Genomic DNA, 56,084 nt, shown 5'->3' with positions numbered 1-56,084 from the left:
AAGAGCTGATGAAGCTCGGGTTTCCTGTTCAAGATTTGGCAGGCTATACAGAAGGTGAATCCTGTGCAGTCAGCTTGCGGGAAACGACCTCCCGAGGCAGAGCATTCTCCTTGCGCTCTTATCAAAAAGAAGCTGTCGATGCCTTCTATTCTGGTGGAGCTGTGACCGGGGGAAGCGGCGTACTCGTCCTGCCCTGTGGTGCTGGAAAAACAGTCATTGGACTTGGTGCCATTTGCCAATTGCAAACAGCCACACTCATTTTGACCACGAATACGACATCGGTTCGTCAATGGATTGCAGAGCTCTTGGACAAAACGGGACTTGATCCAAATATGGTCGGCGAATACACTGGTGACAACAAAGAAGTCAAGCCGATAACTGTGGCGACTTATCAAATTCTTACATACCGCCCCACCGCCGAAGATGATTTTCCTCATCTGAAACTCTTTTCAGAGCGCGACTGGGGGCTTATTATTTACGATGAGGTGCATTTGTTGCCCGCACCCATCTTTCGTGTCACTTCTGGTATTCAAGCCACTCGCAGACTTGGGCTGACTGCTACTCTTGTTCGGGAAGACGGACGGGAGGAAGATGTATTCACGCTAATTGGTCCAAAAAAGTTCGAGGTTCCGTGGAAAGTCATGGAAGAGCAAGGCTGGATCGCAGAAGCGCATTGCCGAGAAATTCGACTCCCCTTTGAGCCGAAGTGGCGGGAGGCTTATGCACATGCAACCGCTCGTCAAAAGTTTCGCATTGCGGCGGAAAATCCAAAAAAACTGGAGGTCGTCCGCGAGCTATTGGAGAGGCACGCCCACGATCGTGTTTTGATCATCGGGCAATATATCGATCAGCTAGAGCAGATGGCAACAGCCCTCCAACTGCCACTCATTACAGGAAAAGTACCGGACAAAGAACGTGAGCTTTTATACACGCAGTTTAAAAAAGGGGAAATCACACGCCTGATCGTATCCAAGGTAGCCAACTTTGCAGTTGATTTGCCGGATGCCAACGTCGCGATCCAAATTTCCGGGACGTATGGTTCCAGGCAAGAAGAGGCACAGCGCCTTGGACGTATCTTACGGCCAAAAACAGACGACAACACCGCCCATTTTTATACATTAGTAACACGAGACACGAGAGAGCAGGAGTTTTCGCTCCATCGCCAGCTTTTTCTGGTCGAACAAGGCTATCCATACGATATTATAGAAATCGAAACGCTGGTTTGAAACGTTTACGAGTAACCAGCGTCTCATAGAGGGAAGGGAGGCCAAAGATTCAATGCAATCCGACGCCGAAATCATTCAGCGGATTCTTCAAGGCGACATCGAAGCGTATCGCGACCTCATCCAGCGATATCAGCATATGATCTACGTTTTCATTTACAAAATGGTAAACAATCGCTCTGATGCAGAGGATCTCACTCAGGAAGTATTTGTTAAAGCGTATGAAAAATTGTCCACATTCCGCGGGGACAGCCAGTTTTCTTCTTGGTTACATACGCTTGCACGAAATAAGAGCATCGACTTCTTGCGTCGCCGAAAGTATCATGACTCGGATGAACAACTGGCCTATGTGCCGTCCAATACACGGGACGAATCCCCTCAGGAATCGCTCATGACAAAAGAGCAACGCCGAGAAATTCAGGAGGCCTTTGCCTTACTGTCGGATTCTTATCGAGAAGTGATTGTCCTTCGCTGTACGCACGAATATCCGTTTGAAAAAATAGCTACACTCCTCGGCATCGCCGAATCTACAGCTCGCGTCCGTTACTTGCGTGCTCGTCAGGAACTCGCAAAATTGTTATCCCGCAAGGAAGGGGGGCTCGTACATGAACTGCCAGGCATTTAGAAAAGCATGGCTAGATGACACAGATAGCGATTCACACTCACATATTGAAACCTGTGACGAATGCATCGCTTGGATAGAAACGCAAATGACAACAGAAGAGGAGGTGCAGTTCTTGAAGGAGGTTCCACTACCTCAAGCGAACCTGGAAGACAGAATCATGCAAGCAATCTACCAGACCGCAGGAAAAGGTGTACCCCCTCACGCCGCTTCTGTATCTTCAGAGCAACAAACGAGCACAGTAATTTCAAAGCCAAACAAGCGTTGGACCAAAGGCTTCCCTTCATACGCCTGGGTTAGCGCAGCGGCTGTCTTGCTCGCAGTTGGTTTCGTCGGATACCAACAATTGGAACCGAATAGTATTCAAATGGCTGCTGTACAAGAAAACGGAACGAAAGACACCAGGAACACTATTGCCTACGACGAAGCGGGATCAAAATCGGAACCGCAAGCTCCAGCACCTGCTATCGCTTCCCTACCAGCAGCCGCTGATAGTGCGACGATGAAAAAAGCAGAAAGCAATCCAGAGTCCGCTGCTACACAATCGCAGGTCGCTCCGACTGCACCTACAAAAGAGACACCTCCTGCATCACCTCCCCAATCGAACAATGCGATTGCGATGGTGAAACCAGAGGAAAAAGTAGCAACACCAGAGCCACGTACGATCAATAAAGACGGGCAAAACAGCGTGGCATCACGTGGACTGCAAGGAAACACTACTGATCAAGCAGCAAAAGCGAAATCGGAAGTTCCTGCCGAGTCAGTAAAAAGTGGTGACCATATAGCCGCTAAGGAAGCCAATAGCACTGCTGCTGAGAATCCTACGACCTTTGGGATCGCTTCCGAACTGGAACCAGACACTGCTGATGGCGGTACGACGGAGAATGCATTAGTAGGTCCAACGTTGCCGTCGGCAGCGAAGCAGCCCATTACGCTCTCTTCCTTCTCGGATTTAAACACCGCTGTACAAGCATCAGATATGCCCGTGCCTGCCCTCTCGCAAGCACCGAATGGGTTCTCGATGAGTACGGTATCGGTCCAATATGAATCCGAAACCAGTCAGAAGGTGACTCGCTTAACAGCAGATTACAAGCGGAACAACGACTGGATTCGCGTGGATGTTGTGCGAAATACAGAAGGCAAGCGCAGTCTCTCTATCCCAGGTACTTTCTCCGCTACTCAGTTGTTCGCGGTCAACGGAGAACAAGCCATCGCCGTTTCTTTTGATCAAACCGATTCAAAAGCATCAACAGCACAGCACGCGGCTCATTTTAACGCTCAATCCGACAACCAGTCGTTGTATATAGTCATGACGGCACATGGAGTCACTTTAAATGAATTAATGGATGCTGCCAAACATATTACGTGGAATCCGTAAAAAGATCCCTATCATTAGAAAAGACACGGCCTGAAATTCAGGATCGTGTCTTTTTACTGGGAAGATAATCATGAGGTGCTTTCTGTGGCATGGTCAGATCGCTTCTGATAGCATAGGGATTCAGCGTTTTTCCTATTTTAATGCTGCTGATTTTTTTCCTGATTCCATTGCTTGATCTGCTCGATGATTTCCCGAATTTGATTCCGTGCTTCCAGATGCTCTGGCTCGCTTCCCCAATGCTGAATCAGCGGCGGCATCGCTTTTGCCATCGTCGTGTACAAGCACCATACTTTTACCATTTCTACGCGCTCAGGAGTCGCTTCTCCTGTCAACAGCTCTGTAAATTTATGAACTAGATCCTCCAGTTCAGGGACCAACGCTTCTTTTTTGTCGTCCATGTCAGTTACCTCACTTTCGGGAACTTTTCTATTTGTATCCTTGGTTTATTTTACGAAAAAATCACCACGTGGAAAAGGAAGATTTTTCAGGTGGGATCGGTTACGCTTAAGCTATCAAAATGATCGAGGTGAAGACTTATCAAAGACATTACTATTCGATTAGTTCCAACAACCAGAGATAACTGGCAGGATGCACTACGCTTGCAGGTGCAGGATGAGCAGCAGCGGTTTGTCCCCTCTATTGCCGTTTCGTTGGCGAAGGTTCATATCCGTCCTGACGGTGACAACTGCGCCTATGAACCATTCTGTTTGTATGACGCTGATGAAATGGTTGGGTTTGTCATGATTGCTTATGACGCCTCCACAGATTGGTGTTACTGGTTCAATGGTTTTTTGATTGATCACCAGTACCAAGGCAAAGGATATGGCAGAGCGGCACTCACAGCGATCGTGGATACGGTACGGAACCGTTTCCCGCAAAGCCGATTTGTCAACCTGACCGTATGCCCGGACAATGCCGGTGCAAGACATTTATACAGTCAAACCGGTTTTGAAGAAACTGGCGACGTATACGATGGAGAGATTGTCTACAGACTCACGTTATGATAAGCATGAACAAAAACCGCCAGAATTTGGCGGCTTTCATGCATATAGTTATTTCGTTTCTGGTACCATGAATTGCAAAAGTCCAAAAGCCACACCTGCCGTCAAAAGCGCACTCCAGATAATAATGCCCACCGCCATCCACAACATGAGCTTTTTCGTAGGGGCTCCCAGCGAGATGCCAATAGCAGCTCCCAGCGGGGCTCCCGTTAAAAGCGGCGAAGCGAGACCGAGGCCGACCACTCCGTATTTATCCCATATCTGCCACATGCGCCCCTGACGCTTGCTCCGTTTCTCTACACGCTTTAAAAGCCAATTGCGCAAGGAACCTCCCACGAAAATAACAGCACCTGCGCTGATAATCGCACCCACCGCACTACATATTCCGATCAGAACCGGTGGTAGCTGCAACATAAAACCTACAGGGATCGCTGCCCATAGCTCAAACATGCCAGATAGTGTCACCGAGCCTGCTTTCCATAATACATCCATTCTGTTCGCCTTTCCCCTCTCGCTGTCTTTTTTCATTCGTCATGGTTAAGACGAGCAGACTTGCCATTAAGTAACGGAATTTGCCAAATTAGGATGTGACATCCCTACGGATAAAGGTCGCGTACGCAATGATCAGTGCTGCGATCGCCCATACACTCAGTACCGTCAACGAGAACGGCAACGTCATCCCCTTAATCGGAGGCAGTGTTCCATTGAGATAATCCGTAAGCTGCAAATTTACCACGAACAAGTATTTGGCTGATTCCCAGGAGGATGCCATCTGCGTCAGGATCGTTCCGCTAATTAACGCAGCCATCATAATTCCCATCCCCGCAGCCGCACTCCGAACCAAAACAGAGACCATAAGTGTTACGGTTGCAACCACGACGCAAACGAACCATCCTAGCCCGTACTGCATCAGCAAAAATTGCCACTGTGGCAGCATGAAAGCCCCAGATGTCTCGAGCTCTCCTCCCGATACTTCAAAGCCCGTCAAAATGGGCAGGTCCCATCCTGAATAGCCAAACACGACCCCAGAGAGCAAATAAGCAAGAATCAGTGTCGTGAGAACCGTAAGAGAGGTAAACAGCAGCAGGGTGATGTATTTGCTGGTCAGTACCTTCCAACGCCGTACGGGTCGCGTTAATAGTAGCTTGACCGTCCCCTCACTAAACTCAGAAGATACGAGGTCAACCGCGAGTACGACGATGATCATCGGCAAAAACATCGAAATGGCTTGATCCATAAAGCCACGAGCGAATGTAGGTCCCCCCGGTGCCATCGGGTTAATGTCGTGATCCAAATAATATTGCTGCTGTGCAATTCTGACCTTGATAAAATCCCGCCACTCTTCAGGAAGACGACTTGATGCCAGCCTGTTTTGCATATCGACGATTTGTTGGGTTAATAGCGGGCGCCAGTCGGTCGTCCCCATTCGTTCTTGTGCAGTGACAACCGAGCGGTACTGCGCGTATGTAAAAATCGGGATCAGAATCGCCAAGATCAGCACGACGACGAGAAAACGGCGCCGACGCAGCAATTTTATGGTTTCATTCTGTACGAGCCCTACCATGCTCTGCTCCATGACTTCCCCCTCCTCCCGTCAATGTAAGGAACAGGTCTTCCAGTGTAACCGTCTTTGTCGCAATCCCCATCACAGGAATGCCACCATTGACCAGCGCTTGGTTCGCCTCGCTCACTTTTTCTATATCCATGCGTGATTTCAGGCGCTCTTCACTAATCACCCACACTTCTGTCACTGCTGGCAGTTTTCGCAGGACTTCCACGGCCTTTTGTATATGGGAAGATGGGATTGTCCAATCGACCTGATCAGCAAACTGCTCCATCAGTTCTTTGACTAATCCAACCGAAATGACCTTCCCTTGGCTGATAATTGCCACCCGGTCGCACATCATCTCGATTTCACTGAGAAGATGACTCGAAATGAAGACAGCGAGCCCTTCCTCCTCGGCAAGCTTGCGAATAAACTGGCGCAATTCACGAATCCCCGCCGGGTCCAAACCATTCGTCGGTTCGTCTAGGATCAATATTTTCGGACGGTGCAAAAGTGCCTGCGCGATCCCCAGACGCTGCCTCATTCCGAGTGAGTACGTTTTCACCTTATCATCAATCGCCCGCTCCAAATCAACGAAGCGGACGATTTCCTCAATACGCTCAGGCGTAATGCCGCCGCTCATTCTCGCAAACTGCTCCAGATTCTCTCTGCCCGTCAAAAACTTGTACAGCTCCGGATTTTCGACGATACAACCAACCTGTGCAATCGCTTGCGGAAACTGTTCCTGAAGAGAGATGCCTCCGATGCGAATATCTCCCCCATCGGCTTTTGCCAATCCAACGAGCATGCGAATCGTAGTGGTTTTGCCTGCGCCATTCGGCCCGAGAAATCCAAATACCTCTCCGGCGAAAACGTCAAACGTAATATCATGAATGATCGGCTTTTTGCCAATCGCTTTTTGCAATCCTTTTACTGAGAGGACCGTTTCGGCCAATGTACGCCCTCCTATCTGAGTCTCCCTCGTCAACTGACGATGGCGTTCTGTTTATGGTACACTGTCATAAGATGTCCATCCACATTATACCATGACCATACACTTTAAAACGAATAGGAGGATACCCGATGCGCACATCCGGCCAATTTCTTTGGCGCACGGCAGGTCTCTTGTCTTTACTCTCCTTTCTCTTATTTGCGACAGGGTTTGTCCTCGCGATGAATCCGCAGCAGTTGGCACCATCCACAGCAACCCCACCTGCCAAAAAAGAGCAACCACCCTCGCCTTTACCAGAAAAGGGTGTCCATAAAGTAGTCGCACTAGGGGATTCCCTCACGCGCGGTGCCGGAGACGCCAACGGCCAGGGCTATGTCGGACTCGTTCGCCAAGCATTGGAGAAAAAATCGGGCCAGTCTATTACGTTCACAAACCTTGCAATTAATGGACAGGAATCATCTGAGTTGCTCAAGCAAATGTCCCAGGAGCAAGTAAAGAAGCTGCTCGCAGAGGCCGATCTGATTCTTTTTACCATTGGCGGAAATGACTTGTTCAGGCAGACAGGCGGACTGTATACCATTGAAAAAGAAAAAGTGACCACAGCTCTTAATCAGCTTGCGGTCAACTATGAAGAGATTCTCAAACAGATTCGCACCGTCAATAAGACTGCGACGATCGTTTACACATCCCTGTACAATCCTTTTGGCAATACCGAAGCAGCCGTCGACACAATCGGGCCCGTACTCGACTGGAACAATCAGGCGTCCCAAATCGCCTCCCGGTACCCGCAAGTTCTCGTGGTGCCGACCTACGACTTGTTCTTGCGCAAGGAACAAAACTACTTGTATACAGACCATTTCCACCCGAATGCCGATGGCTATAAGCGGATGGCGGATCGTATCTTGCAAGCGTTAGAGTGATTCAGCCCTCGCCTCATTCAAGGACTTGCCACGGGTTGCCTCAAAGGCCCGAGCACCCGCCCATTGGAAGGCACTGCTCATCATCGAGGTAGCTGCTACCACTAGGAACAAGGTCGTACCTCCGTAGTGCGCCAACAGCAATCCCCCCATCCACGGACCGATGAACTGGCCGAGGTTGCTGAAGCTTTTTGCACCGTAATAGCTACCCCGCATATTCTCTGGGGCCATTCGGTCGATCAGGACGTCCCCTGCGGTAAACGTAAGGATTTCGCCAATCGTGAAAAATACCATCGCCACAATGAAAATCAGCCACGAATTGGCAAAGGCATAACCCACATCACCAACCGCATACATGGCGTTTCCCACCAAAATTGCGGTGAGAGGCGTCTTTTTTTCTGCCCAAGTCGTCAACGGAAGCTGCATCACAACAACGACAATCGCATTGACGGTCATCAGGATGGCAAACAGTTCTGTTCCATTCACGACTGTCATTTCTGCGAATTTGGCCAGCGTAGAAGACATCTGCGAGTAGCCAATCGCTCCTAAAACACCGGCGAGCATGTACAAGCGAAACGCCTTGTCGTTCACGACTACACTGAATGCACGGCTGAATGTAACGACTTCTTTCTTTTGGCCTTCAATTTGTTTGATGCCGAACTTGTTCAATAATCCTTGCAAGCTAATCACATAGATCAGATAAATCAGCGCAGTCATCAGGAATGGCAGGGCTACAGAGCTTTTCGCCAGCACTACTCCTGCAATAGGCCCAACCGCTACCCCTACGTTAATTGCCATGTAGCGAATACCGAACACCCGAAGCCGTTTCTCTTGCGGCGTTACATCTGCCATCAGTGCCTGTGAAACGGGTTCGTAGAAGGAGCGACAGAGTCCCCCTGCTATATTGAGCAAAAGCAGAATCCACGGGTCTTTACTAAGCGCAAACCCGACGAACACGAGCGTCCATACATACAACGCCCCTAGCATGACTCGCCTGCGCCCGATCCTGTCTGACCATGCCCCCGCAATAAAGCCTCCGATTGTACCCGCGAGTGGTCCTGCTCCAATCGTCAAACCGATCATTGCCAAGCTCATATCTGTTTGATTAGACAAGTATAAAAACAAAAACGGCATGCTCATCGAGCTGGCGGCCCGGACGAACACGGTCCCGACGACTAATGACCAGACGATCGGGTGAAACTCCTGTAAACGCATCTTGATCCAGCTCATTTTCTCTCTCCTCACCACTGTTATGCTTTCCCATCGCTGCCAGAACAGATGCTCTGTGATGTTCCCATTGTAGAGAGGCAATGGTCGTTCGTCAATGAGCATTCAAAATTTTTTGATTATGAAACATTTCTATGAGAGTAATCAAAATTTCGATAGGGCTGGACACAGAAACCTTAGACAACACAAAAGACCGCCAGAAAACACTGACGGTCTTTGCCTATTCTTTTTACAAAGTAACTTCAATACGATCAACCATTTCTCCCTGCTCGTTCCATTTCACCGCACGGTAAACGCTATCGTGGTAAAACGTGAACCAAGCACCTTGCTTGATCCCGTTGTTGATCCATTCTTCTTTTGCAAAGATGGATGTCATCGGATAGTCGTCGTAGGCCATCACCCATAATGGATTTTGATGGGCGTGTGTAGGCATGATGTCCGCCAGATGCAAAAGCAGGTGCCCCTCTGTCTCCATCCGTACGATAGCATGTCCCTGACTGTGACCGCCTGTATGATGAAGCGTGATTCCTGGCACTACTTCGTGCGAAGCTCCGTACGTCTTTACCTGATTCTCAATCGGACGCCAGTTCTCTTCCCAATATGTATTCTTCGAGCGAATATTCGGCTCTCTCATCTCCGCCCATTCCTGCTCCTGCACGTAGATGACAGCTTGTGAAAACGTAGAGACAAGTTGTCCATCACGAACAGAGACAAGTCCGTTGGCATGATCGTAGTGCATATGTGTCATGATGACGATATCAATATCGGCAGGAGACAACCCTTTTGCAGCGAGGGAGTCCACCACTTGAGACTCTTCCTCCAAGCCAAAATTGCGCTTCTGTTTGTCCGTTAGCCGATCATTTCCCATACCCGATTCAATCAAGATGCGCTTGCCATGAGCCTGTACCAGGATTGGGTCAGCACGCAAAGGGATTTGATTGAGATCATTCGCTGGGTATCTTTTGCTCCAAAGCGGCTTGGGCACGACTCCAAACATTGCGCCCCCGTCCAGCTTCGTGAGTCCACCTCTCAGCCAAGACAATTGAAACTGACCTACCTGCCATTCGTTCCCTACCATGATCCTACCGCCTCCTCGATTGCTCGGAATGATGATTGAAGTTCGAAAGCGAAAAGCACCCCGTTCAGGGTGCCTTACAGCTTTTCTGCTACACTCACAGTTCTAGTCGCCGGGGCGATTTCTAACAGGAGATCACTCGATACAGCCTGCACAGTGACATCTGAATCACTTCGTCTATGATGAAGCACGAGTTGCGCTACCTTTTCATTCTCTCGGTAAACGCTGATTAATGTCTGTAATGGATTGGCACTCCCGCCTGCGATCAACTTAAACCCCGGGGCTATCGTAAACGTCCATCCCTCCACCTCTACTAGCGGTGCTAACGAGTACAGGAAGTAACGTTTCCCTAAGAGAATGCCATTATGGTTCATCAAGGCGAGAGCCCCCAATCAAATGAATTTGAACAGTATAACTTCATTTTGCAAAAATTAGCGGAGGTTGAAAAGCGATTCGACAAAACTTCTAAAAAGACGACATACTTTTCTTAATCATATCTGATCACCGTTGTTTTCGAAATAGAAAATCTTTTATCCCTTAAATCGCTCTTCCTACGGTCGCCCCCTCCAAAATGGCGCGCTTGGCATCGAGCTCTCCCGCTTCTTTAGCACCGCCTATGAGGTGCACAGGTAGTCGATCCAGCAATGCGTGGTATAGCGAATTGTTGGAGGTCGCTCCAGCCGCTACAATGACCGTATCAGCAGGTATCATGCGTTCCTCCCCATCCTGAATGAAATACACCCCTTCTTCTGCAATCCGGCTGTATTCAATTTGTGTCAGCATCTCTACGCCCCGTCGCTTCAGGTTGGAGAGAACTGCCCAGCGCGTCGTTTTGCCCAAGCCCGATCCGACATGCTTCCCACGCCGCAGCATGCTGATTTTTCGTTTTCGCTGTTGCAGTTGTTGTACAGCCCTTCCATCCAGAATCCGATACTCCTGCAAGTATTCCGCTGCCTTCGGTGAAATCGTATCGTCGTGCATCAGCAAATGGGACAAATCACAAGCGATTCCTCCCGCACCGACGATGACTACTTGTCTACCAACCTTGGCGCGCTTTTCAAATACCGCATCATATCCCTTCACGTGTCCGAGCTCCACACCTGGAATCTCTGGACGCCGTGGAATGACACCCGTTGCCACCACAACTTCTGCAAAGCTTTCTTCGATTAGGGCTTCTGCCTCTGCCAGTGTTCCGAGCCTTATTTCGACACCAAGACGTGCAAGCTCTGTCTGATAATAGCGAAGCGTTTCATTAAATTCCTCTTTACCTGGCACCTGTCTGGCGTAGTTTAATTGTCCACCGATCTGTTTTTTGGCCTCTATGATAACCACCTGATGCCCTCGCTCTGCCAGCACACGAGCCGCCTCCAAGCCAGCAGGCCCCGCACCGATTACAGCTACCTTCTTGCGGTTTTCCGCCGGAACCAACTGCCACTCTGCTTCCCTGCCCACGAGAGGATTGACCAGACAGGAGGCTACCTTCCCCTCAAAAATATGGTCGAGACAGGCTTGATTGCAAGCAATACACGTGTTTACTTCATCAAAGCGTCCTTCTTTACTTTTTTGAACGATATACGGGTCCGCTAAAAACGGACGGGCCATCGAAACCATATCACTGCATTCCTCATACAAAATCTTTTCAGCCTGACGCACGTCGCTGATGCGATTGCTGGCGATAACCGGGATGTTCACGACCTGCTTGACTTGCTGCGCCACCCATACATATGCTCCACGCGGCACCATCATGCCAATCGTCGGTACTTGTGATTCATGCCAGCCAATTCCGACATTGAGAGCATCAGCTCCTGCCTCCTCCAGCATTTTGGCAAATTGCAATGTCTCTTCCATCGTCGTACTATCTGGCATCAAGTCCAATCCCGACATCCGGTAGATGATCGGATAATCCGGTCCCACTGCTTGGCGAACACGGTTAGCCACCTCAATACCAAAACGGGCTCTGCGTAAAAAGTCCCCACCCCACTCATCTTCTCGCTTATTGGTCACAGGGGACAAAAATTGATTGATCAAGTATCCTTCCGAACCCATAATTTCTACGGCATCAAATCCAGCTTTTTTAGCACGGGCGGCACCATCAGCAAAGCATTGGATCGTTGCTTCGATCTCCTCTGCATTTAACTCTCTCGGCTTCCAACGGTTAATCGGCGCCTGCAATGGCGATGGTGCTACCGGGTCTAATCCTGTTGCTTCCTTGTAGGCATAACGCCCAGCATGGAACAGCTGCAACGCAATTCTCCCATTGGCTTGATGAACCTCTTTCGTGATCAGGCGCAATTTCTCGATATCCTCGTCTTTGTATACATTGCAATACTCGTCGCCCATGCCGCCTTCTGGATGTACGGCAGCCCCTCCTGTCACAATCAGACCTGCCTCTCCATTGGCACGCTCTGCGTAAAAGGTAGCAAGCCGCGCTACACCATTCTGAAGCTTTTCAAATCCAACGTGCATGGACCCCATCATAATCCGATTTGGCAACGTCATCGAACCAATTTGAATCGGTTCCCATACTTTTGAAAGTTCCACGTTAAACGCCCCCTAACGAGTGAATGCTCATTCATTTTCATTATCTATACGATTCTCTCTCTCCTCCTCATATTCCTCCTTCCTCACCATGCATGCAAAAAGCTCAGGGCATTACGCCTGAGCTTCCTTATTTCTTATGTACAGCCTATGTTTTTATGTGCCGAGTTTTACGAGCATTCCTAAATCTGCGGAAAATCTTGCGATGGTTTCTGTAAATGCGATATCCTCAGCTTCTGTTCGCGGCATCTGCACGACAAAATGATAATCCAGCACGACATTCGCTTCTGCCTGCTTGCCAGGCTCCACAAAGCGGCGCTTTTCTGTCAGCGAGCACTCAGCTACCAAGCTTTTTGCTTGCGTCCATAATTGTTGAATCTCCTCATCTTGCAAGCTATAAGGATAGTCAATTTCCACCTCAATTTCACAGCTATCCTCTTCCGCAAGCGAAAACAGATGGATGGTCGCCGTTGGTTGCTTCTCATCCTCCGCCTCGGAAAACGTGATCAGAACCTCTTGCCCTTCCGATTCTTCCAACAATGAATGATCGGAGCGCAAGACGATATCCGAAATCATTCCATGCGTATGTAACTGTTGATTTAGTTTTTCCACCATAAATTGTAGCACGTACATTTTTCCTCCTGTTTCACGATTTCCTCTCGTTGCAGTATAGCACGAGTTCTACAAATGCGAAAAACCCCTTCACGAGGAAGGGGTCGGGGTATTGTTCATATTTTTTTGATTCATGAATTCGGACAGCCACGCACGACGTACTTCTTTGTTTGGACAGTAACCTAAAATGTAGCTTTCTCCGCGCATATATTTTTCCTTAATCCACTCTTTATGCTTGCGGAAAAAGGCATGCTGGAAATCAATCGGCATCTGCTGATATTCTTCCAAAGCTGAAGGGTTCTGGAGGAAAAAATCTTCATCGTACACAAACTCTTCGTTTTGTTGGCGGCTGATCAGGTACACAAAAGCAATCACCAGGAACAGGTTCACCAAGAAAATCGTCATAGAAATCCCTCCAGTCAGTAATAATTATCTGATTAATCTGTCTTATCAGCATATTATTATTGTACCACGAAATTGGTGTTTTCTAAACCTTTTCCATAAACGAATTTTTAAAAATTTTTGATGAATCGACAAATAAAAACACCGGCTCGTGATGAACGGGTGTTTTTCGTACTCGTTAGGAGTTTGTGTTCGGACTATCTGTCGTTGCAGGACCAGCATCCTGACTGGACGGCGGGATGATATCCGGCGGTGGAGTAGAGTTGTTGCCGTTATTACCTGCTGGTACATTCCCAGGAGATTGTGTTGCATCAGTCGCAGGCGTCTGCGCTCCCTGACCTTGATCTGTCGACTGGCCTTGCCCTTCTGGGTTTACGACATCAGGTGGCGGCATTGCGCCTTCATTTGCCGTACCGTCTTGATTGTCTGTTGGATTCGTCGGCTCTTGTTCTTTCGGAGCCTCCGTTTTTTGTTTCGTTGGTGTTGACGCAGCTGATTCTGTCGTTTTCTTCTTGACGCTCTTCTTGTTGCTTGTTGCTACCGCTTCACCGGAACCGAGTATCGGCGAATTGTTGAGCGATGCTACGACGCTCTCACTCAATCCCATCTCTGATTGCAAGGAATCGCGAACAGACTCGAGCTTTTCTTTTTCGAGATATGTGTATCCTCCCTGCCAATATGCCCCATTATCCAATGCAGTGACCGTAGAGGAATTAAATCCTTTGAAATCGTAGGCCAAGCCTTTGATCTGATCTTTGGAAAGATCGGTATGTATATTCTTGGCGCCTACGTCCATGACATTAAAGATCTTCGTCAACCCTTCAAGAGAAGCCGCTTTGTCCACAACAGCCTTGATGACCTCTTGTTGGCGACGGTTACGGTCGAAGTCACTGGAGTAGTACTTCGTTCCACGGTTGTCATGACGATGTCGAACATAACCAAGTGCTTGTTCACCATTCAATTTTTGAAGTCCTGGCTGGAGATTGATGTGTGTATCGTCAGTTGGATCATCGTATACCAGTCTGCGATCCACATTGACTTCCACACCACCCAATTCGTCAATGACCGCTTTGAAACCATCGAAGTCAATCGCTACAAAATGCTCAATCGGAATACCCAGTATTTCATTCAACGTTTTCTTCGTTAAGGAAATACCATCTTCGGTAACCGTCCGGTTGTTGCGCTCTGCTTGTCTGCGTTCTGCTTCACCATTGGCATAGACAGAATTGATCTTATGGTAGTCGCGATAGCCCGGGATCTTGACGCGTGTGTCCCGTGGAATGGATACCATGGTAACTTTCTTCGTCTTTGGGTTGGCAACTGCCACGATCATTACGTCTGTATTCATGGAACCTGTTTCAGGACGGGTATCAGAACCAAGCAAGACGAACGACATTGGCTTATCCGAGTAGTATACAGGATCGACATTTTGGGATACTGGCGAAGTAAATCCGCTGTTTACAGGGCTCGTTACTTCCGTCAGAGTGTCTTCAATTTTCCAATAAATTGCTCCAGCCACACCGCCAACCAGCAACAAGGTGATCAATGTGAGGGATACCACGAGTTTACGTATTTTTCGATTACGGCTCGGCTGTTTCTTTCGAGAAGCTGAAGCGCGTGTTTTCACAACAGTATCTGGCATATGAATCAGTCTCCTTGTTCGCGCACGCTTTTTGACAAAGTAAAGGGAGGCACGATTTTGAATTGTGCCACTCGACAATATGCACCACTATTTTCTTCAGTTGGCAATACTCTGATTCAGGTATTGTACCATATCGTTGTCTGCATTTGTAGAAAAATGTTCCTTTAAACGAAAAGTCCCCCATCTTTTTGTCGATAAGGGGACTTTAGTTGCACATATAACTTTCGGCTTATTGCAAGCCACGTGGCGCCTGACTAAACCCTTGTACAGGACCTTCAGGACGCTTGTTTTTGGAGCGATGTGAATCTCCGCCCTGCCGAACATGGCTCTCTTGTTTTCCGTTTACATCATTCGATTTCTTTTCCATGACATACACTCCTCCTCTGTACGAACTAACGGGTAGTGTACGTCAAGCTATGTATTTTCATTCTCTGTCGAGGATCTGTCTTTCTTTTGCGGCATAGTAATCTTTTCGTGCCAAAAGGGTGTCGATATCATATCGACCATTTCCCTTTGTTCTCATCTCTGCCAGAGCAACCCCGAAAGCTGCTTGTTCTGTAAGGGACAGCGCTTTGTTTTGCGCATAAATGATACCCGCAGCAAACGCATCTCCTGCTGACTCTCGAATCGGCATAGCCGGGGCAGCAAGCCATTTGTTCTCATGTGCGGTGCAAAGCCACAGCCCTGCTTCCCCACAAATGACCATGACCTGATGGATACCTTCTGTCACCAATTTTTTCGCGCATATTTCTACATCATTATAGGAATGAAGCGATTGGCCACCCAACACTTCCAGTTCATCAATGCTCGCGACAAGTATATGAACACCTTCAAGCAACCCTTTCCATTTTTCTGCTTTTTTCACAGATACAGGGTCTACGATGATCTTTTTGTCGAGTCTTCTGGCTTCCGCTAAAAATGCTCGCATAACCTCGACGGGAAGATTGGCATCCAGAAACAAGCCTGCGGCCTGAGGCAAGCACTTGAGACCTTGCTGGACAATCTCCGCTGGCCACTCTTCATTTAGTTCCATATCTGCAACAGCCGTGTACAATTCACCGTCACGATCACGAATAGCCAAATAGCGCCCAGTCGATTTCCCTGCGATTCGCAACATACCATGGGTTGCCACTCCACTATTTGCTGTGACCTGCCTTAACCACTCGCCATCTGCATCTTCTCCCACCAGAGCAAACAACTGCACTTCTTCTCCTAGCCATCCGAGATTTTCCGCCACGTTTCGAGCTACGCCACCTGCTGCTTGATGCACTTCACCCGGATTACTTGTTCCAGGTAACAGTCTGGCAGAAGTGATTCCCTGCACGTCAACATTGGCTCCTCCCACGCATAGCCAGTATTCTGTTATACCTTCCAGCATTCCAGCATTCCCCCTAGCCTTCTGCTCATGGTCTAGTCCATTGTGCTCCTCTCTTTTTTCGACAGCATCTCCCCATTTACCTACCTTTTTAAAAACTTCCTGACAGATCAAATTCTTTATTCCGGACCATTATATTCCTGTCATTTATGGATGACGTCCTGTAGAATCCGTGCTACATTGAGAAAAATGAAAAAGTAAGTTACGAAAGAAAGGTTGGGGATGAACTGACATGAGTGCCTCATCGACACCCATTCACTCTACACCCGCAGGGACTGCGGCACCGACTGTCTATCGCATGCTCTTTGCCATTAGCATTGCGCATCTGTTAAACGACAGCTTGCAAGCGGTCATCCCTGCATTACTTCCTATTGTAGAGAAGAATCTGGCATTAACGTTTACACAAGTCGGAATGATTTTACTCGTCATGAATCTTACTTCATCTGTTTTGCAACCATTCGTCGGTTACTTCTCCGATCGCAAATCGATCCCTTTATTGCCACCACTGGCTTTGATCGTATCGGGATTGGGGATGCTGGCACTCGCTTTCTCCGGCAATTACTATTTCGTTCTCCTAGCAGTCGCCTGTGTTGGGATTGGTTCAGCCATCTTCCACCCAGAAGCCTCACGCTTCGCTCACTTGGCATCCGGTCCTCGCAGAGGGCTAGGGCAATCCATTTTTCAAGTGGGTGGAAATGCTGGGCAAGCACTCGCTCCCTTGATGACCATCCTAGTCTTTGCGAACCTGGGACAGACTGGAGCTGCCTGGTTTCTGCTACCCGCGCTGTTAGCTAGCGGCATCTTGCTCTATGTTGCTCTCTGGTATCGTGGACAACAGCGTTTGAAAAAGGCTACTGCCGCACCTGTCACGTATACGAATCGGAACAAGCGGCTGATTGCCCTCGGCCTCCTGATTGTCATCGTCAGTGTGCGTTCCTGGATGAATGCTGGCTACCAAAGCTTTTACCAGTTTTATTTGATGTATGTGAAAGATATGGATTACGCCAATGCACAGCTCGTCATTTTTGGTTTTCTTTTCGCAGGAGCGATTGGGACATTTTTTGGCGGACCGCTGTCTGACCGATTCGGAAAAAGGAACTTGCTCATCATTTCCACACTCGGTTCACTTCCACTGACATTGCTGACACCTTACGTCTCAGGTTTTTGGGCCTTTCCATTGCTGGTGATTAGCGGCTTTATCATGCTTTCCAGCTTCTCCGTCACGGTCGTATACGCACAGGAGCTACTGCCTGGTAAAATCGGTACCGTATCCGGGCTGATTATCGGGCTTGCGTTCGGAATGGGAGGCATGGGCGCTCTCGTATTCGGCTATCTCGCCGATCTCTACAGTTTGAGCTTTGTTATTCTGTTATGTTCGTTCCTCCCGTTGATTGGTTTTATGGGCTTTTTCCTGCCGAAAGACAAGACACTCCGCGAATGGGCTCACTAATCTATACCAAAGAAAAGTCAAAACAAAAACCCGAGGACACAAATCCTCGGGTTTTGTTAATGCTAGGGATCTAAACCAATACACCTGTTGGTGCGCCCAGCACTTGGGCAATGACTGGTGGATACACCTCAGGCGTACCATACAGTCTCCAAGTACCATCCTCACTTTGACCGAGCAAGCCGTGGATCATCCAATCTGCTGCCAGCATAGCACCCAATTCAGCGCCAATAGACAGCTTGATTGTCTCGCCATTCACACGTTTTGCCGTACAACCAGATGAAGTGATTTCTTGCACGAGTATGGATTCTTCCGTGATATCTTTGATCGCCATCGGGTTGCTGTAAAGATTTTGAGTCGCTTCTTTTTCCAGCACACCACGCAGGCGATAGGATTCCGGCAATGTTTCCTTCAACTCGGCGAACAATGGCTGCATGACAGGATAAAGCGCGTATGGTCCCTGCTTATCCAGCCACTTGAAGAACGCCGTCAAAACAGACATCAGATTTGTTGCCAACGTTTTGGTCGTTGCGTCCGTGCGCGTGAAAATGTCGTGGACGAGGAAGTATACTAGGTCCTCTCTGCGCAACTGCTCCCATGTGAAAGATGGGCCAAACGCTCCTCTGACGAATGAACGGAAGTTGTTCATGACCTCATCGTACTTTTTGACTGTTGCTTCTGACTTGCCCTCGGTCATCTCTTGCACGAAACGACTGATGTCCGCAAGTCTATCAGGATGTACGGTGTACACACTCTCCGGCAACCCCTCGATCAACGGACGGCGCAGCAGGTTATGCACATGTAGGCTGTCATTTGACAACGAGAGGCGCGGACGTAGCATGTCCATACGGATAAAGCGAGCCAAGCCTTGTCCGATTTTATGATCCTGTTCCATTTGCTCCATCAGCTTATGGAGTTTTTCATGCAACTCCTCGTTTTCTGTAGCCGCAACCAAGAGCGGAGCCAAATCATCGAGCTGTTCATGGGAAGTAACCAGCCATTTTTCAGCAAAATAGGTTTGGACTGCCCACTGCAACACTTTTGGTGGCATAGTAGGCTGACTCGTGATGAACAGAGTTCCTTTGGACAAACGAGAACCTGTTGAAGTAAGAACGCGAATCTCCTCTTCGTGCTCAAATGCAAGCAGCAGCAAAAGCTCTGCCACTTCGTCCAACTGCGGTGGATACCCTTCCAGAACCAGGCTGTCATCCTGCAAAATCACTTCTGCCTGTACTTCGTATAGCTCCAGCAAGGCATCCTTTAAATTCGGGAACAAATGCTCTTCCTTGCGTGTCGCATATACCCATATCTCACGAGCACCATCTCGTTTTTTCAGCTCAAATGCAGGGTTCGACTCGATTACTTTCAGCAGTTGTTTACGATCCGGCAAAGCATAGGTACGACGCAGAAGCGATTCTTGCTTCGGTGCTTCCGACTCGCTTGCCGCTTCCCCGAATTGAACGATGAAGTGATACAGCTCTGTCGTATAGCTTCTCTTGCTCGTATCTGCCTTCGCCGCTTCTACTTCTGGATGCTGGTGTAACCACTCGAGCAGGCTTTCCTTGACATGTGGCTGCAAGATGATGCTTCCAGAGAAGAGCATATCACGCAGACCTAGATTCAGCAGGCGCCCTACGATCAATTGTCCAGGGACAACATTCAACGTATTGGCACGAAGCAGATAGTGTTTTTCTTCCGATATCGGTTGTTGAACCGTGATGACATCACGATCCACTTCCACGATTTCATAAACATTCAGGTGTAATCCAGCAAACGCCCGGCGAAGATCAGGCTCCATCCGACGTCCATGCTGTTTGATATAGTTCTCAAGCAGCGTGCTTCCACCTGTTTTGACGTCCAATACGCACCAGTTGAAGAAATGGGCTGCCCACTCAGGACGTGCGACGCTCTCTTGGGTCAAGCCTACTTCTTCGGCAAAACGATTCCGCGCTTCTTGAATCGTCTCGCTGGTTACATTTGCGCCGACAAAATGGTTCAGTCTTTCGACCCAGCCAGCGTATTCTTTTTGCAGCTTTTGCTCGTGGCGGCTACGCAGCTCCGTAATAGGAGTGACAACCCCACAGCATTTTTTGTATTTTTTTCCGCTCCCACAAGGGCACAGTTCGTTTCTTCCTACCGACATAGAGGGTTTGGATCTCCTTTCCATCCCACGCGGCATGCGCGGGGAATCATGCACAATCCCCCTATTTTACCGCATTATTCGTCATGTGTTCAAGTGTTCTCGCTTTGGTTCATGTGCGATACCCACATCCGTGTTGTTGCTTTCCCATTGAACAATAAATTGTTCCAGTCGATTCATCAACCTGACGATGCGCTGCTTCTCGCCCATGCATGCTGAAATAGCAGAGAGTTGGTTCGTGGCAAAAAGCTCCACCACTTCCTTCTCCATGTCTTGAAGGCGAATCCGATAGCCCGCGATAACATCGCGCAGGATGGCAAATCTCTGCTCTAACCGGATCGTAGCCTCAAGCTTACTCATTGTTGTTCACTGGTCGCTAGCACCTGTTGAATGCCAAGTACGATCTGCTCATGCTTATGTTTCTCTTTCATTAGCACTTCTATAGCTTGCATATTGCTTTGTTGAAAATGAGCGACAACTTCTTGGGACATTTCTTGATTTCTTGTCTCCAAGCGGTTGATAGCTTCTTGCATCAGTTTTTGTACTTCCTCGAGAACTTGCTGGTTGGTAATGGTAGACATAGTAGCATCCTCCTTGGTAAATAGTAGTTCTTGTTGTTCTTCCACCTGGTGTAAGGGATTCGCTGGTTCTTCCGATGCAATTTCTTCTGAGACGGACTCGCTGTTTCCTATCGATACAGAAGGGGCAGCAACTGCAACCTCGAGGGCCGCCTGCTCTTCCTTGGAATCTTCGCTACGAGCAATGATGTACATGGTATCACCGTCAATGCGGAAGCGGTCATCTTGCGCAGGGAGAAAAGCAGCATCTGCAGCAATTCCAACTTCCTGCTCCAGAAAATGGACTAATGTGCGAGCAGCTACCTGCGTAATGCCATTGTCGCGGCAAAACGCATACACTTGGTCATTGCCCAAAGTCCACTCTGCCAAAAACCATCTGCTGTCGCCTTGATATTGCACAAAGCGAGGATCGCGTTCCAATTGCAGCATACGAAGAATCTGATTCCAGCCAAACTGCGTTTGACGACGCAGCTCTGCGACAATTTGCTCAAGCTTTTTTGGTGTTTGGCTATCGCGCAAATAGCGATGAGCCAAGTCGTAGACTTGATGCGGCTGGTGAGTGACCTCTACGATCGCCTCTGAGCTTCCAACCCGCACTGGAGACTGCTCCATGTTCAACACTTTATCCAGTATTGTCTCGCAGTCCAGATCCAAAAAAGCATTCAGCTCATTCGCTTCCATCCGGGAGCAGATCTCCGTACGTGGAAGGGAGCGCTCACCGGGCCGGAATACCTTTTTTACAATACTTGGTAGGGTATAAGTTGGCCGTTTCATTGCACTTTCTCCTTCTCGTGATCGGCATTGTTTGCCAAATCAAATGGGAATCAAGAAGATATTCTACAAAAAGAAAAAAAATCCTACCTGCCTTGAAGTGTTTATGAATTCCGATAATGATGAAAGGGAAAACCCGACATGGCTTCTACGCCATATCGGGTTTTGGTTATTGGGTAGCTTTCCATCCCAGCCAGGTTTCTTCCACTGCACCCGTAGCAGCATCGATCTGCAAAGACTTGGCATCTGCTGTCGGTAAATAGGCCAACTGCGGCAGTTTCGCTGAATGCGCACCTACCTTCGGATACCAGTATGCCAAGCGCAGATTTGCTTCTTTGACATACGCATCCTTTGCTTTCTCATCCTTGACAATACCGTCTTTCCTGATGGTAGCAGGCATGGACGGCAGCTCATTTACTTGAGCAAGGACTACATTGCCCTTCTTTGCGTCCACTTCCATGTAAAACAGTGGTCTTTTGGTTGGGATACCATCAATCTCAGGATGAAAAGCAAAGCTACTGATCGGCCGCACCAGATTTTGATCCGCCCAGCCCGGCAGATTTTCTACCAGACGCGTCTCTTTTATGGAGAAAGATTGTTCTTTGGACGATAAGTATTTTTCCACAAATTGTACGGCGATGTCTTTTGCCTCATCATGTGTGAGCGGCTTCTCAAGCTCCTTTTCTACGGGACCGTCCAGCTTGAATTCAATGGGTGATTTTGTTTTACGGTCGAGCGTAATCCACGCGCTTTGATACGAACTTGCATTCCATTCATGGCGATCGATGTCACTGTTTTTGTACTTCTTGTCTTCTTTTACATTTTTGTACGTGCGTTGATTCAGCTTCAGCCCAAAATCCTTCTCGAGCATCTGCTCCATTTTTTTCGTATCTCGCCAGACTCCCATGTCTGCTGTTCCTTTGATTTTCATCGTCTCATTCGTTGTTTTATACACAGACGGAACTTCTTCACCAGTCAGAGCATCTATCGTTGGCAATTGGTCAGGCACGTAAACGAGCTTGCCCGCTGACTCATCGTAGACCAATTCCAAGGATACCTTGTCTTGCCACTCCTTCATTGCCTTTTCAAGCGCTACAGCCTTGCTTGGGTCTGCTACTTCTTCTGCGGTAGGAAGCTTTAGCTTTTCTTGCTGAAAATCGACAACCTGACCCTTTGCGTCAACCATGACCCGTGCTGTCTCTTTGTCCACCCATGTGTTGTTCAACTGTGGGTAGACACTGACAACCGCCAGATGATCCAGCTCAGATACACGATCGTAAGAAAGCATCGCTTGCGGGGAAATAACATGGTCAACCGCTATGTAGTTTCGAATAAAATCGACAGCCTTTTGATAGACTTCCTTTTTATTGATTTTGGTTGCTTTGTCCCGATTCACATCATGCAGGACAAAACTGGTCATATCTCCCTCTGCATTTGTGGAGATAGTGAGCGTCGTATTCGTGGTAATGATACTCTTTCGATCCGAAAGATTAATGACATACCCCGATTTGCTTGTCCCTCCGTATGAGTCCACATGAAGACCCTTCATGAGAGGCACATAGTCCTCTTTCAATTCTGTTAACAAGTGTGCAATGTCTTCTGGCAACTGAATAGGCTCCAAACTTGATTTGCCATCATACGCATAAGAAGACAACGGATGCAGAAGTGCCACTGGTGTCGTGACCATGCTGACTGCCAACACAAACATGGCAGCTCTGTTTCGCTTTTTCACTTGAATACCTCCTCATTACAAGACATTACTGTTAAGACGAGCATCCTGCAAAAACGTTTCTGATTTATCTAAAAAAAGCCAACTGCTCGTTTTGCTTAGCAGTTGGCTTTTTGGTCCATGAATTAATACCCGCGCCAGACTTTACGTCTAAGCACGCCAGCGTACGCCCATTCCTCTTCTTCTGTCATGTCCGCTAGTGTTTGGCTCAAAGCGTTCATTTTGCTGTCGATCTGATCCAGGTAATGGAACATGACAGCTGTAGGCGTTTTTCCAGATACAGCACTACCCCAGCCGTTCTCTACCTCTCCATGATGACTCAAAATGCAATGCTTCAAGTGCAGAACTTCCGCGTCCCCTAAAGAAATATCTAGCTTGCGGCAAATACCGCTTACCATCTCGACTCCCATAACCAAGTGACCAATTAACTGACCTGGCGTGGTGTAGTCCGGGGCGATGGGATCAGACAGCTCGTACAGTTTTCCAATATCGTGTAAGATACAAGTCGCAATCAATACATCCCTGTCTACTTGTGGATACAGTGGCAAGAGGCTCTGTGCCGCTGTCAACAGGGAGACAATATGCTCGAGCAAACCATGATAATAGTTGTGGTGCATGCGAACGCCAGCCGGATAATGGCGAAGACGATCCTGAATCTCCTCTGTTGCCAGCGCTTCTTGAATAATGGCCTTGAGCGTGGCACTCTGCAGGCTGTCGACTGCATGGGTAAGCTTTGTCCACAGTTCCTCTACTGGAACTGGTGAAATCGGAATAAGCGACTCCATCTGAACTTCGTCGGATGCACCAGCCGGTCTGATTCGTTGAATCACCAGTTGCTTTTTCCCACGATACACTTGGACGGCAGCGTCGATCTTCACGACAGCCTTGACGTTAATCCATTCCTTCATTTCTGCATTGACATCCCACAGCTTTGCACTGATCGTACCGGAGCGATCTCCCAACTCCAAGTTCAAGTATTCACTCTGGTTACTCGCTACGCCTGCTTCTTTGTTTTTAATCAAGCAAAAAGCGACAACACGCTCTCCCTCTTGATAATCCAATAAATATTTCATCTATTTGTCCCATCCTAGCTTATTTTTTTCGGAACAGGGTTTCTTCCAGCTTTTTCACTATTTTCTTGCCGACCAGATCATCCGCTGATCGAACCACCTTCGTAATGACAGCCAAGAGGTCTTCTTCGCCATTCCAATGCTCACGTACAATCGATTCATCGATATCCACCAAAATCTTGCGCAACGCATAAACAGCCAAAATGACGTCGTCCACAAGCCCGAATCCGCCGACTAATACCTCCGGAATAAAATCAACCGGGGTAATGAAGTAGGCAACCGCTACTCCCGCTATCGCTTTTGATTGAACACCTACGCGCTTGTCCAGCATAAGGCGAGCCAAGAGAACAAACAAATCTGGTGCAAGCAGTATAAAGTTGGCTACAGAATCATTGACTCCCTTGTCTCGAATGAACGCTTCGATTTTCTCACGCAATTTATCATAAAATCGCTGATGCTTTTCCGGTAATACTACAGGAACCAGTTCGGTCGGCTTCTGAACCACAGGCAGTAGATTTTCGTTGCGGTTTTCTTCACTCATTCTGATCCCTCCGTAGTTGTTTTTTTACATTCGCCTTGTGCCTGAAATACGACCAGGCTGCGATCAATGCGAGCAAAGCGATAAAGAAAATCGCGAGGTTACGAGCAATCAAATCAAACAGCTCATCCCAACGTTCTCCTAATTGCCAGCCAAGCGTCACAAAAAGCAAGCTCCAAAACAGCCCACCCAAATAGGTATAGAGCATGAAAGTCGGAAATGGCAATCGCGTAATTCCGGCGAAATAGGCCGTAAACTGACGAACACCAGGGATGAAATAGCCTAGCGGAAGCGCCCATTTACCGACGCGATTAAACCACTCTTCCGTTTTTTTGTAAACTGTATAGCCCATCCCCAGTCGTTTCCCATATCGTTCGAGAAAAGTGTAGCCTAATGTTCTGCCGATCCAGTATGCCACCGTCATCGCTGTAACGGAACCGAGAAAGCAGACGAAAAAAGTAGGCCAATATTCTAATTTTCCCGTTGAGACAAGAAATCCAGAAAAAACGAGCAGCGTTTCTTCAGGCAAGGGCATCCCCAAAATTCCTAGAAAGAACAATCCAAACAAGGCGCCATACCCATATTGCGCAATATAGTCACCGAAGGTTCCCATTACATCTTCCACGAATGTCACCACTTTTCCAGCAAGCTGCCCTCTTCCATTATGCCAAAAGAAAGGCGCATTCACAAATCAGAGCTCGTATGGCAACTATTAATTTTTGCCAACTTGGAGATACTCTACATCATCAATTGAAAAACGAATCCAGCTTCACCATTCGCCTTACTCTTAGGGGATATTACAGACAAATGACTTGGGACAAACGAGGGATAGCACGGATGTGGAATAAAACATATCGAAGGCTAAAATTCGAATACTACAAGGTGCTGAGAATGAAAGGGGCTCCAGCTTTTGTCGCCCGCGGATTTTCGCTCGGAATCTTCATCGAGTTCATTACCCTGCCTACTTTTGGCCTCGCGTTTTTATTGCTTTTCCCGCTTTGCAAGCTGCTTCGTGCCAGTTTGCCCGCTGGTTTGGTTGCGTTTGTCATCGGAAAGCTCATCTTACCGCTTTTCATCCTTTTTAATTACAATATTGGATACGTGTTGATCGGCAAACCGTTACAAGGGCATTTGATCCATCACGAGTCCGGGATGCAATGGCTTGTCTGGGTGAAAGAAAAAGGACTTGTCTATTTTACCGGGAGTGCCATCATGGGACTGATTGTCGCGTTCATGAGCTACTTTCTCGTTTTAACTGGCCTTCAATTGTATCGCCGCAAGAAATTACGGCGCTCATTGCCTGAGGAAAGCCCTACTCCTTAGTCACTGAACGAAAAAGACCGGTCCGACAATCGAATGTCAGTCCGGTCTTTTTTGCTCGCAATGTTATGCAAAGTAGCCTTGATCGTGCAGGTGCTCCATGATTTCGGCAACAGTTTTGTCTTCTTTCAAGAGCTCCACGGTTACTTCCACTTGCTCTGGGGACAAACCGTTCGCTCCGAGGCTTTCCTTGATCAACACGTCGTTAGGGCGACGGAAGTATGTTTGCAACGTACGCTTCACACGTCCTTCCAGACTTGTTCTCAGCATCAATTCAGTCGTAGACATCTGTTCCACCTCTTTCCTAGCAAGATTTGCGTAACCCCTATTATCTTATAAAACCGTGGAATAATCAACCTTTCTGCGAAATAGCTTCCTTGCATAGTTGATCCCGGTTTTGGTCATGGGCAGAACGGAGATGTTCATCAATCGATACACCATCATACATCAGTTGGGAAAACTGCTCTGTAAGTACATCTTCCTCTACATTATTGGCGATTCCCTCGAAAACAACTGCACGTGCATCCAACAAATACTGGCGATCTCGTGCAATTCGATGCAGAATTTCCTCGCGTCCTTTTGCAGGTACTCCGTGTCCAGGAATGACTTCTTCCACTTCTCCCAGAAGGACCAACCGCTCGATTTTTTCCAGACTCTCCAAATAGGCGCGGCTGTCATCGATAAACGGGAACTCCAAATTGGATAGCATGTCACCGACAACAAGCAGCTTCTGCTCCCGGAACAAGGTCGCCATCTGATCAGGTGTATGTCCTGGTACAGGCAGGAAAAAGACCTCCTGCCAAGCTTGTGCATCCTCCACAAGCTTGGTGAACTTTGGCATTCCTACTTCATACGATCTGACCACGTAATACGAGCCATCAAACCGTTTTGCCTTGTTCAGCTTATCCTCGATCCGACCATCGGTGAGGATTTCCTTTTGTGCAATGATTGTGGCATCCGGAAATTTGCCGGCCCCGACAACATGATCCCAATCTCCGTGAGTCAGGACGAGAACGAGCTCTCTTCCATTCCTTTCCCTTTGCACATAGTCAGCAATCGCCTCTATCTCATGGGGAAAATAGGCCGGATCAAACAAGTAGAGTCGTTGCTCGGTTGATACGACTGCACTGGTCGTTTGCCACAGACAACTTGTAAACAGCTTGTAGGATTGTGGCATATCTATATGCCTGGCATGATGTTGCGCTTATGCTCAGAGATTCGATGCAGGTAATCGATGCGTTCTTTAGCTTCCGGTCGAGTTTCGCCTGTAATCAGTAAACGATCCAGGTCCTCATAGGTGAAGCCCATCTCCTGTTCATCCGTCTGCCCTTCCCACAAATCGGCAGAAGGCGGCTTCGTAATGATCTCTCCAGGCACCCCGAGCTCAGCAGCGAGAATTCGCATCTCATGCTTGGTCAGGCTTGCTACTGGATTAAAGTCGGCAAGACCGTCTCCGCCTTTTGTCATATAGCCAACATGAATCTCGCTGCGGTTGCACGTATCCGCTACCAGGTATCCTTTTTGGTTCGCGATGGCGTACAACACTGTCATGCGCAAACGAGCCTTTGTATTTCCCTTTGTTTTGTCATCAAGCCCAAGTACACTCTCGATAGCAGGAACCAAAGCGTCGTAGGCAGGCCCTACATCAACCGTGTGCAAATTGAATCCAATCGCTTCAGCAAGTTGCTTGGAATCTGTTTCATGAACGGTTTGCGAGTAAGCAGGCAACCAAACGCCAATGACGCGTTCAGAGCCCAATGCACGAACACACAGCGCTGCCGTAACGGCACTGTCAATCCCACCAGAAATACCAACGACTGCACCGCCGAGACCATTTCCGTCAATTTGCTCACGAATAAAGGCAACACGTTTTTCCACGTCTTCTTTTACATGAATCTGGTAGTTCGCCAGATGTTCTTGAAACTTGTCCACGCTACCTACCCCCAGGGTTGATTATTTCTCCCTCATCCTACCATGCCGTTTTCGGTGTGGCAATTGGCGCAGAACAGGACTACACTATATACTATAAAGAGTTCTTGACTAACGAGGAGAAGGAGAGAGTCGATGATTATCCTCAAGACACCTGAAGAAATTGAACTCATGCATGCAGCAGGCAAAATTTTGGCTGCTTGTCATCGTGAGATTGCCAAGATGATTCGTCCAGGCATTTCTACCTGGGAGATTGATCAATTCGTAGAAGAATTTTTGGCTGAAAATGGCGCGACCCCTGAGCAAAAAGGGTTTCATGGATATCCCTATGCCACATGCGGTTCAGTAAATGATGTCATCTGCCATGGCTTCCCGAAAAAAGAGCCTTTGCGTGATGGCGATATCGTCACTATCGACATGGTTGTTCGCAAAAACGGTTGGCTGGCTGACTCCGCTTGGTCTTATGAAGTGGGAACAGTGTCCCCAGAAGCGAAAAAACTGCTGGAAGTCACTGAAAAATCGCTGTATCTCGGTATTGAGCAAGCTGTCGTAGGCAATCGGATCGGTGACATTTCCCACGCCATCCAAACGTATGCACAAGCACAAGGCTATTCTGTCGTGCGTGATTTTACCGGACATGGTATTGGTCAGGAAATGCATGAGGAGCCGTTCGTTCCTCACTTTGGCCCTCCTGGCAGAGGTCAACGCCTTAAAGAAGGCATGGTCATTACCATTGAGCCCATGCTGAACATCGGAACGTACCATGCGACGGTCGATGAAGATGGTTGGACAGCACGTACTCGCGATGGGAAGCTGTCCGCTCAATTCGAGCACACCCTCGCCATTACCGCGAATGGACCTGTTATCTTAACAAAACAATAAGGATGTACGTAAAGCCCTTGCATTGTCAGGGCTTTTTCTTTTTCTCCCAATGTGCTCGGTCGCACATCCAAGCGTTGACATCCCTTGTTCTGCTCCGTATGATGCAAGTACGCTTTGTTACTATCCAGTAACAAACTTATCCGACCAGCAACCGCTAAGTACAAGGAGGGTTTCATCCCATGTCCGATACAATCTCCTCGAAGCAACTACGAGATATCCCATTGTCCGTTCTCGATTTAGCACCCATTACCGAGGGTAGCAACGCCGCTGAATCGTATAAAAACAGTCTCAATCTAGCGCAACAGGTGGAAAATTGGGGCTTTACTCGTTATTGGCTTGCCGAACACCACGCAATGCCCAGTGTCGCCAGCTCTGCCACCTCTGTTCTCATCGGTTATATTGCCGGCGGCACCAGCAAAATCCGTGTTGGCTCAGGCGGCATTATGCTGCCCAATCATGCTCCACTCGTGATCGCCGAGCAATTCGGGACACTGGAGTCTCTCTATCCAGGCCGGATCGACTTAGGTTTGGGACGCGCACCCGGGGCGGACCAACGAACAGCTCGTGCGCTGCGCCGCGATTTGCGGGTTGGTGGAGAGGATTTCCCGGAGTTATTGGAGGAGCTGCGTGAATATCTTCGTCCACGAACAAGCGAGTCGGCATCAGCCATCCGCGCTATTCCTGGCGAAGGTCTGAACATCCCGATCTGGCTGCTCGGTTCCAGCGATTTCTCAGCTCGACTGGCGGGCATGCTCGGATTGCCGTTTGCTTTTGCTGGACATTTTTCTCCTAACTTTACATTGCCTGCATTGCAGACGTATCGTCATTGTTTCCGTCCATCGGAAGTGCTGGATCAGCCATATGCCATGGTTGGCGTCAATGTGATGGCAGCCGATACAGATGAGATCGCAAATCGACTGGCCACCTCCCATTACCAGGCATTCTTAAATCTCGTCCGCGGCGATCTCAAGCCAATCCAACCACCTGTGGACAATATGGATGAGCTATGGAGCGAATTCGAAAAACTGTCTGTCCAAGCACAGCTGCGTTCTTCCATCATCGGCAGCCCTGCTACTGTGAAAAGCAAACTGCAAGAGTTGCTCGATGCTACAGGCGCAGATGAGCTCATGATTACGACGCAAATGTACCACCATGCCGATCGTGTACGCTCTTTTGAAATTGTCGCTGACGTCTGGAAGTCCTAAATGGGGGATGGTATATGACGGAAACAAAACGTCCTCGCGTGCCTCGTGAAAAAGCACAAGAGATCATCTTGAACGCTGCTGAAGAATTGTTTTATCAAGAAGGAATCCATGCCGTCAGTGTAGATGCCATCGTCGAGCGTGCCGGAATGAATAAAATGAGCGTCTATCGGCAGTTTTCCTCGAAAACGGATCTGATTCTCGCCTATATGACCCGAAAGCAAAACGTATTTTGGCAAGAGTGGGAAGAGAGCATCGCCAAGCATCCCAATCGGCCACGGGAGCAAATCATTCAGTTTTTTGCTGATCTGGCTGAGCGAGCGACCAACGAGGAATTTCGCGGCTGTTGCTTTATCAATGTAGCTGTCGAGTTTCCTGATCCGGTTCATCCTGTTCGCGAGTTGGTCTGCTCGCATCAAAAACGAATCCGCGACGCTTTTTTGGACCGCACGACTGCCCTTGGCGCAGCAAATCCATGCGAGCTGGCCTATACGCTTATCTTGTTGATGGAAGGTGCTTACGCGGATAGCCAGACGTACGGAACCGATAGTGCAGCGATCCGCATGGTTCCTGCCATCGTAGAAAAGGTTTTGGACCAAGCGCTTCACAAATAAAAAAGTGGCTCCCTGCCTTCTTCGGGCAGTTGCCACTTCCTCTTTTTGTCGCGCATAGAGCTGTTTTAGCGCTGAGCACTGGTTGCATACTTGTCTTGTTTCGTCGTCATCGCTTCTAATTCTTTGACGTCTTGTTCCAAGTCATGGATGTCTTCTTCAATCAGTTTTTTCAGATGTTGCTTTTCCCGCAGGATTTTGCGGGTTTGCTCCAAACGCTGATTCAAATCGAACACGCCGAGATACACTGCTTTTCCCTCCCTATGTAGGTTTTCCACCTTACATGTTATGCAGCGATCTCAAGAAGTTGCTGACCAATTTTTTTGTGGGATCAAAATAGGTAAAAGTGAAAAGAGACTTCCCGTGAGCGTAAAGCCCTGGAAGTCTCTTCTTTACTTTACAGTCCCTTGTATTTGCCCAATTCTTCACGCAAGCGATACACTTCCTGTACCAAAGCACGCTTCTCCAGACGGTCAATCTCCTGATCCAAATCGTTCATACGTGCATGTCCATTATATGGTACATCATGCATCGGGAAACCGTCTGAAGCGTATGACCATTGCGGTTCCTTTGGCATGATCATCGCCATTAGCAAGTAAAGCAAAATCGGTACTCCTGTAAAAACAGTGAGAACGACAACTCCTACACGTACCAGCGTAGAGTCAATGCGCAGAAATTGCGCAATCCCACCACAAACTCCAAATAACCGTTTATCATGAGAACGGTATAGTCGTCTTTCCATCATTGCATTCCACCCTCTCTACAGTATCCGCTTGCCTTGTATCTACAGGATACCCGATAGGCGATTCCGGTAAAATGGTCCGTAGAGGGATTTGTCCTCCGTCGCTGGACGGAGATCAATCACTTGGCAGGCGGCTCATAAACGGGGCGGGGACGATCGAACTGTTCGCCCAAAGTCGCATACGTATGGCCTGCTAATCTGCTAACAGGCGCAAACGCTGTAGCATCAATCCGTCCTGCATGATACAGCTCATCCGCTACATGTACATGTACCACTTCCCCGATAATCAAATCCGAAGTGGTCGGACTACCTAATTCCACAATCTGATGCAGCTTGCACTCAAAATGGATGCGGGATGCACGTAGTCTCGGCACCTTGACGAGAACAGATGGGGCAACTTCCAGCCCCACTGCCTCTACTTCACTGATCTCTGGCGGATAATCAGCAGAAGTCTGATTGACTGCATCCACATTGTGTACGTCCACCATATTCACCACGAATTCTCCCGTTTGCATGATGTTTCGTGCCGTATCTTTTGGGACACTACCCGGCTTGCGCATGACGGCAACTGAAACCATCATCGGTTCAATGCTGGCGACATTAAAATAGCTGAAAGGAGCGGCATTGACGATCGCCCCCTCCCCTAACGAGGTGACCCAAGCGATCGGCCGCGGGACGATGCAACCGATCAAGAGCTTGTATTTTTCCTGTCGTTCAATCTCGTGAATAGCGATTTCCATTGCGATTTTGCACCTCTTCCTATTCCTTCGGTGGCAACCAGCTTGACATGTATGCCTCATCCTCAATTTCCAACGCTTGCTTTGTGACGTGAAGCGGGTGGAATGTGTCCAGCATGACAGCCAGCTCTTGTGTTTCTTTTTTTCCAATGCTCGCCTCTACCTTGCCTGGGTGCGGCCCGTGAGGAATCCCCATTGGATGCAGAGTGATTGAACCCTCATAAATACCTTTTCTGCTCATAAAATTGCCATCTACGTAGTATAACACCTCGTCGCTCTCTACATTACTATGGTAGTACGGCGCAGGGATCGCTTGCGGATGATAGTCGTACATCCGCGGAACGAACGAGCAGATGACAAAGTTTTGACCGGCAAAGGTTTGATGGACAGGTGGTGGTTGATGAATGCGCCCAGTAATCGGTTCAAAATCATGAACACTCAGTGCATACGGATACAAATAACCGTCCCAGCCAACAACATCAAACGGATGGAAGTCAAAGAAGTAGCTGTAGACCACGGATTGGCGTTTGACGCGCACTTCGAAGTCTCCGCTTTCCACATGCGTCACCAGTTTTTCCGGCAAACGAATATCACGTTCACAAAACGGCGAATGTTCCAACAATTGACCATGCTCGTTGCGATAACGCTTTGGTGGCACGATCTCATTCTGTGACTCGATAACGAGGAAACGACTCTGCACAGAAGGTACTATCCGATAGGTCGTGCCGATGGGAATAACGAGGTAGTCGCCCGGCTTGTAAGTGAGTGTACCGAAAATCGTTTGCAGCTCTCCCTCTCCTTGATGGACAAAGACGACTTCATCCCCATCCGCATTGCGATAAAAGTAATCCATCGGCTCTGTCGGGGCGCATACTGCCATGACGACATCGTTATTCCCCAGCATGTAGCGACGTCCGAAAATCGGGTCCCCACCTGGCTGAACATCAAATGTTTTAAAATGCTGATGCTTCAAATCAACCTGCTCTACATATTCCAAGCGGACATCTGCGTATTTGCGCGTCTCCCTCACTTGGGTAGGTGGATTGTGGTGATACAGAATAGATTGAATTCCGGAAAACCCTTTGGTTCCCATCACTTGCTCGCGGTACAGTCCCCCATCCGGCTTGTAAAATGTCGTATGCCGCTTTTGTGGAACTTCCCCCATTCGTTGATAAAAAGCCATACGTTCCTTCCTCCTTTTTTCATCCTTATTCACAAATCGTATTGCGAAGCACACCGAGGCGTTCCACCTCTAGCTCCACTACATCACCTGGCGCAAGCCAAGCATACTGCTCTGTCCCGAGCTCCAAAATGCAGCCAGTCCCTACCGTTCCCGATCCGATAACATCTCCGGGATACAAGGAGCAATCCTCTGAGGCGCGGGCAATCATTTCAGCGAATGTATAGTGAATGTCTTTGAAGTTTCCTTTTGAATACTCCCTACCATTGATGCGTGCCACCATCTCCAGATCGTAGCGGCTGCCCTTTTCACCTGAGATACGTACATCGGCCAGCTCCTCTGGTGTAACCAGCCACGGTCCCATGGACGTTGCGAAGTCTTTACCTTTGGCTGGCCCTAAGCCGACCTTGACCTCTTCCCGTTGTATATCCCGGGCGCTCCAGTCGTTTAAGATACAATATCCTGCGATGTGCTCTTCCGCTCGTTCTACTGGAATGTTTACTCCTGCTTTTCCTATCACGCAGGCAATCTCCAGCTCATAGTCCAGCCACTCGGTTGCTTTGGGTCTGCGAATACTCGCTTGCGTCCCTGTAAAAGCTGCTGCATTCGAAAAATAAAAGACAGGAAAGTGATACCATTCGGGCACCATCGGAAGTCCGCGTTTCGCTCTTGCTGTCTTCACATGGGCCTCGAAGGCGTAAAAGTCACGAAAGCTGGCGGGACGTGGTAGTGGCGAACCTAGCTCGACTTGCTCTAAATCCCAGCCATCCTGTGCCTCATATGCTGTTTGGAGAACGGGTAACCAGTTCGCCCACTCCTCGAGCAAACCAAGCACTGTACTCGGCGCCCCCGGGCAAGCATGTGCAATATCTTTGACTTTTCCTTCGTGCAACAGCCCCGCTCGCCAAGCATCCCCTTCTCTTTCTCGATAGGAAACCAGCTTCATGAAACCCTCTCCTTCTCTTGGGCAAAAGAAAACCCAGCTCACCCCCAAAGCAATTCCGGTGCATGACAAAAATAAAAAGGGAAGCCCTCTTTGTCAAAACGATCCGAAACAGGCATCAGGCGCAAGCTGGGTCTCGTCTGCTACTGAAAAAAATCTTTGCGGGATTTTCCCCCGCAGACAGCCAGCTATTCTCTGTTATGTTTCCAATGTTTATAACGAATTTCTTCTATCATATCGAAAACGCTTACAGCTTTCCAGAGGGAAATGACGAAATTTTTTGCCTAGGTCATTTCCTTGCACGGATAATCGGGAAAAAATTGTTGGACGAGCTGCTCCATATCACTTGGCAGCGGCTCCTCCCAGTTCATCGCAAGACCGCTACGCGGATGGACAAAGGATAGCCCCCATGCATGCAAAGCTTGTCTGCCGATATGCTCCCGTTCTCCCCCGTACAGATCATCTCCTGCAAGTGGGTGCCCTTCACTGCTCATATGTACGCGAATCTGATGCGTGCGCCCTGTCTCCAACTTCACCTCGACAAAACTCATGCCTTCCCCTCGGGCAAGCACACGATAATGGGTAACAGCTGTCTGTCCATCCGGTCTTACCTGTCTGGTGATAAATGAATTTTCCGCCAGACCAATCGGCGAATCAATCGTACCTTCGTCTGACTCCACGAGCCCTTGAACGATAGCTCGATAGGTCCGCTGCAACGTCCTGATCTGCTGCATGCGGCTGAATTGTTCATGCGCCCATTGATTCTTGGCGACGATCATCAAGCCTGATGTATCTTTATCCAAACGGTTCACCGCTCGGAACTTTCTGTGCTCACCACGATTTTTCCAATAAGCGATCATCCCGTTTGCCAAGGTTCCACTGGGATGATTTCCTGTCGGATGAACGACCAATCCCGCTGGCTTTGCGATGACCATCAAATCCTCGTCCTCGTAACGGATGGAGAGCGGCATGTCCTCTGGGGCAACGGTCTCTTCCGCCTCTTCTTCAACCATGACTGCTATTTTATCGCCGGCATTCAACTTTTCGTTCACGAATACGAGGACGCCATTCCGTGTAATGGAGCCTTTAAACTTGGCACGAATGAGCAAACGACGCGATACACCATACCGCTTTTGCAGTACTTCTCGCACGGTTTGCCCTGCATCTGCCTCATCAACCGTAAAGCTTATTAATTCTTCTAGCATGCTGTCTCTCCTTTAAGTCTTCCCTTCCCCTCAGTATAGCAAAAAACGATCATGGCTGTTTGGCCATAACCGTCCGGATTGTCTATCAGATGTTGTCTTTCACTTCGATGACAAATGCATGACCTGCATCGCCTTGCATCCACTGACCGCGAACATCGAACAAATACCAGCCCGGCTGTTCGGGTGCTTTCCACTGATTGCCGTTTTCTACTGCTTGCTCAACTTCATTCATACCGTTCCATTGGGTTACCTTGAGTGTATTTGCAGTTGGTTGCTGGGCAAAAGTGACAGTCAACGTCGCCCCAGGCTTTACTTGCAGGGGCGCAGGCTTTTGCTCTGCGACGAGTTCCGGTGGTGCCGCCGTATCCTTGCAGATCGCCTCGCTATTATAGCTCCAACAGGAAGATGCAGGCACCGTCGCAGCAGTTTTTCCGCTCCATTCAATGACTGGCTGTGGTGGCTCCGCAAGCTGCGAAGTCCCTTGCGCGGACGATCCGTTCCCACACCCTGTCAGTAATAGTGTCGCCATCAGAAATAGTTGACCAAGCCATCCTACCTTTTTCATCCAATCACCTCAAACCTATGACGCGAGAAAAAGGGGATTCGTTTCATACAACTTGGCTCAGTCGATCATTGCCCTATGATTGCCAAACACGAGCAGGAATCGAAAAAGTAGTAGAGACCTGTTTTACATAGTCATCAAGCTGTTCTGCCGGATTTTCGATTGGCTTGCCATGGCATACTTCCAAATAGCGTGGTCGCAATTGGCGGACGATCATACTGCTTTTGAGTGCTTGCGCCATATCCGCCGTAAACATCGGCATAGGACGATGCAATCTGCCGCGTTTGGAAGTAAACAAGTCTCCCGCCAAAAGCACTCCATCCTTTTCGTGATAATACACCACATGCCCCGGAGAATGACCAGGTGTCAGATAAGGTTGCAGTTCGCCAATGGGAGCAATATTCCCTTCGGCATCCTCTGGCAAAGACTGAGCCAGGCCAGGCTGGACGTTTACTTCCAGCTTTTTACGACGAGGATACAGCTCTTTCCCTTCCATATACGGAATCTCGATTCGATGGGCAAAGACTGGTACAGATTCTGCCTCTGTGATTTTTTTACGGCCCCCACGTGATCCGAATGACCATGCGTCAGTAAAATTCGTTTGAGTGGTCCTGCATTCAACTGTTTGATAAAAGCCATAATCCGGTTCGTCATAAATGGCATCCCTGCATCAACGAGCGTAACGCCATCTTCCTCCCTCACAATCCAGACCCGCAATGGAATCAACAACCACGCTTTGATACACCAAATGTTCGCCGAGACTTGCTCCACTCTGATCATTCTCTCGTCACTCCCTGTTCATTATTTTTTGACTTCCTGCGAGAAAAACATCTACAGCTAAAGCGAATGTAGGTGCCAGCCTTTCTATCAAGCTGTCCAATGGTTCTTCGGAATGTGTATACGTACCGACGATGCCATGCAACGTGTAAAAGTAAATCCGTGCATGAGCCAGTGCCTTTTCTTCCTCTATGTCACTTGGCAAGCAACGTCTTACAGCCTCCCTCAATAAACCAAACAATTGATTCCGCAGCGTTTGCAAATCTTTTTCCGGCTCCTCTACATCGATCCGAGAGGCTTTGATCATGAAAAATAAGGTATACATCGTTCGATTGCGCAAGCAAAAGTGGATGAACTGACTGCTGATTTCACGCAGGTTCTCTTCTGGTGTTCGTCCGTGTTTGGACAGTGTTTCTTCCATCTCTAGAGCCAAGCTTTGCAAAGGTTCCTTGGATAGATGATGAAGCAGAGCTTCTTTGTCCTTGAAATAAATATAGAGGGTTGTATGGGAACAGCCGGCTGCTTTGGCGATTTCCCTGATGGATACCGTATCAAAGCCTCGGGTTGCGAAAAGGTCTGCTGCCGCCGTCAAAATCGCCCGTTTCGTTTCTTCTGAGCGTATTTCTTGTTTGCTTGCCATGCGAGATATTCAGCTCCTTGCTTCTCGAAAATTTTATAACCATTGGTTAGTAACCGTTGGTTATAATATAACCATTGGTTACTATATGCGTCAAGACTATTTTTTCCACTTGCTGCAAATAAAAAAACTCCCTTTTCGTCACTTGGACAAAAAGGGAGCTTCCTTATGAAAAATGCTTACTTTGCAGCTTGTGCAGCAGCAATCGCCGCTTCGTAGTTTGGATGCTCACCAGCAGCAGCCACATACTCAGCGTGTACAACCTTGTCGTTTGCATCGATTACGAATACAGCGCGAGCCAAGAGACGGAATTCTTTGATCGCTACGCCGTAAGCTGTACCGAAGCTCAGGTCTTTGTGGTCAGATACTGTTTTCACTTTGTCGATGCCAGCAGCACCGCACCAGCGGTTTTGCGCGAATGGCAGGTCAACGGAAACAGTCAGCACAGTAACGCCGTCCAATTTCGCAGCCTCTTCGTTGAAACGGCGAGTTTGTGCATCGCACACGCCAGTGTCAATAGAAGGGATTACGGAGATGATGCGAACCGTGCCTTTGGAATCTTCCAAAGTTACAGGGGACAGATCGCCACCTACTACAGTAAAGTTAGGAGCAGTATCTCCTACTTTGATTTCAGGACCGAGCAGTGTTACAGGACCACCTTTGAATACAAATGCGCCTTGACGCTCAACAGCAGTTGTCATGATTTCTTCCTCCTCACCAAATCTTTCAGTATGTACCTCAATTATCATACCCTATCATTCACTTTTTTTCACTATGCCAATAGTAGAAATTACAGATTCACTTGCACTTTTCCGCTTCGCTTGGCTTGTACCTCGGCGATTCGCTTCACTTCATGCTCATATTCCCAATCCGTTTTCGCATTCAGCTCATGACAGCGCATCAGCGCGTGATAGAGGGCAAAAGCAAAGGTAACCTGCTTCATTTCGTACCGCGTTCCATGTGCTTTCGGCAACGCCGTGTTGATAATCTCAATTTGATAGGTAGCTTTTTCACGCTTGTCCCTGACTGGCACGATATACCCCATACGCTTTAAGACATGACCGTAATCGAATTCTCCTTCATCGTCAAAATCGATGGTGTCGTCCGAGGTTGCCAAATACTCCAGCAAGGTCCCCATATCCAGCGTTTCGAAGCAAGCAGGCTGTGGCATGGACAAAACTGAGCCATCATTGTTTACAAAATAAATATAGTCGCGATAATGAAAGATCAGTTCATCTTCTGGAACTTCGTCGGGAAACATCCATTGATTTTGCGGTATCAGGTAACGCCAGATTTGGGCAGGTTCACAATGGAGTAATTCCATGGCAGGGCTCCCTCCTTTTCCCTACCAGTTTTGGCAAAACCAGCACTGGCTATTCAGACAGCTCCAGCATGTAGCGTCGCCAATTCCCATGCGGAATGTGCACGCCTGTTTGCTTGACCAGGTCTCGATCCAAATAACGATAAACGTAGACGTTCACGACCTGACCTGTTCCTCCCATCGTCGCTGGCACGATGATCCGTTCGTATTCATTGCGCGGATCACACTCGCCATAGTACGTCTCCAGCTCGTCCAGTCCAGCTAGTGCTTGCTCGTACACGTCAGGAGCAAACATGACGATCTCCCCCACGACCTCCTGCTCGCCTTTCAGCAATCCCGGATAGCCTGCTGGCAAATGATAGATCTCGCCTTGAATCGTCGCAGGTGTTACCTCATGCTCATACGGTTTTACGTAATTCCTATGATTTCCAAAGCCCGCCAAAAGTGTACCATACACAAATACAGGCAGCTTGTCGTTCTGATTGTTCATGCTCATCTATCCTCCTGGTGATCGAAAAAAGGGTGTCTTGTGTCGAGAAAATTTTGTATATTTGTTCTATATATAATTTTAATGCGTCTTTTTTTCCGAGACGTAAGGGGGAGAGAATAATGAAAAAGAGAAAAATCAATCGCCTACTGGTAGCAAACCGCGGTGAGATCGCCATTCGGATCTTTCGGGCAGCAACGGAACTCGGCATACGTACGGTAGCCGTATACTCCGAGCAGGACAATGTTTCTATCCATCGCTTCAAGGCTGACGAGTCTTACTTGGTCGGTGCGGGAAAAGGGCCTATTGAGGCTTACCTCGATATCGAAAGTATCATCGAAATTGCCAAGCGCAACGATATCGATGCCATTCACCCAGGCTATGGATTTCTTGCTGAAAATGCTGATTTTGCAAAGCGTTGCCAAGAGGAAGGTATCATTTTCATTGGACCATCCCCTGAGCTGATCGACAAATTCGGGGACAAGGTTGAAGCACGTCGTCTTGCGATTGAAGCGGAAATCCCAGTGATTCCAGGCACTCCGGAGCCAATCGAAACACTCCAAGAGGCGCTTCTTTTTGCCAAAGAATACGGCTACCCCATCATTATTAAAGGTGTATCTGGCGGCGGAGGGCGTGGCATGCGTATCGTCCGCAGTCAGGAGGAATTGCAGGATTCGTTAGATCGTGCACGTTCCGAGGCCCGCTCTTCCTTCGGCAATGCCAAGGTGTATTTGGAGCGATACTTGGAGCAGCCCAAACACATCGAGGTCCAAATTCTCGGTGACAACCAAGGAAACATCGTCCATCTGTATGAGCGCGATTGCTCCGTTCAACGGCGCCATCAAAAAGTGGTTGAAGTAGCACCGAGCCTATCGCTGGACGACAAACTGCGTGAAGATATTTGCCAGGCTGCTCTCACTCTCATGAAAAAAGCCGGTTATTCGAACGCTGGAACTGTCGAGTTTTTGTTGACGCCGGACAAGCGTTTTTACTTTATAGAAGTCAATCCACGTATTCAAGTAGAGCATACCATCACGGAGCTCATCACTGGAATTGACATTGTTCAGTCGCAGATTCGCGTAGCCGAGGGCCATGCGCTCTCCGATGAGGAGATTGGCATTCGAGCGCAAAGTGATATCCAGATGAGTGGTTTTGCCATCCAGTGCCGTGTCACGACAGAAGACGCTGAAAACAACTTCCTGCCAGATGCCGGTCGCTTGTCCGCCTGGCGTTCCGGTGGCGGCTTCGGTGTAAGGCTGGACGGTGGCAATGGTTATCCAGGCGCGATCATTACCCCGTTTTATGACTCGCTACTGGTCAAGATTTCTACGTATGGCGCGAGCTTTGATCAAGCAGCTCGTAAAATGCTGCGTACATTGCGTGAGTTCCGTATCCGTGGCGTGAAAACGAACCTGCCGTTTTTGGAAAATGTCGTGACACATCCTGATTTTTTGAGTGGTAACTACGATACATCCTTTATTGACACCAAACCAGAGCTGTTCATCTTCCCTGGCCGTCAGGACCGCGGTACCAAATTACTATCTTATATCGGAGACACGATTGTCAACGGATATCCTGGTCTTCAGAAATCGGAGAAAAAGCCGCACTTCGACTCGCCTCGCATCCCGCGGACACCATTTACCCAGCCATATCCGGACGGTACGAAGCAAATTTTGGATAAAGAAGGTGCCGACGGTCTGGTACGCTGGATTCAGGCACAAAAGCAGGTGCTTGTCACAGACACGACATTCCGCGATGCCCACCAGTCTTTGTTTGCGACACGTGTGCGCAGCTACGATCTCGCTTCCGTTGCAGAAGCAACAGGCAAGCTCGGTTCCGGGCTCTTCTCGCTAGAGATGTGGGGCGGTGCCACTTTTGACACGACGATGCGCTTTTTGCAGGAATCTCCCTGGGAACGGCTGCAAATCCTTCGCCAGCGCATACCGAATGTTCTGTTCCAAATGCTCTTGCGCGGAGCAAATGGCGTAGGCTACACCAATTACCCGGATAATGTGATTCATGCCTTTGTCAAAGCCTCTGCGGAAAACGGCATCGATGTCTTTCGGATCTTTGACAGCCTGAACTGGCTTCCCGGAATGCAAACAGCCATTGAAGCCGTACGTGAATCTGGCAAGGTCGCCGAAGCAGCGATTTGCTACACCGGCGATATTCTGGACCCGACCAAGACCAAATACAGCTTGGCCTACTATGTCAATCTGGCTAAGGAATTGGAAAAAGCAGGTGCCCATATTCTCGCGATCAAGGATATGGCAGGTCTTTTGAAGCCGTATGCTGCTTATTCCCTCGTCTCTGCTTTAAAACAAGAAATCAGCATTCCGATCCATCTGCATACGCACGATACGTCAGGAAACGCTGGCGCCATGCTTCTGAAAGCGATCGAAGCAGGCGTGGATATCGTCGATGCTTGCGTCAGCTCCATGTCTGGACTCACTTCCCAGCCAAGCTTGAACGGGTTGATCGCGAGCTTGGCCCATACGGAGCGTGAGACTGGCTTATCTCTTGAATCGTTCAACAAGCTGTCTGATTACTGGGAGGATGTACGTCCGTACTACCAAGGCTTTGAAAGCGGCATGAGAGCGAGTAACACCGAGGTGTACGTTCATGAAATGCCTGGAGGCCAATACACCAATTTGGAGCAGCAAGCCAAAGCGGTTGGACTGGAAGGTCGTTGGGACGAAGTGAAGCACATGTATGCTGTCGTCAATCAGATGTGTGGCGACATCGTAAAAGTGACGCCGTCATCCAAGGTCGTCGGTGATATGGCCCTGTTCATGGTCCAAAACAATTTGAATGAGGAAAACATTTGGGAGAAAGGCACTCGCCTCGACTTTCCGGATTCCGTCATTCAATTTTTCCAAGGGTATCTCGGTCAACCGCCGGGAGGATTCCCGAAGAAATTGCAGGAGCTCGTGCTAAAAGGTCGCGATGCCTTTACGGCACGTCCTGGCGAATTGCTCGCGCCCATCGACTTTGCGCAAGTTGCTGCTGAGTTGGAAACCAAAATCGGACGTGAGCCCAGTCATTTAGACGTCCTGTCCTATATCATGTATCCGCAAGTCTATTTGCAATTTGAACAACGCCTGAAGGAATATGGTGATCTGTCGGTATTGGATACGGGAACGTTTTTCTACGGATTGCGACCGGGTGAGGAAACCGCCATCACGATCGAGCGTGGTAAAACATTGATTATCAAGCTGGTCGCAGTCGGCGAGCTTCATCCAGATGGCCGACGCATCATCTATTTTGAACTAAACGGACAGCCACGTGAAATTTTCATCCGTGACCAATCCGCAAAAGTCTCTGAACTGATTCGCCGAAAAGCAGAAGCGCAAAACCCTGCCCACCTCGGTGCCTCCATGCCAGGAAAAGTGCTCAAGGTGCTTGTAGCAGAAGGTGACAAGGTACGAAAAGGCGAGCATCTTCTGGTAAGTGAAGCGATGAAAATGGAGACGACGATTCAAGCCCCACTCGACGGAAAAATTAAAGCCGTCTACGTGAAAGCAGGCGAAGCGATTCAAACTGGCGATCTGCTCATTGAAATGGAGTAGGCTTCGTCTATAATAGGAGATAGTAAATTGTTCCTGGGGATTCATTCCATTTACATTTGAGGAGGTGAGCGACATGAAAACGAATCGAGTCAGCCATGTTCCATTTACGCAGCGGGTAGGCCGCTATCATTCCCATATGCTTCAGGCAAAACTAAGCACCCCAGTCAATCCGATTCTCAGTTTTAATTTGCAGCCGTACTACACTCGTCATCAGCAATGGACAACGGAGCTTTCCGATTCCTTATCGCGTCTGTACCGGTTTTCCTCAGATCTGGAGAAGAGTGCTCGGGAATTCATTGCCGCCGGGAAAGACAGCGAGGCTGGACCTGACATTGAGCTATTACATGAGCGAACACAGTCATTAGTAAGTAAATACAATCGCCTGCAGCTATTTCTTGCGGAAAAAGCAGATACCTTGACGACACAAAAGCTGGATGCATTCGCTCAAGTGGCAAAAGACGCAGAGGAAAAACTCCAAACGTTTGGACTCAAGCTGTTACCAGATGGACAACTGGAAATGGACGATGAGAAATGGTTGGAGGCCGTACAGACCAGCTATGTGGACTATACAAATACAATGGAGCGTGTAGCCCAAGCATTCCGAGCAGGTACATTGGGATTACAAAGCAAGCCCCTTGGCTCCTTTTCACGTTACTACGAGGAAGCGATGGCCCTCCATCCTTATATCTCCTCCTCCAGCTCGAGCCTTCATTATCAGCATGTTGCGAAAACAGGCTTGTATGTAAACGAACTCTGGTAATGCCATACGCTTACTACCGAAAAACAGGTATGCCCCTTTTATGGAGCATACCTGTTTTGTGCTTGTCTTACTTTTTACTTTCTATCCATAAGGTCTTCCAAATCTTGTTCTTCTGCTCTGGCAATTATCGTATTGGAATAAACAGTAGGTTCATCGGATTTGGTAAACATCCCCTGAACTTTATCCACGATTTGCGGAACAGAATCCAAAATCCGGTCGTAGAGATGGGTTGTATTTTCAAGCGGAATCGAACGAATTCCTTGTTTGCCTACGACCAAAAAAGCTACAGGCGTGATGGAGACACCGCCCCCACTACCCCCGCCAAACGGGTGACCCGTATGTTCATGTTGCTGATGGTGTTGGTGGCCATTATGATGCTGATCGTATTGGAACTCACTACCCCCGGCCGCGAAACCAAATCCTACCTTGGAGATCGGAAGAATGACACTACCGTCAGGTGTCTCAACAGGATCACCAATGATTGTATTCACGTCCACCATTTGCTTCAGATTTTCCATCGCTGTTCTCATGAGGCCTTGAATCGGGTGGTCTGCCATATTTGTCGCTCCTCCTTCCTATCTGTGTCATGTTTTATCATTCCCCCAACAAATCCGAAGCATGTACCCTGCACAAGGGAATAAATATGCATGCTCTCACATTTGTGATTAGGCACGCGTAGGCGCAGCTTGCCATTTTCGCTGTTTACTTTTTCGAATCCGCAGAAAGACTTTTAGCGCGTAGAAAACGAACTGACCCAAATTAAAATGCAACACCGCTTGAACTTTCGTATGTAGAAGTGCTTGGTTCCAGACAGGCTGTACACTCATGGCAGGCATCGTCTGTAAAGAGATGGAGTGGGAGAGAATCCCGACAATCAAGCTTTTCACTCCCCAGATTAGTCCTGTCAGCGCTCCTGTTTCCGCTGCCTGACCTGTGCCCAACAACGTATGCCATTCTAACTTCGAACAGCGAATTTGTTTGAACAGGTCTTTTAGCAAAGGCAGCAAGTCACGTACTCTTTCTAACACGTCACGATAATTGCGATACCATAATTTCACTTGTCTCCGCGTAAAATCTTTGACCTTTTCCCGAAGCTTGCTTCCATGCTGGATCGTTTCCACCTTTGCAACAAGCTCTGGCCCAGCTTCTGTCATTTTCAAGAGGAGAATGGGAATTTCGTATTTCCTGCGAATGATACCCCAAGCTGCAATCGTAATCTCCAATTGATCATTATCGCCCTCGCGACTGTATAAACACGTCAACTGTATTGGCGTGATTACTAGTAGGACAAATAAACCAAGCAATCCTAGCAACACCCATACCATGAAAAAATCCCACCCCTTCCACGTTAGTATGAGTGGAAAGAGCAGGAAATATGTTCAGCATTTTTATTAATCAAGCACGTATACTTTAACGCCTTTTTGCAAGCCGTGATTTTCAGCTTCGTTCAACGTCGGAAGATAGAGATCCACATGGCGTTGCTTTACCGCACCACCGATATCAGCAGCCACTGCATAACCGTAGCCATCGATGTACAAGTGCGTACCAAGCGGGATGACATTTGGATCAACCGCTACAACACCTTCGCGTAGTGGATACTCCAGATACGACAGGATCTTGTCGTTCGTGTAGCTGTAAGCAGTCGTCTGTACCGTTAATTCCTGGCGAAAAGGTGTCCCGTTTGCGAGGGCTTTTGTCATTCTCGGCTTATCCGGAAGCAAGTGAAGGGCCGCGTATGTGGCAGCTTCAGCCCTCGTCATGTACTTGTTCGGCTTTAATGTACCGTCCTCATAAGCACCCATTAACCCGTTTTGCATGGCGTAAACGAGTGGGCGCTGCTCTTTCTCTTTCACGTTGTTCCCATCTGGGTATTGGTTCAATGTCTGGATCGTCGTAGACCACTTCAAGTTATTGACTACTCCGCTGTCCCCCATCGTTCTTACCAGAATAGAGGCGAGCTCTGCTCTTTTTACTGGGGCATCCGGATGTAAGTATAGGTGATTTCCCTGCTTCTGCCCATGGACAATTCCCAGTCGATAGGCCGTCTCTGCATAGGACGACAGCCAACTGTTTGCCGGTACGTCCGCAAAGGATGATTGCTTGTTGCCAAGAGGTTCAATTCCTTTGGCATTCACAAACATCGTGAGTAGTTCGCCCAATGTCACGTTGTCATCAGGTCGAAAATATTCGTTTTTTCCAATTACGTCGGCTATGTATAGTTGATTGATTTCTTGTTCTGCCCAATGGCCGCTAATATCTACATAAGGTGTTTCATTCATGTGAGTTGTTTCTGCCTCGACAACTGGTGTACCTATGAGTAAAAAGGTTGCCAGCGAGGCAAGGATCATCCGTTTCTTCATCATCAACCTCCATGGGGAAATATGCGAATCCTTTCGTATCATTTTATCGAACTATTTTGCAAAAACAATGAACAATAGTTTCCAGTCAAAAGGAAAGCCCTCGAACAGCATCATGACGAAGACTGTTTCAAGGGCTGCATGAACAATGGTTATATGGCAAAAATGTGTTTGCCGATCTTCTTCACTTGTGTACGAGACCAAATCCAATCGGAGGTCGCCGTAACAGGGTTAAAGTAGTAAAGAGAATTGTTTGTCGGGTCCCATCCTCGTACAGCATCCCAAGCTGCCTGGTAAGCAGTCTTGTTAGGAGTCATCCAGAATTGTCCATCATCTACTGCAGTAAACGCTAATGGCTCAAAGATGACACCGGCAAGTGTATTGGGAAAGTTTTTAGACTGGACACGGTTTAACGCGACCGCAGCCACAGCCACTTGGCCCTCATAAGGTTCTCCACGTGCTTCGGAATAAACCAGTTGCGCCAGCATCTGCATTTCCGCTTTATTTACCGACACTTTCTTTAGAACGCGCCATGTATTTGGACCAGTGATACCGTCAATCTGTAATCCGTATGCTTTTTGAAACTGTCTGACGGCCTTTGTTGTATTCGCACCGTAAATGCCATCCAAATTGCCATTGTAGTAGCCCAGCATCTGCAAACGATACTGCAAATCCCATACATCCCCGTTCACACTACCTCGTTGAATCTGTGTAGCTGCCAGGGAGTCGGCCGGGATGATAAACGCTACAGCCATAAAGGCAGCAAGCAAGGTTGTTACTGCTTTCTTGCTCCACCACATAAATTGTTCCCTCCTTTACCCAACTCATTCTACAAGTTGGCGAAAGTAGGTTCAATTCAAGTATTTTGGCACAAATGGCAACATGTACCTGCTATTATCCTTTTGGTCGAAACAAGACTGCCGTGATAAATCCGAAGACGATAGCAGCCGAAATCCCCGCACTCGTCACTTCAAAAATGCCGGTAATAATGCCAATAACTCCATGCTTCTCGGCCTCCGCCATTGCCCCGTGCACCAGTGCATTTCCGAAGCTCGTGATGGGTACTGTCGCTCCTGCTCCGGCAAAATTAACCAGTGGCTCATACAGACCAAGTCCGTCTAGCACTGCTCCACTGACTACAAGAGAAGACATCGTATGGGCAGGTGTGAGCTTGACGACATCCATGAGAAATTGACCGATTAAGCAAATCGTTCCTCCTACGAGAAACGCCCACAAAAACATCATGGTATCACTCTCCAAGTTGCTCCGACTCAACAGCCACGGCATGGGCGATGCAAGGAATACTTTCTCCCTGCTGGAAGGTCAACGGGGATAAGAGGGCTCCCGTGGCAACCAGCAAGATCCGCTTCCATTCTCCTTGCTTCATCCGCCGAAGTAGGTGCCCGTACGTCACTGTAGCGATACAGCCACATCCGCTACCACCTGACCACACATTTGGATTTTCTCCATAAATGAGCTTCCCGCAATCGACATAACGCTCTAGTGGAATGCGCATGTGATGCTTGGGCAACAGATCAGATAAAATGGCATGGCCCGTTCGTCCTAAATCCCCTGTTACAATCAAATCATAATGATCGTGAGGGAGCTGAAAGTCACGAAAATGCGACTCAATCGTGGATAACGCGGCTGGCGCCATCGCTGCCCCCATATTGAATGGATCTGTCAATCCCATATCGACTACATGCCCGATGGTGGCTCCCGTAACCCGCAATCCCTTACCCTGACTGGCTACAACAGCAGCCCCTGCTCCCGTTACGGTCCATTGTGCCGTTGGGGGCTTCTGTGAACCGTACTCCGTTGGATAACGATATTGCTTTTCCGCAGCCCCATTGTGACTGGAGGTAGCAGCCAAGACGTATTCAGCAGCTTGACTATTCACCATGAGAGCAGCCAAAGCCAAGCCTTCCATCGCTGTTGAGCACGCTCCGAAAATCCCCAGAAACGGAATCGAAAGCGTCCGGGCCGAAAAGCTGGCAGATATGATCTGGTTCATTAAATCCCCGGCAAGCATAAAGTTTATTTGCTCTTTCGTGAGCCCCGCTTTCTCCACTGCTTTCGAGCACGCTTCTTCTAGCAGGACTTTCTCCGCCTTTTCCCAACTGTCTTGTCCAATCATCAAGTCACCGTGCAAGATATCAAAGTCGTCGGCTAACGGTCCCTTAGCCTCAAAAGGCCCACCTATCGCAGCGTGACCGAGAATGACAGGTTTTAAAGGAAAGACCCAAGACTGATGACCTTGGCGCATCCGTCAGCCTCCCATCGTAAACAATGTTTTGATCAAGCCAACAACGAATGCCGCCGCTACTCCAAACACAATCACTGACCCCGCGAGCTTGAACATGTTACCGCCGACCCCCAGTACAAATCCTTCGCTGCGATGCTCGATCGCCGCAGATGCAATCGAGTTGGCAAAACCCGTAACTGGCACACTCGTACCTGCCCCTGCCCATTGGGCAATCCGGTCATATAGTCCTAGACCGGTCAAAAGAGCAGAAAGAATGATCAGGACAGCTACTGTAGGATTCCCAGCGGTTTTCTCCGTAAAATGGAAGTAGTGAATGAACATTTCTTGTATCCCTTGTCCGATCACACAAATGCCGCCACCCACTAAAAATGCCCGGGTAAAATTGCGCAGAAGCGGTCGCGGTGGCTCATGCGTCTTTGCCAATTGCTGATATTCTTGCTGGACGGGGGTCAGCTTTTTCTTTTTTTGATCTGCCATGTCCCTTACTCCTTTTTACCGTATCATAAACGGTTTTACTTGATCGATAATCTCTTGTAGCTGTTCCGAATCGGTTTGGTAGGTACGCTTCATTTGCTCATTTTTTGTATTAAGTGCATATAGCTCCAAATCCGCCTGACATTTTTTCAGTGTAGCAAAAGCCAGCTTCATCGCTTGGGCACCGGGAACCATCAGTTTATCGTCATACAGGTCGAGATAGAGCTCGCCACCTTTGTCTACTTGGCCGAGGAAAACATTTTCCAAAGCCACTCCCGCTTTTTGCAGCTCCGTGCGCACCCATCTGCGATTCAGACCTGCTGTTGCTAAAGGCTCGTCCATGATCACGCCATCCATAATGACCACTTGATTCTCTTCCGTAGGAGCCACTGTCAATTCAAGATGTTTGGGGGTTACCGGCTGACTCTCTGATTTTAAGAGGACACTGACTTCCCCGCTTGTTTCCATTAACGCAAACTCTACATCGGCTACTCGGAACACGTTTTTGATTCGTAATTGTTCCATCAAGTCTTCCGCGGTCAATCGTTCCTTTTTCAGATTGTCTTCCAAAATTTTGCCTTCCTTGATGAGAACCGTTGATTTCCCTTCAAATAAGTCGCGGAGAACCTTGCTCTTGAGTGAAAGCCACTCCATTAAATAAGGGAAAAGCGCAAAAATCCCCATGGCGATCAAACTATGGTAGACCGGCCCATCCATTTCGGTTGCCATAAAAGCCGCAATTGAACCGATGCTGATGCCGACGATATATTCAATGTATGTAAGTTGCTTGATTTGCCTTTTCCCAATGATCTTTGTCAATAGAAATAAGTAAGCAACAGCGCCTATTGAGCGCAAAAGGATGGATAACCAATCAGGCATAAGCCACCTCCATCACCTGAGGTGATTTTTATAGATAGTAAAACCAAGAGAGAGGAAGTCCCTCTCCCTTTCCCTATACTTCCACTAGAATCCCTTAAACTGTGGTTCTTCCTTTTCCAGCTCCGTTACACGCTGCTGGAGGTTGTCTACGATGGATTGCGTTTGCTCTGCTGCTTGCGAATACAATTGCTTTGCTTTCTTGTTTTGCGTGCTAAGAGCAAACGTTTCAAAATCTGCTTGTGCACCTTTCAAGCTGGCAAGCGTTTGTTTTACTTGTGCTCCTACTGTCATATCCACTCACCTCCTAACACATATAGAATCCGCGTCCACCCATTATTTATGCGGTGATCTGCTTCATTTTTATTTGTCAATAATTTCCCTTTCATTGGAAAAATAAAAAGAGAGACACCATAGGTGCCTCCCTTCATCCAGCTTATGAGATTAGCCACGTCCAGCCAGTTGTTGCTCAGCAAAGGAGACAAGACGTTTTGTAATCTCTCCTCCAACTGAACCGTTTTGACGGGAAGTGGTGTCTGCTCCGAGCTGAACGCCGAATTCGGATGCGATTTCGTATTTCAGTTGATCCAGAGCTTGGTTTGCTTGAGGAACCAGCAAGTTGTTACGAGATCCGCTGTTGTTGTTAGCCATCTATATCACCTCCTCGTCGTTTGTAAGTTTAATATGTGTGAAGTTTTGCTTGTTCATGCGTCCTTTTTTTCTTCCAATTTTAGTCTGTTAGACGGAGCAGAGCCTGGGCTATTTGATGAGCTGCTTCTGGTCGCCCGAGCTTGTCCAAACATCCTACGAAAGCATCCCTTTTTTCAGACTTACGCCATGACCTGATGATTTCTTTGATTTCTACCGGCGTTTCAGCCAAGATCGCCGCTTGTTGCTCGAGTAAAAAGGAGCAATTATGCTTTTCTTGTCCAGGCAATGGGTGAAATAAAATGAGCGGTGTCTTAAGAGCGAGTGACTCCGCGCATGAAATGCCACCTGGCTTCGTTATATAGACGTCCGCCGCTCCAATCCACTGCCACATTTGCGGCTCATATCCTTTCAATAGAATACGATGGTCAGTGCTCTCTGTACCCAACAAGCCCGTCAGTCGTCTGTACAGGCTTGTATTCTTCCCTGTCACGACTACAATCTGCAAAGGTTGCTCTTCCAACAGCAACTCTCGTACGACCCGCTCTACACCACCATACCCGCCTTCTCCCCCACCAATCAGCACGGTGAATTGATCTTGCACGAGACCTAGTTGCTGTTTCCAAGCCGCTTTGTCGGTATGCAGCGCTGTTGTAAAAGCAGACCGAACTGGAATGCCATAAACATGGGTTTTTTCAGGAGCAATCCTATAGCGTTCGATTAGAATTTGTGCAATTTGCTCATGGGCCACCATGTATGCATCAATTTCTGGATGAACCCAAAACCGGTTAATATGATAGTCCGTGGGCACACAAACGAGCTGAAAAGGCTTGGACACCCTTCTTTTTGCTTCTGCCAATGCGGACAAGCAGTATGCATGCGTGGCGATGACGACATCTGGCTTCTCTTCTTGTAATAGTTGATTGGTTAATCGAGCGGATAGCCACCATCCCAGTGCTTTGGTCAATGCACTGCCCAGCATTTCTTCCTGTTCATAGATGCGTTGCCACACGGGTTGACCGTAGCGCAGCATATTGCGATAAAAAAAATGAGAGAGCACACGTAAGCCTGGACTGGCGGTTTTCAGTCCTCCCACCACTCGCGCCGATCGTGCACCCTCCATTTCCAGTAAAACTTCTTGCAGAGCTTCAGCAGCCATCCGATGACCACTCCCTGCCCATTCCTCTGTCACTAACAGAAACCGCTTTGCCATTAGTAGGACTCTCCTAGAGGCTGCTTGCCCTCAGCATATCGATTAAGTAAAAATTCCTTGGACATATAAACACGCTTTAGGGGCCTTTCATGATTCCATGATTGCAATCGTCGCTTGCCATTGGGATGCACGATTCTCAGCATGAGACGCAAATACCATCGCTTGTATCGGAAAAACCAAGTCATGGGCACATCAGAAATGGAGAAGCCCAGGGGTGTTACCCCTTTATGTAGCATGGTCGTTCCCACTATCCCTTTTATTTGGTCTTTATTTTCCATGGAATTCAGGAACGTGGCTAGCTTCGGCAGTGATTGGAGGATATGTCTTCGCAAAAGAAGTGCCACGCGCAGTTCATCCTTCACTCCTTTGCACAATGTCGCAAAGTAATAATTGTGGATATGTAGCTTTAAGATCAAATCCCCGTCATGAATGATGCAGTTATCGGTAGTAACGAGTGTCTCTCCCCGATAGCGTAAAACAACAACGCGAAATATATTGTTCCCTTTCTCAATATAGGTAAGTCTGGTGCAACGCTGGTAGATTTCATCCCAGCATCCCCATAGCATCAAGAGGCTTGTATTCATTTCGAAATAGTTCCTTTCCCGCTATGTTTTCATTCAGCTGGAAGCGACCACTTCCATTCCGCAAAAACGGTCATGACCTTTGTTGTAGTATGCCCAACAATGCACAATCCTCATCACCTTTTCACGTCCTTTTCATCCGCCCCCAAAACATAACCACTACGGCAGCCAATACAGGCAACCACATATGATTGAGAAGCAATGGATTCACCCACTTCCAGACATACGGATCCTGAAGGCACATATCAACTGCTGTAAAGGTAAGAATTCCGCCACCAATAATGACCATACTGGGAAAACGATTCATCACGCGGGCGATCCACACACTTCCCCACATTAATAATGGAATGCTCATAGCTAACCCCAGCAAAACTAACCATAAATCGCCATGTGCTGCTCCACCAACTGCCAAAACATTGTCCAAACTCATGACAAAATCTGCTACTATGATGGTCCTGACTGCCTGACCAATTGTCTGATTATGCGATACGTCTGTGAGCTCTTCATTCTCACCCAGCATCAGCTTACACGCTATCCATAGCAATAATAATCCCCCGATTGCCTTCACGAGAGGAATATCCAACATCCAGGTAGTCATTCCCGTTAGCACAATTCGCAAGAGGATTGCACCCAATGTCCCATATAAAATCGCGCGTTTTCTCTCATTTCTTGGGAGTCCGCGGCAGGCCATACCTATGACCACAGCATTGTCGCTGCTTAATACCAGATCGATCATAAAGATGTGTACAAGACCCAGCCAAAAATACTCGCCCATCCCTGCCTCCCTGGTCCAATAAAGTTCGTCCATTCTACTTTATGCGACTGGAATCGGACTCATGATTGAATATTTTTCCGAAAAAAGGCGGTTTTCAGCGGATTTTGTAGATAAAAACTTCCGAAAAAAATACATTTTATTGCGAAATCAGGCTAATTATACCTTGTCTAAATTAGGCATTTTCCCTTACGATTTTAATGGGGTGGATAAGAGATGGTGGAGACTGTGACGCTAAACCTTTATGAGATTTCAAGGAAGATTTTAGACTTAACACCAAGTATCACCACAATATGGCTGCAAGAAATTGTTCGCAGCATGGAAATTCCCGTAACCATTCCTCGCGATTTTGCGGAAAAACGAACAGTGCTCTTGGCTCGCTATCTGGTTGAGGATGTAGATCATGACATGCAGACTTGGGCATTAGATATGGGAGAGTGGCTTCGTTCTCAGGAATTCCCCTTCTCCTCCATTTTGCGCACGTATCAATTGTACCGAAATGTATTCTGGCGGGTTCTCCAACCGGAATTACAAAGATGGTCCCTCTCCTCACAAGAAATGCACTATTTGGAAAGCCAACTGGGCAAGGCCATGGATGAAAGTGTCTTCTGGGCTGTTTATCATTTTGAACAAATGATTAATAAAGAACTGGTCCAGAAGGAAGAAACGATCTCCTATTTGCATAACGACAAATTGACCATGCTCGGTAAAATAGCCGCCAATATGGCTCATGAGCTGCGCAATCCGTTGTGCGCCATTGAAGGGTTCCTGAAGCTGATCGGTGAGTCTACACAGGAACAGGCCCAGCTTCAGACGTATATCCAAGTCGTCATGCATGAATTTGAGAATTTACATCGACAACTGACCGGATTCCTCAGCTTTTCCAAAAAACCAATTCTCGACGAAATTTTTAAAATCGTTCAAGTAGAAGAACTGCTTGAAGAAGTAGAGATGCTGATTACGCCTCGCCTCGTGGGAGAAAACATACGTTTTGAAAAACAAATCCACCCCTGCTCACTCGCATGCTATGAAGAAGGCTTGAAGCAAGTTGTCGTCAATCTCTTAAACAATGCCATTGACGCCGTACAAAATCGTACAGACAAGTATATTCATGTCATTTCCACTTCTTCAGATGGATGGCTCTATTTGAGTGTGGAAAACAACGGCGAAAGGATTCCGACCGAAATCGTCGAAAATCTTTTCCAACCATTCTTTACGACTAAACAAAATGGGACAGGTATCGGCTTGTCCATCTGCAAAAATATTATTGAAAAACATCAAGGCACGATCCATTGTGATTCCAATGAAAAACGCACACGCTTTATCGTTTCTCTGCCTATTGCGAATGTCCAGGAAGTTGGTCCTCGAATGGAAGCTCTCTAGGTCGCTCTCTTTTGTATCACGCAAAAAAGCCCCCTGACAAGGCAGGAGGCAAGGCAAGAGATCCGTTACCAATTATTTCATCGGTAAGCGACCTTAGTTTTACTGTACACGAAAACATATGTTTCTACCATAGAAAACGTCAGACAGCTTTCGACAAAAAATTATACCTGTATTGAACAAAGGCTTATCTACTCAAGTATTGGATAAGCCTTCATACTTTTTCCTCAAGTAAAAATAGGCCTGTTTTCCTAGACACAAAAAAAAAACAGAGAACCTGTTGGCTCTCTGCCTCTGCTTTAAGTATGGAGCGGGTGATGGGAATCGAACCCACGCGACCAGCTTGGAAGGCTGGAGTTCTACCATTGAACTACACCCGCATGAAAATAAATGCTGGTGCCGAGGACCGGACTTGAACCGGTACGGGAGAAACTCCCGACAGATTTTAAGTCTGTTGCGTCTGCCCATTCCGCCACCCCGGCAAACCTGTAAAACGTGGGCAAATCATGGTCGGGAAGACAGGATTCGAACCTGCGACCCCTTGGTCCCAAGCCAAGTACTCTACCAAGCTGAGCTACTTCCCGACATTATTTCTTCTTCACTTTTGTAGTAAAGAAGCGTGCCCTGAGAGATTCGAACTCCCGACCTTTTGATTCGTAGTCAAACGCTCTATCCAGCTGAGCTAAGGGCACATGTTATGGAGCGGACGAAGGGTCTCGAACCCTCGACCTTCGCCTTGGCAAGGCGACGCTCTACCAATTGAGCTACGTCCGCATTGTAAGAAGAAGTTGATTGGTGCGGTCGAGAGGACTTGAACCTCCACGGTGTTGCCACCACTAGAACCTGAATCTAGCGCGTCTGCCAATTCCGCCACGACCGCATTTTCCCATCCAAGTAGCCAGAGCTGTTAATAAGCCGACTTTCACTTTTCGGGTTTATAAAAACTGGTGAGCCATGAAGGACTCGAACCTTCGACCCTCTGATTAAAAGTCAGATGCTCTACCAACTGAGCTAATGGCTCATGAAAAATGGTGGGGAGAGACGGATTCGAACCGCCGAACCCGGAGGGAGCAGATTTACAGTCTGCCGTGTTTAGCCACTTCACTATCTCCCCAATTTCATGGTGCCGGCAATAGGACTTGAACCCACAACCCCCTGATTACAAGTCAGGTGCTCTACCAATTGAGCTATACCGGCATATCTTTAATTATGGCATATCTTTCATGAAAAATCAAGGTTTTTTTATTGTGTTAAACCTTTTTCATGCTTGTGAACTATGCCATCTTGTTAAGAAAGATGGCGGAGCTGACGGGACTCGAACCCGCGACCTCCGGTGTGACAGACCGGCGTGAACTCCAACTTCACCACAGCTCCATATTTGGTTGCACCCAATGGGCACTCCGACCTACTTGATCACGCTGATCACTCAACAAAGTACAAGTAGAAAAGTTGGTTGCGGGAGCAGGATTTGAACCTGCGACCTTCGGGTTATGAGCCCGACGAGCTACCGAGCTGCTCCATCCCGCGATAGTCAGGACGACTGAGTGTCAGTGTTGCCACAGGACGTGGCGTTTTTAGCTGACCTTCCTTGTCCATTAATATAAGTGGTGGAGGCTGACGGGATCGAACCGCCGACCCTCTGCTTGTAAGGCAGATGCTCTCCCAGCTGAGCTAAGCCTCCAAATCACCTACAAATATGTAGGGATTTTTCTAGGTGACCCGTAGGGGATTCGAACCCCTGTATGACAGCGTGAAAGGCTGCTGTGTTAAACCGCTTCACCAACGGGCCAAGATGGCGGATGGAGTGGGATTTGAACCCACGAGACGGTTCGACACCGCCTACACGATTTCCAATCGTGCTCCTTCGGCC

General features: G+C 48.2%; 60 protein-coding genes, 13 tRNA genes and 1 pseudogene (1 of these 74 running past the window's edge). 13 read left to right on the top strand and 61 right to left on the bottom strand.

All coding sequences use genetic code 11. The annotated features are described in order from the left end of the window. The 3 genes in view from ASG16_RS20895 to ASG16_RS20885 are tightly spaced (at most 52 nt apart) and all read left to right on the top strand, a layout consistent with a single transcriptional unit that may run on beyond the window. Positions 1-1,226, top strand: partial view of a DNA repair helicase XPB gene (locus tag ASG16_RS20895; protein ID WP_056485622.1) — the 3' portion only. Its footprint begins 439 nt before the window's first position; only the last 1,226 of its 1,665 coding nucleotides appear in the window; its start codon lies beyond the left edge, outside the window; it ends in the stop codon at positions 1,224-1,226. 52 nt (positions 1,227-1,278) lie between these two features. After that, on the top strand, positions 1,279-1,848 hold the full coding sequence (locus ASG16_RS20890; RefSeq protein WP_007716978.1) for an RNA polymerase sigma factor: 570 nt from the start codon (positions 1,279-1,281) through the stop codon (positions 1,846-1,848). Further along, positions 1,829-3,223, top strand: coding sequence for a hypothetical protein (locus ASG16_RS20885; protein ID WP_056485619.1), 1,395 nt, complete (start codon positions 1,829-1,831; stop codon positions 3,221-3,223). The genes ASG16_RS20890 and ASG16_RS20885 overlap by 20 nt, the downstream gene beginning before the upstream one ends. Before the next feature lie 137 nt (positions 3,224-3,360). Here ASG16_RS20885 and ASG16_RS20880 read toward each other — a convergent pair whose 3' ends face one another. Next, a complete protein-coding gene (locus ASG16_RS20880) occupies positions 3,361-3,621 on the bottom strand; it encodes a DUF2573 family protein (protein WP_056485616.1) in 261 nt (86 codons plus the stop codon). 147 nt (positions 3,622-3,768) lie between these two features. On the opposite strand from ASG16_RS20880, the gene ASG16_RS20875 reads away from it, so the two are divergent. After that, positions 3,769-4,227 (top strand): GNAT family N-acetyltransferase, encoded by a 459-nt coding sequence (locus ASG16_RS20875; protein ID WP_056485613.1) that lies wholly within the window; start codon positions 3,769-3,771, stop codon positions 4,225-4,227. A gap of 48 nt (positions 4,228-4,275) precedes the next feature. On the opposite strand, the gene ASG16_RS20870 is transcribed toward ASG16_RS20875, so the two are convergent. From ASG16_RS20870 to ASG16_RS20860, 3 genes are all read right to left on the bottom strand, one after another. Continuing rightward, on the bottom strand, positions 4,276-4,716 hold the full coding sequence (locus ASG16_RS20870; protein WP_056485611.1) for a small multi-drug export protein: 441 nt from the start codon (positions 4,714-4,716) through the stop codon (positions 4,276-4,278). A gap of 88 nt (positions 4,717-4,804) precedes the next feature. Continuing rightward, entirely contained in the window at positions 4,805-5,800 is a 996-nt protein-coding gene (locus tag ASG16_RS20865) for an ABC transporter permease (RefSeq protein ID WP_048033912.1), read from the bottom strand. After that, positions 5,766-6,725 (bottom strand): ABC transporter ATP-binding protein, encoded by a 960-nt coding sequence (locus ASG16_RS20860; protein WP_056485608.1) that lies wholly within the window; start codon positions 6,723-6,725, stop codon positions 5,766-5,768. The genes ASG16_RS20865 and ASG16_RS20860 overlap by 35 nt, the downstream gene beginning before the upstream one ends. A 128-nt stretch (positions 6,726-6,853) precedes the next feature. On the opposite strand from ASG16_RS20860, the gene ASG16_RS20855 reads away from it, so the two are divergent. Beyond that, positions 6,854-7,642, top strand: coding sequence for a GDSL-type esterase/lipase family protein (locus ASG16_RS20855; RefSeq protein ID WP_056485605.1), 789 nt, complete (start codon positions 6,854-6,856; stop codon positions 7,640-7,642). Here ASG16_RS20855 and ASG16_RS20850 read toward each other — a convergent pair. From ASG16_RS20850 to ASG16_RS20815, 9 genes are all read right to left on the bottom strand, one after another. Continuing rightward, entirely contained in the window at positions 7,634-8,869 is a 1,236-nt protein-coding gene (locus ASG16_RS20850; RefSeq protein ID WP_056485602.1) for an MDR family MFS transporter, read from the bottom strand. The genes ASG16_RS20855 and ASG16_RS20850 overlap by 9 nt on opposite strands. 226 nt (positions 8,870-9,095) lie before the next feature. After that, positions 9,096-9,944, bottom strand: coding sequence for a YtnP family quorum-quenching lactonase (locus tag ASG16_RS20845; protein ID WP_056485599.1), 849 nt, complete (start codon positions 9,942-9,944; stop codon positions 9,096-9,098). A gap of 74 nt (positions 9,945-10,018) precedes the next feature. Next, positions 10,019-10,315, bottom strand: coding sequence for a hypothetical protein (locus ASG16_RS20840; RefSeq protein WP_016742437.1), 297 nt, complete (start codon positions 10,313-10,315; stop codon positions 10,019-10,021). Positions 10,316-10,478: 163 nt separating this feature from the next. Further along, complete coding sequence (locus ASG16_RS20835) at positions 10,479-12,482, bottom strand: oxidoreductase (RefSeq protein ID WP_056485596.1); 2,004 nt, start codon at positions 12,480-12,482, stop codon at positions 10,479-10,481. Between the two features lie 153 nt (positions 12,483-12,635). Next, a complete protein-coding gene (locus tag ASG16_RS20830) occupies positions 12,636-13,112 on the bottom strand; it encodes a hypothetical protein (protein ID WP_241970805.1) in 477 nt (158 codons plus the stop codon). 69 nt (positions 13,113-13,181) lie between these two features. Beyond that, positions 13,182-13,496, bottom strand: a complete 315-nt coding sequence (locus tag ASG16_RS20825) for a hypothetical protein (RefSeq protein WP_007717017.1) — start codon at positions 13,494-13,496, stop codon at positions 13,182-13,184. A gap of 175 nt (positions 13,497-13,671) precedes the next feature. Further along, complete coding sequence (locus tag ASG16_RS20820; RefSeq protein ID WP_056485593.1) at positions 13,672-15,135, bottom strand: LCP family protein; 1,464 nt, start codon at positions 15,133-15,135, stop codon at positions 13,672-13,674. Positions 15,136-15,364: 229 nt separating this feature from the next. Next, positions 15,365-15,502 carry a hypothetical protein gene (locus ASG16_RS30980; RefSeq protein ID WP_007717021.1) on the bottom strand — a complete coding sequence of 46 codons (138 nt, stop codon included), beginning with the start codon at positions 15,500-15,502 and terminating at the stop codon, positions 15,365-15,367. A 57-nt stretch (positions 15,503-15,559) separates the two neighbouring features. Further along, the gene (locus ASG16_RS20815; protein ID WP_056485590.1) at positions 15,560-16,513 is read right to left on the bottom strand and encodes a carbohydrate kinase family protein; all 954 of its coding nucleotides are present in this window, start codon (positions 16,511-16,513) and stop codon (positions 15,560-15,562) included. 229 nt (positions 16,514-16,742) lie between these two features. Between ASG16_RS20815 and ASG16_RS20810 the strand changes: the two genes are divergently transcribed. Next, entirely contained in the window at positions 16,743-17,960 is a 1,218-nt protein-coding gene (locus ASG16_RS20810; RefSeq protein WP_056485587.1) for an MFS transporter, read from the top strand. 70 nt (positions 17,961-18,030) lie between these two features. Here ASG16_RS20810 and ASG16_RS20805 read toward each other — a convergent pair whose 3' ends face one another. The 7 genes from ASG16_RS20805 to ASG16_RS20775 form a co-directional block, all read right to left on the bottom strand. Then, positions 18,031-20,100, bottom strand: coding sequence for a YecA family protein (locus ASG16_RS20805; protein ID WP_056485584.1), 2,070 nt, complete (start codon positions 20,098-20,100; stop codon positions 18,031-18,033). Positions 20,101-20,181: 81 nt separating this feature from the next. After that, positions 20,182-20,457: a hypothetical protein gene (locus tag ASG16_RS20800; protein ID WP_056485582.1), complete on the bottom strand. Its 276-nt coding sequence runs from the start codon at positions 20,455-20,457 to the stop codon at positions 20,182-20,184. Further along, positions 20,454-21,449 (bottom strand): hypothetical protein, encoded by a 996-nt coding sequence (locus ASG16_RS20795; protein ID WP_056485579.1) that lies wholly within the window; start codon positions 21,447-21,449, stop codon positions 20,454-20,456. The genes ASG16_RS20800 and ASG16_RS20795 overlap by 4 nt, the downstream gene beginning before the upstream one ends. 166 nt (positions 21,450-21,615) lie before the next feature. Next, positions 21,616-23,178: a YcdB/YcdC domain-containing protein gene (locus ASG16_RS20790; RefSeq protein WP_056485576.1), complete on the bottom strand. Its 1,563-nt coding sequence runs from the start codon at positions 23,176-23,178 to the stop codon at positions 21,616-21,618. Between the two features lie 122 nt (positions 23,179-23,300). After that, a complete protein-coding gene (locus ASG16_RS20785; RefSeq protein ID WP_048033925.1) occupies positions 23,301-24,248 on the bottom strand; it encodes a 3'-5' exoribonuclease YhaM family protein in 948 nt (315 codons plus the stop codon). A 19-nt stretch (positions 24,249-24,267) separates the two neighbouring features. Beyond that, a complete protein-coding gene (locus ASG16_RS20780) occupies positions 24,268-24,786 on the bottom strand; it encodes a YkvA family protein (protein WP_056485573.1) in 519 nt (172 codons plus the stop codon). Continuing rightward, positions 24,779-25,408 carry a DedA family protein gene (locus ASG16_RS20775; RefSeq protein ID WP_048035903.1) on the bottom strand — a complete coding sequence of 210 codons (630 nt, stop codon included), beginning with the start codon at positions 25,406-25,408 and terminating at the stop codon, positions 24,779-24,781. The genes ASG16_RS20780 and ASG16_RS20775 overlap by 8 nt, the downstream gene beginning before the upstream one ends. Before the next feature lie 212 nt (positions 25,409-25,620). Here ASG16_RS20775 and ASG16_RS20770 point away from each other — a divergent pair, with 212 nt between their 5' ends. Beyond that, positions 25,621-26,106, top strand: coding sequence for a DUF2062 domain-containing protein (locus tag ASG16_RS20770; RefSeq protein ID WP_056485570.1), 486 nt, complete (start codon positions 25,621-25,623; stop codon positions 26,104-26,106). 63 nt (positions 26,107-26,169) lie between these two features. Here the strand turns inward: ASG16_RS20770 and ASG16_RS20765 are convergent, their stop codons facing one another. The 3 genes from ASG16_RS20765 to nadE form a co-directional block, all read right to left on the bottom strand. After that, a complete protein-coding gene (locus tag ASG16_RS20765; protein WP_048033928.1) occupies positions 26,170-26,391 on the bottom strand; it encodes a hypothetical protein in 222 nt (73 codons plus the stop codon). Positions 26,392-26,455: 64 nt separating this feature from the next. Beyond that, positions 26,456-27,280: an MBL fold metallo-hydrolase gene (locus ASG16_RS20760; protein WP_056485567.1), complete on the bottom strand. Its 825-nt coding sequence runs from the start codon at positions 27,278-27,280 to the stop codon at positions 26,456-26,458. Between the two features lie 2 nt (positions 27,281-27,282). Continuing rightward, positions 27,283-28,035: an NAD(+) synthase gene (gene nadE / locus ASG16_RS20755; RefSeq protein WP_056485565.1), complete on the bottom strand. Its 753-nt coding sequence runs from the start codon at positions 28,033-28,035 to the stop codon at positions 27,283-27,285. Positions 28,036-28,167: 132 nt separating this feature from the next. Here nadE and map point away from each other — a divergent pair, with 132 nt between their 5' ends. From map to ASG16_RS20740, 3 genes are all read left to right on the top strand, one after another. Next, a complete protein-coding gene (gene map, locus ASG16_RS20750) occupies positions 28,168-28,914 on the top strand; it encodes a type I methionyl aminopeptidase (protein WP_056485564.1) in 747 nt (248 codons plus the stop codon). Between the two features lie 179 nt (positions 28,915-29,093). Continuing rightward, positions 29,094-30,119: an LLM class flavin-dependent oxidoreductase gene (locus tag ASG16_RS20745; protein WP_056485562.1), complete on the top strand. Its 1,026-nt coding sequence runs from the start codon at positions 29,094-29,096 to the stop codon at positions 30,117-30,119. A 14-nt stretch (positions 30,120-30,133) separates the two neighbouring features. Then, a complete protein-coding gene (locus tag ASG16_RS20740; protein ID WP_056485559.1) occupies positions 30,134-30,730 on the top strand; it encodes a TetR/AcrR family transcriptional regulator in 597 nt (198 codons plus the stop codon). 65 nt (positions 30,731-30,795) lie between these two features. Here the strand turns inward: ASG16_RS20740 and ASG16_RS20735 are convergent, their stop codons facing one another. The 12 genes and pseudogenes from ASG16_RS20735 to ASG16_RS20675 form a co-directional block, all read right to left on the bottom strand. Beyond that, positions 30,796-30,975, bottom strand: a complete 180-nt coding sequence (locus ASG16_RS20735; RefSeq protein ID WP_048033934.1) for a hypothetical protein — start codon at positions 30,973-30,975, stop codon at positions 30,796-30,798. Between the two features lie 149 nt (positions 30,976-31,124). After that, positions 31,125-31,472, bottom strand: coding sequence for a PspC domain-containing protein (locus ASG16_RS20730; protein WP_082517145.1), 348 nt, complete (start codon positions 31,470-31,472; stop codon positions 31,125-31,127). A gap of 116 nt (positions 31,473-31,588) precedes the next feature. After that, positions 31,589-32,209, bottom strand: coding sequence for a flavin reductase family protein (locus ASG16_RS20725; RefSeq protein WP_048033935.1), 621 nt, complete (start codon positions 32,207-32,209; stop codon positions 31,589-31,591). Between the two features lie 19 nt (positions 32,210-32,228). Further along, positions 32,229-33,389 (bottom strand): homogentisate 1,2-dioxygenase, encoded by a 1,161-nt coding sequence (locus tag ASG16_RS20720; RefSeq protein WP_056485556.1) that lies wholly within the window; start codon positions 33,387-33,389, stop codon positions 32,229-32,231. 25 nt (positions 33,390-33,414) lie between these two features. Beyond that, the gene (locus tag ASG16_RS20715) at positions 33,415-34,332 is read right to left on the bottom strand and encodes a fumarylacetoacetate hydrolase family protein (RefSeq protein ID WP_056485553.1); all 918 of its coding nucleotides are present in this window, start codon (positions 34,330-34,332) and stop codon (positions 33,415-33,417) included. Positions 34,333-34,613: 281 nt separating this feature from the next. Further along, positions 34,614-35,534 carry an RluA family pseudouridine synthase gene (locus ASG16_RS20705; RefSeq protein ID WP_056485547.1) on the bottom strand — a complete coding sequence of 307 codons (921 nt, stop codon included), beginning with the start codon at positions 35,532-35,534 and terminating at the stop codon, positions 34,614-34,616. 85 nt (positions 35,535-35,619) lie between these two features. Beyond that, a complete protein-coding gene (locus tag ASG16_RS20700) occupies positions 35,620-36,099 on the bottom strand; it encodes a hypothetical protein (protein WP_056485544.1) in 480 nt (159 codons plus the stop codon). 73 nt (positions 36,100-36,172) lie between these two features. Continuing rightward, positions 36,173-36,876, bottom strand: a pseudogene (locus ASG16_RS20695) (MBL fold metallo-hydrolase). 7 nt (positions 36,877-36,883) lie between these two features. Further along, the gene (locus ASG16_RS20690) at positions 36,884-37,513 is read right to left on the bottom strand and encodes a TetR/AcrR family transcriptional regulator (protein WP_056485541.1); all 630 of its coding nucleotides are present in this window, start codon (positions 37,511-37,513) and stop codon (positions 36,884-36,886) included. Between the two features lie 176 nt (positions 37,514-37,689). Beyond that, a complete protein-coding gene (tpx, locus tag ASG16_RS20685; RefSeq protein WP_048033942.1) occupies positions 37,690-38,211 on the bottom strand; it encodes a thiol peroxidase in 522 nt (173 codons plus the stop codon). An 89-nt stretch (positions 38,212-38,300) separates the two neighbouring features. After that, complete coding sequence (locus ASG16_RS20680) at positions 38,301-38,834, bottom strand: hypothetical protein (RefSeq protein ID WP_056485538.1); 534 nt, start codon at positions 38,832-38,834, stop codon at positions 38,301-38,303. 49 nt (positions 38,835-38,883) lie between these two features. Continuing rightward, the gene (locus tag ASG16_RS20675) at positions 38,884-39,321 is read right to left on the bottom strand and encodes a gamma-glutamylcyclotransferase family protein (protein WP_370444410.1); all 438 of its coding nucleotides are present in this window, start codon (positions 39,319-39,321) and stop codon (positions 38,884-38,886) included. A gap of 119 nt (positions 39,322-39,440) precedes the next feature. Here ASG16_RS20675 and ASG16_RS20670 point away from each other — a divergent pair, with 119 nt between their 5' ends. Together ASG16_RS20670 and ASG16_RS20665 are read left to right on the top strand one after the other, a co-directional pair. Further along, on the top strand, positions 39,441-42,887 hold the full coding sequence (locus ASG16_RS20670) for a pyruvate carboxylase (protein WP_056485532.1): 3,447 nt from the start codon (positions 39,441-39,443) through the stop codon (positions 42,885-42,887). 73 nt (positions 42,888-42,960) lie between these two features. Beyond that, positions 42,961-43,647 (top strand): hypothetical protein, encoded by a 687-nt coding sequence (locus ASG16_RS20665; RefSeq protein WP_056485529.1) that lies wholly within the window; start codon positions 42,961-42,963, stop codon positions 43,645-43,647. A 74-nt stretch (positions 43,648-43,721) separates the two neighbouring features. Here the strand turns inward: ASG16_RS20665 and ytfJ are convergent, their stop codons facing one another. From ytfJ to ASG16_RS20600, 13 genes are all read right to left on the bottom strand, one after another. Further along, positions 43,722-44,204, bottom strand: coding sequence for a GerW family sporulation protein (gene ytfJ, locus ASG16_RS20660; RefSeq protein WP_048033947.1), 483 nt, complete (start codon positions 44,202-44,204; stop codon positions 43,722-43,724). A 108-nt stretch (positions 44,205-44,312) separates the two neighbouring features. After that, a complete protein-coding gene (locus tag ASG16_RS20655; protein ID WP_056485525.1) occupies positions 44,313-44,972 on the bottom strand; it encodes a DUF2953 domain-containing protein in 660 nt (219 codons plus the stop codon). 66 nt (positions 44,973-45,038) lie between these two features. Next, the gene (locus ASG16_RS20650) at positions 45,039-46,007 is read right to left on the bottom strand and encodes an S-layer homology domain-containing protein (RefSeq protein ID WP_056485522.1); all 969 of its coding nucleotides are present in this window, start codon (positions 46,005-46,007) and stop codon (positions 45,039-45,041) included. Between the two features lie 149 nt (positions 46,008-46,156). Beyond that, positions 46,157-46,804, bottom strand: a complete 648-nt coding sequence (gene sleB, locus ASG16_RS20645; RefSeq protein ID WP_056485520.1) for a spore cortex-lytic enzyme — start codon at positions 46,802-46,804, stop codon at positions 46,157-46,159. A gap of 94 nt (positions 46,805-46,898) precedes the next feature. Next, on the bottom strand, positions 46,899-47,249 hold the full coding sequence (spoVAE, locus tag ASG16_RS20640) for a stage V sporulation protein AE (protein ID WP_048033951.1): 351 nt from the start codon (positions 47,247-47,249) through the stop codon (positions 46,899-46,901). Between the two features lie 4 nt (positions 47,250-47,253). Continuing rightward, on the bottom strand, positions 47,254-48,270 hold the full coding sequence (spoVAD, locus tag ASG16_RS20635; protein ID WP_056485517.1) for a stage V sporulation protein AD: 1,017 nt from the start codon (positions 48,268-48,270) through the stop codon (positions 47,254-47,256). Positions 48,271-48,273: 3 nt separating this feature from the next. Next, complete coding sequence (spoVAC, locus tag ASG16_RS20630) at positions 48,274-48,747, bottom strand: stage V sporulation protein AC (RefSeq protein ID WP_056485514.1); 474 nt, start codon at positions 48,745-48,747, stop codon at positions 48,274-48,276. Positions 48,748-48,762: 15 nt separating this feature from the next. Continuing rightward, positions 48,763-49,623: a DUF421 domain-containing protein gene (locus ASG16_RS20625; protein WP_056485511.1), complete on the bottom strand. Its 861-nt coding sequence runs from the start codon at positions 49,621-49,623 to the stop codon at positions 48,763-48,765. 84 nt (positions 49,624-49,707) lie between these two features. Next, the gene (locus ASG16_RS20620) at positions 49,708-49,914 is read right to left on the bottom strand and encodes a DUF1657 domain-containing protein (protein ID WP_007717150.1); all 207 of its coding nucleotides are present in this window, start codon (positions 49,912-49,914) and stop codon (positions 49,708-49,710) included. A 150-nt stretch (positions 49,915-50,064) separates the two neighbouring features. Further along, positions 50,065-50,271 (bottom strand): alpha/beta-type small acid-soluble spore protein, encoded by a 207-nt coding sequence (locus ASG16_RS20615; protein ID WP_047068578.1) that lies wholly within the window; start codon positions 50,269-50,271, stop codon positions 50,065-50,067. 79 nt (positions 50,272-50,350) lie between these two features. Further along, on the bottom strand, positions 50,351-51,481 hold the full coding sequence (locus ASG16_RS20610) for an MGDG synthase family glycosyltransferase (RefSeq protein WP_056485508.1): 1,131 nt from the start codon (positions 51,479-51,481) through the stop codon (positions 50,351-50,353). After that, positions 51,481-52,065 (bottom strand): YkoP family protein, encoded by a 585-nt coding sequence (locus ASG16_RS20605; RefSeq protein WP_056485505.1) that lies wholly within the window; start codon positions 52,063-52,065, stop codon positions 51,481-51,483. The genes ASG16_RS20610 and ASG16_RS20605 overlap by 1 nt, the downstream gene beginning before the upstream one ends. Positions 52,066-52,186: 121 nt before the next feature. Then, the gene (locus tag ASG16_RS20600; protein WP_056485501.1) at positions 52,187-52,837 is read right to left on the bottom strand and encodes a TerC family protein; all 651 of its coding nucleotides are present in this window, start codon (positions 52,835-52,837) and stop codon (positions 52,187-52,189) included. Between the two features lie 213 nt (positions 52,838-53,050). Between ASG16_RS20600 and ASG16_RS20595 the strand changes: the two genes are divergently transcribed. Further along, complete coding sequence (locus ASG16_RS20595; RefSeq protein WP_048033958.1) at positions 53,051-54,217, top strand: sensor histidine kinase; 1,167 nt, start codon at positions 53,051-53,053, stop codon at positions 54,215-54,217. Between the two features lie 303 nt (positions 54,218-54,520). Here the strand turns inward: ASG16_RS20595 and ASG16_RS20590 are convergent. The 13 genes from ASG16_RS20590 to ASG16_RS20530 form a co-directional block, all read right to left on the bottom strand. Then, positions 54,521-54,594, bottom strand: a tRNA-Gly gene (locus ASG16_RS20590). A 14-nt stretch (positions 54,595-54,608) separates the two neighbouring features. After that, positions 54,609-54,696 (bottom strand) — tRNA-Leu (locus ASG16_RS20585). Between the two features lie 25 nt (positions 54,697-54,721). Then, positions 54,722-54,798: transfer RNA gene (locus ASG16_RS20580), tRNA-Pro, on the bottom strand. A 34-nt stretch (positions 54,799-54,832) separates the two neighbouring features. Further along, positions 54,833-54,906, bottom strand: a tRNA-Arg gene (locus ASG16_RS20575). Between the two features lie 6 nt (positions 54,907-54,912). Next, positions 54,913-54,988, bottom strand: a tRNA-Gly gene (locus ASG16_RS20570). 19 nt (positions 54,989-55,007) lie between these two features. Beyond that, a tRNA-Leu gene (locus ASG16_RS20565) sits at positions 55,008-55,094 on the bottom strand. A 65-nt stretch (positions 55,095-55,159) separates the two neighbouring features. Then, positions 55,160-55,235 (bottom strand) — tRNA-Lys (locus tag ASG16_RS20560). An 8-nt stretch (positions 55,236-55,243) separates the two neighbouring features. After that, positions 55,244-55,328: transfer RNA gene (locus tag ASG16_RS20555), tRNA-Tyr, on the bottom strand. A 7-nt stretch (positions 55,329-55,335) separates the two neighbouring features. Then, positions 55,336-55,411 (bottom strand) — tRNA-Thr (locus tag ASG16_RS20550). A 100-nt stretch (positions 55,412-55,511) separates the two neighbouring features. Beyond that, positions 55,512-55,588, bottom strand: a tRNA-Asp gene (locus ASG16_RS20545). Between the two features lie 76 nt (positions 55,589-55,664). Next, positions 55,665-55,741 (bottom strand) — tRNA-Met (locus ASG16_RS20540). 78 nt (positions 55,742-55,819) lie between these two features. After that, positions 55,820-55,895 (bottom strand) — tRNA-Val (locus ASG16_RS20535). Between the two features lie 34 nt (positions 55,896-55,929). After that, positions 55,930-56,003 (bottom strand) — tRNA-Glu (locus tag ASG16_RS20530). Positions 56,004-56,084 lie beyond the last annotated feature (81 nt).

The organism is Brevibacillus sp. Leaf182, from assembly GCF_001423865.2.
Lineage (GTDB): Bacteria > Bacillota > Bacilli > Brevibacillales > Brevibacillaceae > Brevibacillus > Brevibacillus brevis_C.
Note: the sequence above shows the minus strand (reverse complement) of the source record. Positions and strands in the feature narration are given on the sequence as shown.

Bases quoted from the DNA above. Each gene is read 5' to 3' on its own strand.
- ASG16_RS20890 (WP_007716978.1), top strand. From the start codon at position 1,279: ATGCAATCCGACGCCGAAATCATTCAGCGGATTCTTCAAGGCGACATC.
- ASG16_RS20885 (WP_056485619.1), top strand. From the start codon at position 1,829: ATGAACTGCCAGGCATTTAGAAAAGCATGGCTAGATGACACAGATAGC.
- ASG16_RS20880 (WP_056485616.1), bottom strand. From the start codon at position 3,621: ATGGACGACAAAAAAGAAGCGTTGGTCCCTGAACTGGAGGATCTAGTT.
- ASG16_RS20870 (WP_056485611.1), bottom strand. From the start codon at position 4,716: ATGGATGTATTATGGAAAGCAGGCTCGGTGACACTATCTGGCATGTTT.
- ASG16_RS20865 (WP_048033912.1), bottom strand. From the start codon at position 5,800: ATGGAGCAGAGCATGGTAGGGCTCGTACAGAATGAAACCATAAAATTG.
- ASG16_RS20855 (WP_056485605.1), top strand. From the start codon at position 6,854: ATGCGCACATCCGGCCAATTTCTTTGGCGCACGGCAGGTCTCTTGTCT.
- ASG16_RS20850 (WP_056485602.1), bottom strand. From the start codon at position 8,869: ATGAGCTGGATCAAGATGCGTTTACAGGAGTTTCACCCGATCGTCTGG.
- ASG16_RS20845 (WP_056485599.1), bottom strand. From the start codon at position 9,944: ATGGTAGGGAACGAATGGCAGGTAGGTCAGTTTCAATTGTCTTGGCTG.
- ASG16_RS20840 (WP_016742437.1), bottom strand. From the start codon at position 10,315: ATGAACCATAATGGCATTCTCTTAGGGAAACGTTACTTCCTGTACTCG.
- ASG16_RS20830 (WP_241970805.1), bottom strand. From the start codon at position 13,112: ATGTACGTGCTACAATTTATGGTGGAAAAACTAAATCAACAGTTACAT.
- ASG16_RS20825 (WP_007717017.1), bottom strand. From the start codon at position 13,496: ATGACGATTTTCTTGGTGAACCTGTTCCTGGTGATTGCTTTTGTGTAC.
- ASG16_RS20820 (WP_056485593.1), bottom strand. From the start codon at position 15,135: ATGCCAGATACTGTTGTGAAAACACGCGCTTCAGCTTCTCGAAAGAAA.
- ASG16_RS30980 (WP_007717021.1), bottom strand. From the start codon at position 15,502: ATGGAAAAGAAATCGAATGATGTAAACGGAAAACAAGAGAGCCATGTT.
- ASG16_RS20815 (WP_056485590.1), bottom strand. From the start codon at position 16,513: ATGCTGGAAGGTATAACAGAATACTGGCTATGCGTGGGAGGAGCCAAT.
- ASG16_RS20810 (WP_056485587.1), top strand. From the start codon at position 16,743: ATGAGTGCCTCATCGACACCCATTCACTCTACACCCGCAGGGACTGCG.
- ASG16_RS20805 (WP_056485584.1), bottom strand. From the start codon at position 20,100: ATGTCGGTAGGAAGAAACGAACTGTGCCCTTGTGGGAGCGGAAAAAAA.
- ASG16_RS20800 (WP_056485582.1), bottom strand. From the start codon at position 20,457: ATGAGTAAGCTTGAGGCTACGATCCGGTTAGAGCAGAGATTTGCCATC.
- ASG16_RS20795 (WP_056485579.1), bottom strand. From the start codon at position 21,449: ATGAAACGGCCAACTTATACCCTACCAAGTATTGTAAAAAAGGTATTC.
- ASG16_RS20785 (WP_048033925.1), bottom strand. From the start codon at position 24,248: ATGAAATATTTATTGGATTATCAAGAGGGAGAGCGTGTTGTCGCTTTT.
- ASG16_RS20780 (WP_056485573.1), bottom strand. From the start codon at position 24,786: ATGAGTGAAGAAAACCGCAACGAAAATCTACTGCCTGTGGTTCAGAAG.
- ASG16_RS20770 (WP_056485570.1), top strand. From the start codon at position 25,621: ATGTGGAATAAAACATATCGAAGGCTAAAATTCGAATACTACAAGGTG.
- ASG16_RS20765 (WP_048033928.1), bottom strand. From the start codon at position 26,391: ATGTCTACGACTGAATTGATGCTGAGAACAAGTCTGGAAGGACGTGTG.
- ASG16_RS20760 (WP_056485567.1), bottom strand. From the start codon at position 27,280: ATGCCACAATCCTACAAGCTGTTTACAAGTTGTCTGTGGCAAACGACC.
- map (WP_056485564.1), top strand. From the start codon at position 28,168: ATGATTATCCTCAAGACACCTGAAGAAATTGAACTCATGCATGCAGCA.
- ASG16_RS20745 (WP_056485562.1), top strand. From the start codon at position 29,094: ATGTCCGATACAATCTCCTCGAAGCAACTACGAGATATCCCATTGTCC.
- ASG16_RS20740 (WP_056485559.1), top strand. From the start codon at position 30,134: ATGACGGAAACAAAACGTCCTCGCGTGCCTCGTGAAAAAGCACAAGAG.
- ASG16_RS20730 (WP_082517145.1), bottom strand. From the start codon at position 31,472: ATGATGGAAAGACGACTATACCGTTCTCATGATAAACGGTTATTTGGA.
- ASG16_RS20725 (WP_048033935.1), bottom strand. From the start codon at position 32,209: ATGGAAATCGCTATTCACGAGATTGAACGACAGGAAAAATACAAGCTC.
- ASG16_RS20720 (WP_056485556.1), bottom strand. From the start codon at position 33,389: ATGGCTTTTTATCAACGAATGGGGGAAGTTCCACAAAAGCGGCATACG.
- ASG16_RS20715 (WP_056485553.1), bottom strand. From the start codon at position 34,332: ATGAAGCTGGTTTCCTATCGAGAAAGAGAAGGGGATGCTTGGCGAGCG.
- ASG16_RS20705 (WP_056485547.1), bottom strand. From the start codon at position 35,534: ATGCTAGAAGAATTAATAAGCTTTACGGTTGATGAGGCAGATGCAGGG.
- ASG16_RS20700 (WP_056485544.1), bottom strand. From the start codon at position 36,099: ATGAAAAAGGTAGGATGGCTTGGTCAACTATTTCTGATGGCGACACTA.
- ASG16_RS20690 (WP_056485541.1), bottom strand. From the start codon at position 37,513: ATGGCAAGCAAACAAGAAATACGCTCAGAAGAAACGAAACGGGCGATT.
- tpx (WP_048033942.1), bottom strand. From the start codon at position 38,211: ATGACAACTGCTGTTGAGCGTCAAGGCGCATTTGTATTCAAAGGTGGT.
- ASG16_RS20680 (WP_056485538.1), bottom strand. From the start codon at position 38,834: ATGGAATTACTCCATTGTGAACCTGCCCAAATCTGGCGTTACCTGATA.
- ASG16_RS20675 (WP_370444410.1), bottom strand. From the start codon at position 39,321: ATGAACAATCAGAACGACAAGCTGCCTGTATTTGTGTATGGTACACTT.
- ASG16_RS20670 (WP_056485532.1), top strand. From the start codon at position 39,441: ATGAAAAAGAGAAAAATCAATCGCCTACTGGTAGCAAACCGCGGTGAG.
- ASG16_RS20665 (WP_056485529.1), top strand. From the start codon at position 42,961: ATGAAAACGAATCGAGTCAGCCATGTTCCATTTACGCAGCGGGTAGGC.
- ytfJ (WP_048033947.1), bottom strand. From the start codon at position 44,204: ATGGCAGACCACCCGATTCAAGGCCTCATGAGAACAGCGATGGAAAAT.
- ASG16_RS20655 (WP_056485525.1), bottom strand. From the start codon at position 44,972: ATGGTATGGGTGTTGCTAGGATTGCTTGGTTTATTTGTCCTACTAGTA.
- ASG16_RS20650 (WP_056485522.1), bottom strand. From the start codon at position 46,007: ATGAAGAAACGGATGATCCTTGCCTCGCTGGCAACCTTTTTACTCATA.
- sleB (WP_056485520.1), bottom strand. From the start codon at position 46,804: ATGTGGTGGAGCAAGAAAGCAGTAACAACCTTGCTTGCTGCCTTTATG.
- spoVAE (WP_048033951.1), bottom strand. From the start codon at position 47,249: ATGATGTTTTTGTGGGCGTTTCTCGTAGGAGGAACGATTTGCTTAATC.
- spoVAD (WP_056485517.1), bottom strand. From the start codon at position 48,270: ATGCGCCAAGGTCATCAGTCTTGGGTCTTTCCTTTAAAACCTGTCATT.
- spoVAC (WP_056485514.1), bottom strand. From the start codon at position 48,747: ATGGCAGATCAAAAAAAGAAAAAGCTGACCCCCGTCCAGCAAGAATAT.
- ASG16_RS20625 (WP_056485511.1), bottom strand. From the start codon at position 49,623: ATGCCTGATTGGTTATCCATCCTTTTGCGCTCAATAGGCGCTGTTGCT.
- ASG16_RS20620 (WP_007717150.1), bottom strand. From the start codon at position 49,914: ATGACAGTAGGAGCACAAGTAAAACAAACGCTTGCCAGCTTGAAAGGT.
- ASG16_RS20615 (WP_047068578.1), bottom strand. From the start codon at position 50,271: ATGGCTAACAACAACAGCGGATCTCGTAACAACTTGCTGGTTCCTCAA.
- ASG16_RS20610 (WP_056485508.1), bottom strand. From the start codon at position 51,481: ATGGCAAAGCGGTTTCTGTTAGTGACAGAGGAATGGGCAGGGAGTGGT.
- ASG16_RS20605 (WP_056485505.1), bottom strand. From the start codon at position 52,065: ATGAATACAAGCCTCTTGATGCTATGGGGATGCTGGGATGAAATCTAC.
- ASG16_RS20600 (WP_056485501.1), bottom strand. From the start codon at position 52,837: ATGGGCGAGTATTTTTGGCTGGGTCTTGTACACATCTTTATGATCGAT.
- ASG16_RS20595 (WP_048033958.1), top strand. From the start codon at position 53,051: ATGGTGGAGACTGTGACGCTAAACCTTTATGAGATTTCAAGGAAGATT.